Origin of the sequence: Methylocapsa aurea (assembly GCF_000746085.1) — a bacterium.
GTDB lineage: Bacteria > Pseudomonadota > Alphaproteobacteria > Rhizobiales > Beijerinckiaceae > Methylocapsa > Methylocapsa aurea.
Genome location: NZ_JQKO01000012.1, coordinates 55,657 through 113,327 on the forward strand (window position 1 = coordinate 55,657; position 57,671 = coordinate 113,327).

The window sequence follows — 57,671 nt, forward strand, 5'->3', positions numbered from 1 at the left end:
ATCCTTCAGGCAACCGGTCGGATTTTCTCGCGACGCATGCTCTTTGTCGATAGCGCAATCCATTTGCTGATACATCTGGAAGAACTGATGGATCGTGTCGGCGGTGAAAGCGTCATAGGGCATCCCCGGCCCGGTCAATTGGAACGGTCCCGGCGGCAAGGTCGTGACATTGGCGATGCGCGTATCGGGGCCAAGGGTGACGGGAAGACCCGTGCCGCCTGTGCCGAAGAGATATTGATCCTTCTGCGGAATGCCTGGGTCGCCGCCTGGCGTGTTCAAGATGAACGCAAGCGGCGATGCCGCCGGCACGCCGCCAATATCGGGCGCTGGCAAGGTCGTGTAGAGCGTCTTATTTTCGTGGCCGGCGCTGATGAAGAACCGGTCTCCATTCGGCGCCGAAGTGATCTTATATTGTTTAGCTTTAGCAAAATGCGGCCCCGGCGCGCCATCGGCCTTCACAATGCCCTGCGACAACAGGTTCAATATTTTCTCGTCGCGGCGCTTCGGCGCATAAGTGGCGAAGAGATGATCGAAGGAGCGGTTTTCTCCGACGATGATGATGACGTGCTTGATCGGGCTCGCCGTCCTAAGCGAATGAGCTGACTTGCCCGCGAGAGTTTCGGCGTTGGTCGCGGCGCCAAAGCCTAGGGGCGACAAAGTGAGCGCGACCGCGCAAACGGCGACCGTAAATCTCAATCTCATCTTATGGCTTGGAGCTAATTTTCTATTTTTCCAATTCATCGGTCCCTCCAGAGGTCCATGCGAACCATTTAGAAGGTTAATTCGCCCATGCGACCGGCAACGGTCGGTTGGATGTCCGTTATTTGAATATTGTTTTTAAGGCTTCGACGCGAGGCTTCGGTCGCCCAGTTGAATTGCGATGTCGGATCGGATCACTGATGCCCGCCCAATCACCGCATCGCGCACCGCTCAAACCTCAACCCAGCCACGCCCGCAAACCGCGAAGGTAGCCAAGCGCCCGCCAAGTTGCTAGAGCATCTCGAAATCCCATTCAGGCTCCGGTTCCTTGAAAGAGTTCAGCAACCGCCAAGCCGCAGTTTCCGAGCCCGTTCATGCGCGCCGCCGCCGTATCCCGCAAAACCAAGGAGACCGAGATCGAGGTCCATGTCCATCTCGACGGCTCTGGCTTGGCCAAAATTTCGACCGGAATCGGCTTTTTCGATCACATGCTGGAGCAGCTCGCCCGCCATTCGCTGATCGATATGGAGATCAAGGCGAAGGGCGATCTCCATATCGATCAGCATCATACGGTCGAGGATACTGGCATCGCGCTGGGACAGGCGGTCCGGCGCGCGCTTGGCGACATGGCGGGCATCACCCGCTTCGCCGATGTGCTCCTGCCGATGGACGAGACCTTGACCCGCGTCGCGATCGATATTTCCGGTCGGCCGTTTCTGGTGTTCAGGACGCAATTCGCAAGGGCCAAGATCGGCAATTTCGACACCGAACTCGTGCGCGAATTTTTCCAGGCCTTCACCATGCACGCCGGGATGAATGTTCACGTCGAGACCCTATATGGTGAAAATTCGCATCATATTTCGGAATCCTCGTTCAAGGGCCTCGCCCGCGCCCTGCGGCTCGCCGTGGCCGTGGACCATCGCCAGCTCGGCGCGATTCCCTCGACCAAGGGATCGCTCGCGGGCTAGAGCATTTTCGAGCGAAGTGGATACCGGTTCGCGTTAAGAAAATGCGACAAAACAAAGAACTAGATCTGCTTTCCGATTCCATGGAATCGGAAAGCAGATCTAGAGCATGTTCTGATTGAGATCATGCGTTGAAGCCAAGCCCATTGGCCTAAAGAGGAGCCTGACCATGGCCGTCTATTCGGTCCATCTGCAAGGAGACGACGCGTCCGACCTCACCGAGGCCGCCTTCACGCGCTCGGGATTCGAGTGGGCCGCTTTCTTGAACGGACCCTTCTGGCTGCTTGGGCATCGGCTTTGGCTCGCCGCCGCGCTTTGGACGGCGTCGCTCCTCTTGCTGGTCGTCTTGGTCTCGCTCGGATTTTTGTCCCCCGGCGCGGGCCTGACTCTTATCCTGCTCCTCGAGATCCTGCTCGGGCTCGAGGCCAATCGCCTGCTTGAGGCGCGGCTGGAGCGGCGCGGCTATCGGCTCGTCGAAATAATCGCGGCGCCCGCCCGCGACGAGGCGGAAGCGGCTTTTTACCGTCGCTTGGAAACGCTGGACGCGCCGGCGCCGCCGGAACCGGGGCCAAGGGCTCGCAGCCCGGCACCCCATCATGACGTGCTGGGCCATTTTCCTGAGCCTGGGGGACGCCGGTGAGCGTCGCCATCATCGATTACGGTTCGGGCAATCTCCATTCCGCCCATAAGGCCTTCGAGCGCGCCGCGCGCGAAGCCGGCCTCTCCTGCGCGATCAAGGTGACGCGCGATCCGGACGATGTCTTGCGCGCCGATCACATTGTCTTGCCCGGCGTCGGCGCCTTCGCCGATTGCCGCCGCGGCCTCGGCGCCGCGCCCGGCATGGTCGAGGCCATGACCGCGGCCGTCCGCGAAAAGGGCCGGCCCTTTCTGGGGATTTGCGTCGGCATGCAATTGATGGCGACGCGGGGCTTGGAGCATGAGGTCACGGCCGGCCTCGATTGGATCGAGGGCGACGTCGCCGCCATCGACCCGAATGGCCAGTCCCTTGACCAACCGTTGCGCATTCCGCACATGGGCTGGAACACGCTCGACCCGCGCGTCGACCATCCGCTGCTTGAGGGCATTCCAACCGGGCCGGAAGGGCTGCACGCCTATTTCGTCCATTCCTACGCGTTCAGCCCAAAGGCCGAGGAATTCGTCATCGCCGCGACCGATTACGGCGGGCCCGTGACCGCGCTGATCGGCCGCGAGAATATGGCCGGCACGCAATTCCATCCGGAAAAGAGCCAGACCCTCGGCCTTGCCCTGATCGCCAATTTCCTGCGGTGGCGGCCATGATCCTTTTCCCAGCGATCGACCTCAAGGAAGGCCGCTGCGTCCGGCTCCAGCAGGGCGACATGGCGAAGGCGACGATCTTCAACGAGGATCCGGCGGCGCAAGCGCAGGCCTTCGAGCGGCAGGGCTTCGAATATCTTCATGTCGTCGATCTCGACGGCGCCTTCGCCGGCCGGCCGATGAACGCCAAGGCCGTCGAGGCGATCCTGGCCAAGGTCAAAATGCCGGTCCAGCTCGGCGGCGGGATCCGCGATCTTGCCACCATCGAGGCTTGGCTCGGCAAAGGCGTCGCCCGGGTCATCATCGGGACCGCGGCGGTCCGCGATCCCGATCTCGTCCGGCAGGCGGCGAAGCTCTATCCAGGCGCCATCGCGGTCGGCATCGACGCCAAGGACGGCGCCGTCGCGGTCGAAGGCTGGGCCAAAACCTCGGCGCTCGGCGCGGTCGAACTCGGCAAGCGCTTCGAGGACGCCGGGGTTGCGGCAATCATCTATACCGACATCGCCCGCGACGGCGTCCTGCAAGGGTTGAACATAGCGGCGACCCTGGCGCTCGCCGACGCGCTCGCCATTCCCGTCATCGCCTCGGGCGGCCTCGCCTCGCTCGATGACATAGAGCGCCTGCTGCAACCAGATTGCGCCAAGCTTGCGGGAGCCATCACCGGCCGGGCGCTTTACGACGGACGGCTCGATCCAGCGCAGGCGCTGCGCCTGATCGCGCAGGCGAAGGCGGCGGCATGAAGATGAACCCTGTCGCCGGAGCCATGCCTCATGCTTAAAGCCCGCGTCATCCCCTGCCTCGACGTCAAAGATGGCCGCGTCGTCAAGGGCGTCAATTTCGTCGATCTGCGCGACGCCGGCGATCCGGTCGCCTGCGCGATCGCCTATGACGCCGCCGGCGCCGACGAACTCTGTTTCCTCGACATCACCGCCAGCCACGAGAACCGCGGGATTATCCTCGACGTCGTCCAGCGCACGGCGGAGGCCTGCTTCATGCCGCTCACCGTCGGCGGCGGGGTGCGCACCCTGGAGGATATCCGCAAGCTTCTCCTCGCCGGCGCCGACAAGGTCTCGATCATGACCGCCGCCGTCGCGAAGCGCGATTTCGTGCGCGAGGCGGCGGAGAAATTCGGCAGCCAATGCGTCGTCGTGGCGATCGACGCGAAGCAGACCGGCTCCGCCAAATGGGAAATCTTCACCCATGGCGGGCGGCAAGCCACCGGCCTCGACGCAGTCGCCTATGCCCGCGAGGTCGTTGCGCTCGGGGCGGGCGAAATCCTGTTGACGTCGATGGACCGCGACGGCGCCAAGAGCGGATTTGATCTCGCCCTCACCCGCGCCGTCACCGACGCCGTCGGCGTTCCGGTCATCGCCTCGGGCGGCGTCGGGACGCTCGACCATCTCGTCGAGGGCATTCGCGAGGGCGGCGCCACCGCCGTATTGGCCGCCTCGATCTTCCATTTCGGCGAATTCACCATCTCCGAAGCCAAAAGCTATATGGCCGGTTTCGGATTGCCGATGCGTCTCGACGCCGTCCCCGAAGCGGCGCGCGCCCATGAGAGAGACGCGGCCATTGGCGCGAAGGCGGCTCGATGACGGCCTTTACCTTGGACGATCTCGCCGCGATCATAGCCGCGCGCAGCGGATCGACCGCCGAGGCCTCCTACACCAAATCGCTTCTTGACGCCGGTCCCGCCCGCGCGGCGAAGAAATTGGGCGAGGAGGCCGTCGAACTCGTGATCGCCGCCGTTGAAGGGGACCGCAAGGCCATCGCCAGCGAAAGCGCCGATCTGCTATACCATTTGCTGGTTGTGCTGCAGCAGGGCGGCGTCGCCTTGAGCGAGGTTCTGGCCGAACTCGAGCGGCGGACCAATTTGTCCGGGCATCAAGAAAAAGCCGCGCGGAAGAGTGATTTGCCTTGACCGATGGGGGCTCCGGCGCGGCAAAATCCGGCGGAGCTCCGGATTTGAGCAAAGGATCCTTCATGGACGAGCGGGCGCCTCCTGCCGCCGCGACCCTTTCTCCCTATCACCGCTTCAGCCGGAGCGAATGGGCGGACCTGCGCGCCGATACGCCGCTGACGCTGACCAGCGGTGACCTCGCGAGGTTGCGATCGCTGAACGATCCGATTTCGCTCGAAGAGGTCATCGCGATCTATCTGCCGCTGTCGCGCCTCCTCGCGCTTTATGTCGCGGCGACGCAGGGCCTCTATAAGGCGACCCAGCGCTTTCTCGGCGATGAAGACGGAAAGACGCCTTATATCATCGGGGTGGCTGGGTCTGTCTCGGTCGGCAAATCGACCTTGTCGCGGGTCATGCAGGCGCTGCTGTCCCGCTGGCCGAATACGCCCAAGGTTGAGCTCGTCACCACCGACGGATTTTTGCATCCCAACGCCACGCTCGAAAGCGAAGGGCTGATGGCGAAAAAGGGCTTTCCGGAAAGCTACGACAGCGCCGGACTGCTACGCTTTCTCTCTGAAGTGAAGGCCGGCGAACGCGAGGTCAGGGCGCCGGTCTATTCGCATGTCACCTATGACGTGCTTCCCGGCGAGAGCATTGTCGTCGACCGTCCCGACATTCTGATCGTCGAGGGTCTGAACGTGCTTTTGCCCAATCGCCCCGCCAAGGACGGAAGGGCGACGCCCTTCGTTTCGGATTTCTTCGATTTTTCGATTTATCTCCATGCGGAGGAGAGCGATCTCGAAAAATGGTTCATCTCGCGCTTCATCGGACTGCGCGAGACCTCGTTTCGCGATCCGTCCTCCTATTTCAAGAAATACGCCGACCTCGACGACCCCGCGGCGGAAGCCACCGCGCGGGACATCTGGACCCGGATCAATCTCCGCAACCTGCGCGAAAATATCCTGCCGACCAGAGCTCGGGCCAATCTGGTTTTGACCAAAGGCCCAAGCCACCGCATCGAGGAAGTGGAATTGCGGAAGTTATAGGGGCGTATGCGCCCGTGAATTGACTCCGCCATTAAAGCCCAGCTTTGAAATCCTGGCGCGCTCCTTGCTGATCTCGAAACTCTCGTTTCGCTTAGATCCGATCCGAGCCCGAACCAAAGAGCAGCGCCGAAATGACCAAGATCACGTTTATCGAATTTGATGGCACGCCGCATCCGGTCGAAGCTGAAAATGGCGCGATCCTCATGCGCGTTGGCCAGCACAATGAGATCCCCACCATTCGCGGGGAATGCGGCGGAACCTGCAGTTGCGGCTCATGCCATGTTTACGTCGATGAGGCATGGTTTGAACGGCTGAAGCCTCCGCACGAACTGGAGCAGATGATGATCGACAGTTTGGCCATGACGAAACAGGACAATAGCCGCCTGACCTGCATGATTCTCGTGACGCCCGAAATCGACGGACTCATTCTTCACCTGCCCAATCCGAATTTATGATTTGGCGTCAAAGACCACAGCGGCGAAAACTGACGCTTGGAGCATTTTTGAGCGAAGTGGATGCTGGTTCGCGTTAGGAAAATGCGACGGAAACTGAAAACGCTCTAGCAAACCCATCGATGGCCTTCTCCAACCCGTTCCAGCCGCCTTGAATCGGGTATAGAGTGTTAGAATAAGGTTCGGCGCACAGGTTTTTCGATGTCCCCCTTCATCCCGGCCGATCCGGCCGAGGTCGCGGCCGCCGTGACCCTCGCGGCGGCGTCGAAAACGCCGCTCCTGGTCACCGGCCTCGGCTCGAAGGCGGCGCTTGGCAGGCCGGCCAAGGCACTCCGGCGGCTCGACCTCTCGGCCTTGTCCGGCGTCTCCTTCTACGAGCCCGAAGAGCTTGTGTTCACCGCGCTGGCCGCCACCCCGATCGAGATGATCGACGCGCTTCTGGCCGAAAACAACCAAGAACTCGCCTTCGAGCCCATGTCTTTCGCCGCGCTTTACGGGACCGGGGCGGGAACCATCGGCGGCTGTCTCATGACCAATCTTTCCGGTCCGCGCCGGATCAAGGCGGGATCCGCGCGGGATCATATCCTTGGTCTTAAAGCTGTCTCCGGCCGCGGCGAGGCCTTCAAGGCCGGCGGCAAGGTCGTCAAGAACGTCACCGGCTATGATCTGTCCCGCGGTCTCGCCGGCTCCTTCGGGACCCTCGCAATCGCCACCGAACTCACGTTCAAGGTCTCGCCCCGCGCGGAAACCGTCACGACTTTGGTTTTGCCCGGCCTGGAGCCCGCCGCCGGAGTGGGCGCCCTTTGCGCCGCCATGGGGGCTCCGGTCGACGTTTCCGGCGCGGCGCATCTACCCCCTTTCGCCGCCAGCTGCCAGGGGTTCGCGACCTCGATCACCGCTTTGCGCCTCGAGGGCATCGCGCCTTCCATCGAGGAGCGGTTCGAGCGGCTGGCTTTGCGCCTCAAACCCTTCGGCGGGGCGGAGCGGCTGGGGCCGGAGGCGTCCCAGCGTTTGTGGCGGGCGATCCGCGACGTCGCGCCGCTGGCCGAGCCGCATGATGCAATCATCTGGAAAATCTCGGTAGCCCCGACCGCCGGACCGGTCGTCGCCGCCGCCATCGGCAAGAGTCATCCGGGGCAATTTATGTTCGATTGGTCGGGCGGACTTGTCTGGCTGGCGCTCGATCCGCAGGCCAGCCCCGACGCCGGCGCGGCCACTATTCGGCGCGCGATTTTAGAAAATGGCGGCGGCCATGCGACTTTGATGCGCGCTCAAACCGAGGTTCGATCGCGCGTCCCGGTGTTCGAGCCGCAGGAAAAAGCGCTCGCCGCTTTGTCCCGCCGTCTCAAGGCGCAGTTCGATCCGCTCGCGATTTTGGAGCCCGGACGGCTCGCCGCCGACCTCTGACACCCGACCTCTTACATTAAGCTCTGACATGCAGACGCATTTCACTTTGGCGCAGCTCCGAAATCCCGCCACCGCCGAGGCGGAGAAGATTTTGCGCGCCTGCGTCCATTGCGGCTTTTGCACCGCGACCTGCCCGACCTTCGTGCTGCTCGGGGATGAGCTGGACAGCCCGCGCGGGCGCATCTACCTCATCAAGGAAATGCTGGAAAGCGACCGGCTCGCGGACGGCGAGACAGTCAAACATATCGACCGCTGCCTCTCCTGCCTTTCCTGCATGACGACCTGTCCTTCCGGGGTGCATTATATGCATCTCGTCGACGAGGCGCGGGTCCGGATCGAGAAAACCTATCGCCGGCCGTTCGAGGATCGGCTGATCCGCGGCTTGCTCGCCTTGGTTCTCCCCTATCCCGGGCGATTTCGTCTGGCGCTGCGCGGGGCTCGGCTCGCCGCGCCTCTGGCGCCGCTTTTCGCCCGCCTCGGCGAGCCAGGCCGGCGCCTCGCAGCGATGCTCCGCCTCGCGCCCAAGGCGGCGCTTCCCCGCACGACCTTTCCGCGCGGCGGGGCGCCGGCCGAAGCAAAGCCGGCGAGGGCTCGGGTCGCGCTGCTCGCCGGCTGCGCGCAAAAGGTCCTGGCGCCGCAAATCAATGACGCCGCGATCCGGCTGTTGACCCGCTTTGGCGTCGAAACGATGCTCTTGAAGGACGAAGCCTGTTGCGGCGCTCTGGTCCACCATTTGGGCGAGGAAGATCAGGCGCTGGCCCAGGCGCGGCATAATGTCGATATCTGGACCGAGGCCTTCGACCGGTTCGGCCTGGAGGCGATCCTCGTCGCGGCATCGGGCTGCGGGACGATGATCAAGGATTATGGCTTCCTCTTGCGGAACGATCCGGCCTATGCCGCCAAGGCTGCGCGGGTTTCCGCGCTCGCCAAGGATGTCGCCGAATTTGTCGAAACGCTGAACCTGCCGGAGCCGGAAAACCCGACAGACCTCGCCATCGCCTATCATTCCGCCTGCTCGATGCAGCATGGCCAGAAGATCGACGCCCTGCCGAAACAACTTCTGGCCAAGGCCGGATTCGGGGTGCGCGACATCCCCGAAGGGCATTTGTGTTGCGGCTCCGCCGGAACCTATAATATTCTGCAGTCGGAGCTGGCTCTGGCGCTCCGCGACCGCAAGATCTCCAATATAGTCATGACCTCGCCAGACGCCATCGCGACCGGCAATATCGGCTGCATCGCCCAGATCGCGAGCGGGACGAGGATCCCAGTGCTGCACACAATCGAACTCCTCGACTACGCCTATGGCGGACCCAAGCCGGCGGGACTTCAGTCCGTCCAACGCAAAGCGGCACTATGACCAAATCGGAAGGCATCGAACCATCGCCCCTCGCGCCGGCGAGCGGACAGGGCGTCCCCCTGCGCGAGGCCATAGCCGTCTGGGCGCGCATCGCGCTCTCGAGCTTTGGCGGCCCGGCGGGCCAGATCGCCATGATGCATCGCGTCCTTGTCGAGGAGAAGCGCTGGGTTGGCGAGACCCGTTTCCTGCAGGCGCTGAACTATTGCATGCTGCTGCCTGGTCCCGAAGCGCAGCAGCTCGCCACCTATCTCGGCTGGCTGCTGCACAAGACGCGGGGCGGGCTTATTGCTGGGATCTTGTTCATTCTTCCCGGCGCAGCCGCGATCATGGCGCTGAGCCTGATCTATGCGTCGTTCGGCCATGTCGGCGCGGTGCAGGGGCTGTTTTTCGGACTAAAGGCCGCGGTTCTTGCGATTGTCCTCCAGGCGGTGCTGCGCCTTGGCCAACGGACACTGAAAAATACACCGACCCGCGCCATCGCGGCGGCGGCGTTTGTCGCCATTTTCTTTCTCGACCTGCCGTTTCCGCTGATCGTCCTCGGCGCCGGCCTCATCGGCTTTCTGGGCGCCCGCCGGAACGTCGCCGCTTTTCGGGCGGGCCAGGCGCAAACCGAAGCGCCATCGGCGCTGGGCGAGGCGACGCCGGACCACGCCAAACCGTCCCTCACATCGTCCCTCAAGACCGCAAGCCTTTGCCTGATTCTATGGCTAGCGCCGGTCGCCCTCTTGGTCGCGTTGCGCGGACGGGGCGACATCTACAGCCAGATCGGCGTTTTTTTCTCCAAAATGGCGGTCGTCGGATTTGGCGGCGCCTATGCCGTCCTCGCCTATGTCGCGCAGGCGGCGGTCGAGACCTATGGCTGGCTCCGGCCGGGCGAAATGCTCGACGGGCTCGGCATGGCCGAGACGACCCCGGGACCTCTCATCATGGTGGTCCAGTTCGTCGGCTTCATGGGCGGATACCGTCATCCGGGCGCCTTGCCGCCGCTACTGGCCGGCGCCTTCGCCGGAGCGCTGACCACCTGGGTGACCTTCGCGCCGTGCTTTCTATGGATCTTCGTCGGCGGGCCCTTCATCGAAAAGCTGCGCGCGAACAAGGCTCTGGGCGGCGCCCTCATCGCGATCACCGCGGCCGTGGTCGGGGTCATCCTCAATCTGGCGATCTGGTTCGCGCTCCATACTTTATTTGGTGAGATCGATCGGCTCGATGTCGCGGGACTGCGGCTTCAGCTCCCGGTCCTGCAAACGCTGAACCTGGCCTCCCTGGCGCTGACCGCCAGCGCAATGCTGGCGGTCTTTAAGTTCAAGCTCGACATGCTTCCAACGCTTGGCCTCTGCGCGCTGGGCGGGCTGTTGCTGCATCTGGCGGGCGCGGCGTGACGCTCACGCAAGCTCGGATCTTGCGGCCTCATAAGCGGCCCAGACCGGATTTGCCCCGAGGCCGGCCACGAACGCTTGGTGCGCGGCCAACTCCTCGGCGGTGAGCGCGGCGGGACAAGGCTGCGGCCTTTCCGTCAACAAGAGCCCCGCCTCTGTCCCAGCCGCTCTGACTCCAGCGCCGAACACCAGCGCCGCCTGCCGCCCGCCGGTCAGCTCCGCATAGACTTCGGCAAGGATTTCAGCATCGAGCAGCGCGCCATGCTTCGTCCGCCGCGAGACGTCGATGCCATAGCGGGCGCAGAGCGCGTCAAGGCTATTGGCCGCCCCTGGATATTTGCGGCGGGCTAGCGCCAGCGTATCGATGACGCGATCAGACCCGATCGGCGCGACCTTGAGGAGGCCAAGCTCGGCATTGATGAAACGCATATCGAATTCGGCATTGTGAGCGACGATCTTGCCATCCGCAATAAACGCAAGGAACTCCGCGCTGACCGCCGAAAACAAGGGCTTTCCGGCAAGAAACTCCGATGAGAGCCCATGCACGCGAAAGGCCTCATCGGGCATGTCGCGCTGGGGATCGAGATAGACATGGAAATTCTGGCCCGTCGGAATCGCGTTCAAAAGCTCGACGCAGCCGATCTCGACGATCCGATGCCCGTGGGCCGGGTCCAGTCCGGTCGTTTCCGTATCGAGGACAATCTCCCGCAATGAAATTCTCTCCTTCTTCATCAGCGCCAAGCGCAGCCGGCGGCGCCCGCGAGCGCCCGCAACACCGCGCGCACCTCGCGCTCGGCGGCGGGGAAGCCGCGGCTGGAATCGATGATGAAATGCGACCGCAGGCGTTTCTCGGCATCCGGCATCTGCCGGCCCAATATGACGGCGAGCCGCTCCGGCGTCATGCCCTTTCGCTCTGCGACGCGGGCCTTTTGCACTGTTTCCGGCGCCGAGACGAGAACCACCGCGTCGACCTTCCGGTCGCCTCCGGTCTCGAATAGCAAAGGCACGTCGAGAACGATGAGTTTTTCCCCGGCCTGCGCCGCTTGCGCGACAAAGGCCTCCGTCTTTGCGGCGACCAGCGGATGGACGATCGCCTCAAGCTGCTTGAAGGCGGCGGGATCCCCGATCACGCGGGCACCAAGGAGACCGCGATCGACAATGCCGGACGGCGCCGTCCCCGGAAAAGCCGCTTCGATCGCCGGCGCCGCCTCGCCGCTATAGAGCGCATGAACCGCCGCATCGGAATCATGGACCATGATCCCCTCCGCGCGAAACATCGCGGCGGTGGTCGATTTCCCCATCCCGATCGACCCGGTGAGACCCAAAACGAACATCACATGCTCTTCAACACATCGGCCTCGACGAGCGCCCGCAATTCTGCGCTGACGCAAGGCTCCTCGCCAAACCAGCGCGCGAAGCCGGGCGCCGCCTGATGCAGCAACATGCCAATGCCGGAGACCGCCCGCAGACCGCGCGCCTTCGCCTGCCGGAGCAGCCCGGTTTCAAGCGGAACATAGACAATGTCGCTGACGACGGCGCGCGCCGGCAAGAGCGAAAGGTCGATCTCGAGCGGCGGCTGCCCGCTCATCCCAAGCGAAGTCGTATTGACCAGAAGATCGGCCTCTCGAAGCGCGCAGGGCAGATCGGCCCAATCCGCCGCCGCGACGGGCGCGCCGGCCTGAGCCGCGAGTTCGAGAGCCCGCGCCTTGGTCCGGTTCACAACCAGAATTCGCGCCGCGCCGCGCAGCAGGAGGCCGTGGACGATGGCCCGCGCCGCACCGCCCGCGCCAAGGACCACAGCTTGGGCAATTTGACTGTCCCAGCCGGGCGCATCCTGATCCAAAGCGCCGAGAAAGCCTTCGACATCGGTATTGTCGCCGCAGAGCCTTTCTCCCTCCAGCCACAATGTATTGACCGCTTGGAGCCTGGCCGCCGTCTGCGTCGCGACATGGCAGAGGTCGAAAGCCATTTGCTTATGCGGCAAGGTGACATTCGCCCCGACGAACCCATTGCGGGCCAGCGCGCCGACAAAATCCGCAAAGCGATCTGGCGGAATCGCGGCGCGCTCGTAAGAACCAGCGATCTTTAGGCGATCCAGCCAGAACCCATGAATCAGCGGCGAGCGCGAATGGGACGCCGGCCAGCCGATGATGCAAGCCTTGGGTTTCGTCTGGGTTTCAGCACTCATCCGAACAGGCTGCCTTCCGCGCGCAGATAGGCGAGGAGGGGCAGCAATGGCAACCCCAGGACCGTTGCGTGATCGCCCTCGATTTTTTCAAAGAGATGAATTCCGAGCCCCTCCAGCTGATAGGCGCCGACGCTCGCCAGGACCGAGTCGCCGGCCAAACCAACGTAGGTCTCGATGAATTCTCGGGAAAGGCGGCGCATCGTCAGCCGCGCCGCGGGGGCCGCCTCGAACAGGATCCTATTGCCGCGAACGACGCAGATCGCCGAATAAAGCTCATGCGTCCGGCCGGATAAAGCTTCGAGCTGCGCGGCGGCGCCAGCCCGATCCCTTGGTTTGGCGAAAACGCGGTCCTCAAGGCCAAGCGTCTGGTCCGCGCCAAGAACCAGACGACCGGGATTTGGCGCGCCAACCGCCAAAGCCTTGGCGCGGGCGAGACGACGAGCGATCTCCTCCGCGCCGGCGCCTTCGGCCAGCAACGGCGCTTCGACGCCCCGCTCATCGATCGCCGAGTCCCGAATCTCAAACGGAATGCCGGCGGCGGCGAGGAGGCCGCGCCGCGTTTGGCTTTTGGAAGCTAGAAGAAGGGGAGCCGCGCCGCGCCAGAGTTCGCTCATCACGAGGAGATGAACTTCAGCCGGTGGATTTTGTAAAGATCGATGATCGCCGCCGCGGTCTCCTCGATCGAGCGGCGCGTGACATCAATCGTCGGCCAGCCATGCTTGGCGAAAAGCTTGCGCGATTGCGCGACTTCATCGGCGACTAAAAACCGATCGACATAGGGCGAGTCCTGACTGACCTTCAAGGACAGCAACCGGTTGGTGCGGACCTGGACGATGCATTCTGGCGAAGCCAGCAGTCCGACGATGAGCGGATTGCGCAGGGTTTCAACAGATTTCGGCAAAGGCACATTCGGGACGAGGGGAATATTCGCGGTCTTGATGCCCCGATTGGCGAGGTAGATGCTGGTCGGCGTCTTCGATGTCCGGCTGACGCCGATCAGCAGAACATCGGCGGATTCATAATTTTCCGATTGCTGTCCGTCGTCATGCATCAAGGTGAAGTTCAAAGCGTCGATGCGCCTGAAATAATCGGCGTTCAGCGAATGCTGCGCGCCCGCGCGCGGCGTCGCGGCGGTGCCGAGATAGGATTGGAAAAGGTTCAGGATCGGCTGCAGCACCGAAAGGCAAGGCGCGCCAATCTCCCGGCACGCCTCTTCGAGGCGACGGGCCAGCTCCAAATCGACAAGGGTAAAGAGCACCATGCCTGGAGCGGCGGCGATCTCGGCGATCGCTTTATCGAGCAGCGCTTGCGTGCGCACCAGGGGATAGACATGCTCGAGCGAGGACACCCCCTGATATTGCGCCGCGACCGCGCGGCTAACGGTGATCAAGGTCTCCCCCGTCGCGTCAGAAATCAGATGCAAATGGCAATAATGACGTCCCAACAAGGGCCTCGCCGGGCTTTCGCTGACTCGCGCATTGCTGAGGATAACAGTGGATAAGGATCCCGTCTCGCCGCGGGCCGCCGGAATTCTGCATTTTCCCAGCACGGCCCATGCGAAACCGTCCACAGGCGCGCATGATGAGAATTGGCTTAGACAGGACTCTGTGGATGCTGGCAATTTGTGCTCAATTAGTCGGAAAAATTTTCGAAAATAATGCTATCCAATTGAAAATTATAAATAATTATTTCGTTTTTCCGCCATTAGAGCCAGCCTGTGAATCACGTGGATAAGCATAAGCGTTACAATCAACTTGTGGAAACGCGGGTACGAGTCTAATCCACCGCCTAATCTGAAGAAAAATAAGTCCTAGAATAGATTCATAAATTATTAGGGAATTTTCGCATTGGAAGGCCGAGCCCATCTCCAAGCCGATTTGCGGGCTAAGCCCTTCCTTCGCGTCTTGGAGGGAGAAACCCAAAATCCGCCTCCCATCTGGTTGATGCGGCAAGCGGGACGCTATCTGCCCGAATATCGCGAGATCCGCGCCAAGGTCCCTTCCTTTCTCGAATTCTGCTATGCGCCGGCGCTTGCGGCGGAAGCGACCCTGCAGCCAATTCGCCGTTTTGGCTTCGACGCCGCTATCCTGTTCAGTGACATCCTGGTGGTGCCCGATGCGCTCGGCCAGAAAGTCAGTTTTGAAACCAATGCAGGGCCCAGACTCGAGCCGATTCTGTCCGATCAGGATTTCGCCAAGCTGAACGATGCCCTCGATCTGGCGCGCCTTAGCCCGGTCTTCGAGACCATCGAGCGCGTCAAGGCCAGCCTGCCAGCCGAAACGGCGCTGATCGGCTTTTGCGGCGCGCCCTGGACCGTCGCCAGCTATATGATCGCCGGACGCGGCACGCCGGACCAGGCTCCGGCGCGGCTCTTTGCCTATCGTCAGCCGGACCTGTTCCAGCGCGTCATCGATAGGCTCGTCGCCGCCTCGATCGACTATCTTGCGCGCCAAATCGACGCGGGCGTCGAAGCCGTGCAGATTTTCGATAGCTGGGCCGGAGTCCTCCCAGCCGCCGAGTTCGAACGATGGTGCCTTGCACCTGTCCAGGCGATCGTCGCCGGGCTAAGGCTGAAGCATGAAAATGCTCGGGTGATCGGCTTTCCCAAGGGCATAGGTCCCCGCCTTGAAGGATATGCAAGCCGAACCGGGGTCAACGCCCTTGGGCTCGACAGTTCGATCGATCCAGTCTGGGCCGCGCGGAGCTTTGGTAAAACGCTTGTTTTACAGGGGAATCTCGATCCCTTAGCTCTGGTCGCCGGGGGAGCCGCCCTGGATGAAGCCGTTAAAAGCATTCTTAGGGCTTTTAGGGATCGGCCGCATATTTTCAATCTTGGCCATGGCATCTTGCCAGAGACGCCAATCCGCAATGTCGAGCGTCTGCTCGATCTTGTCCGACGGGGATCTTAACGAATGACCGAGGCCTATCTCTGGATCAAGGCTCTCCATATCGTGGCGATCATCTCCTGGATGGCTGGGATGCTCTATCTGCCGCGGCTTTTCGTCTATCACGCGCAGGCGCCGAAAGGCTCGGAGCAGGCGCAGACCTTCGCAACGATGGAGCGGCGGCTGATGCGCTTCATCATGGCGCCCGCCCTGATCGTGACCTGGATCAGCGGCTTTTCTCTCGCCTATCAATCCGGTTACTTCCATGCTGGCTGGTTGCATGGCAAACTTGCGCTGGTCGTGGCTTTAACCGCGCTGCATGGATATTTCGGCTGGATCCGGAAGGATTTCACCGCAGACGCAAATCGGCATGACCCTCGTTTTTATCGGATTATCAATGAAGTTCCGACGATTTTGATGGTGGGGATCGTCATTTTGGTTGTGATCAAACCTTTTTGAACGGCGCAACGAAACCCTTTTAGATTACTTTTGCTTGTCAATGCATCCAAATCGCTCTATTGATAGGTTCCCACCTCGTAGGTTTCTCGCTATGGTTCGGCGCGTCCGGTGCGCCTAGTCGAGACCTTCACACCCGCTTTGCGGGATCCGCATACCTGTCCTTCAGGACCTGGTTGCGTCATAGCTCTCCTATCCTTGCGCGATGAGACCCGCCACCCTTCCTAGGACTTAATCCCGATGCGGGAAATTAAACTTAAGGACTTGAAGCTCAAGTCGCCGACTGAATTGCTCGCCTTCGCGGAGGAACATGAAGTCGAGAATGCGTCGATCATGCGCAAGCAAGAGCTCATGTTCGCCATTCTCAAGCAATTGGCCAGCCGCGAAGTCGAAATCGTCGGCGAGGGCGTTATTGAGGTCTTGCAGGATGGCTTCGGCTTCCTGCGCTCTCCCGACGCCAATTATCTTGCCGGGCCGGACGATATTTATGTCTCGCCCTCGCAGATCCGACGCTTTGGCTTGCGCACGGGCGACACGGTCGAAGGATTGATTCGCAGTCCAAAGGAGGGCGAGCGTTACTTCGCGCTTCTCAAGGTCAATACGATCAATTTCGAAGACCCGGAAAAGATTCGCCACAAGGTTCATTTCGACAATCTGACGCCGCTTTATCCGAACGAACGGTTGAAGCTGGAGGTCGACGATCCAACCAAGAAGGATCTTTCCGCCCGCGTCATCGATATCGTGGCGCCGATCGGCAAGGGTCAGCGCGCGCTGATCGTCGCGCCGCCACGCACCGGCAAGACGGTGCTGCTGCAGAATATCGCGCAATCGGTCACCGCCAATCATCCGGAATGTTATCTGATCGTGCTTTTGATCGATGAGCGGCCGGAGGAAGTCACCGACATGCAGCGATCGGTGCAAGGCGAAGTCGTGTCTTCGACCTTTGACGAACCCGCCGTGCGTCATGTTCAAGTCGCCGAGATGGTCATCGAGAAGGCTAAGCGCCTCGTCGAACATGGCCTTGACGTCGTGATCCTTCTCGACTCGATCACCCGGCTGGGGCGCGCCTATAATACGGTCGTGCCCTCCTCCGGCAAGGTCTTGACCGGCGGCGTCGACGCCAATGCGCTGCAAAGGCCGAAGCGATTTTTCGGCGCGGCGCGGAATATCGAGAATGGCGGTTCGCTGACCATCATCGCCACCGCGCTGATCGACACCGGCTCGCGCATGGACGAAGTGATTTTCGAGGAATTCAAAGGCACCGGCAATTCGGAAATCATTCTCGACCGCAAGGTCGCGGATAAGCGAACCTTCCCGGCCATCGACATCACGCGGTCCGGAACCCGCAAGGAGGAATTGCTAGTCCCGCCCGACATCTTGAAGAAGATGTATGTGCTGCGCCGCATCCTCAATCCGATGGGCACCATCGACGGGATCGAATTCCTGCTTGGCAAATTGCGTGAGACGCCAAAGGGCAACGCCATGTTCTTCGAGGCGATGAACACATAAGCCTCTACAAGGCTTTTATTGCTTGGCTGGGGAGGTTGAGAGGCGGCGCGCGACTTGACCTTGCCTGCTTGTTGCGGCACCAAAGCCGCCGTGACGGTCTCTTGCCGAAGCGAAAGACGGTCCTATCTCGCGGCGGACGGCCCAAGATCTATGGCCAAGATTTTAGGATCTTAAGACGTGTGGCCCAGAGCGCGTCCCGATCGGATGGACTTGAACCAGCGTCATCGCGTCTGCGTTCCAAGCTTCAATTCCCTAGAGCATTTTCGAGCGAAGTGGATGCCGGTTCGCGTTAAGAAAATGCAACAAAACAAAGACCTAGAGCTGCTTTCTGATTCCGCCGAAACTGAATGCGCTCTAATGCGGGAAAACCTCGTTGATAAGTGATCTCGTCGCGCTGGCCGTCGATCCTGCGGCTTGGCTCGCCTTCGCCACCCTTGTCGTGATGGAGATCGTGCTCGGGGTCGACAACCTCGTTTTTGTCGCGATTCTCTCCAATAAACTGCCGTATCCGCAAAATGCGCTGGCGCGCCGGATCGGCATTGGCCTTTCCCTTATTTTCCGCATTCTGCTCCTCGCGGCCGCTGGGTTTATCGTCAAGCTCACCCAGCCTGTGTTTGCTGTGCTTGAGTATCATTTTTCCTGGCGCGACCTGATTCTGATCGCCGGCGGGGTCTTTCTCGTTTGGAAGGCGACGACCGAGATCCATGAAAGTATGGATATCTCGGACAAGACGTCGGAGCACTTTAAGAAACCTTCGGGTTTTCGCTCCGTTGTCGCCCAGATCGTGCTCCTCGACATTGTGTTCTCCATCGATTCGATCATCACCGCCGTCGGCATGACCGAGCATGTCCCGATCATGATCGTCTCGGTGATCGTCGCCGTCGTCGCAATGTTGCTCGCGGCTGATTCGCTCGCGAAATTCATTCATAAAAACCCGACGATTGTAATGCTGGCGCTGGGCTTTCTGCTGCTGATCGGCACGACGCTTATCGCGGATGGATTTGGCTTCCATTTCCCCAAGGGCTACATTTACGTGGCGATGGCGTTCTCCGGCGCGGTCGAAGGCTTGAACATGTTGGCGCGAAGCCGGCGGCAAGCAGCGGCCGCTTTGGTTCATCCGCCGGCGTCTGCGCTGCAGCCTCCGCCGGCTCCGCCCCAGCTGGCAGAATCGGCGACGCCGCCCAAGAAGCGGAGCGCGCGCAAACGTGGGCATAAAGGGCGACGACGCTAAGGTCTTCAGGCAAATCGCCGATGTTCTGGCGCCCGTCGCGCTCGATTTGGCGTTTTCCTATCTTGTTCCGCCTGGAATGGAGCTCGCGCCCGGCGATTTCGTCGAGGCGCCGCTTGGCGCGCGCATGACCGTCGGCGTCGTCTGGGAGGTGCGGCCGTCGCCGCCTGGGCCGTCAAATCTCAAGAGCATTGAAGCTAGGCTCGATTTAACGCCGATCGACGCCCGTTTACGGAAATTCATTGATTGGGTGGCGCGTTGGACCATGAGCCCGCGCGGCATGGTCTTGCGCATGGCCGCGCGGGCGCCGGGGTTGGCGGGTCCGGAGCCCATGCGCATCGGGGTTCGCCTCAAAGGGCCGCCGCCGCGGCGCATGACGGCGGCGCGCGCGCGGGTCCTCGCCGCCGCCGAGGGCGGGCTTGTGTTTTTGAAATCGGCGCTGGCGGAGGCCGCCGCCTGTTCTTCCGGGGTCATCGACGCCCTGATCGATGACGGCGCGCTCGAGACGATCGCGCTTCCCCCCGACCCCGTCGCGCTCGCCTGCGATCCGAATTTTGCTCGGCCGCGCCTTGAAGCCGGCCAGGCAAAGGCCGCGACCCAGCTGATCGATCGGGTCGGGGCCAATGAGTTCTCCGTGACCTTGCTTGAGGGGGTGACGGGCTCGGGCAAGACCGAAGTCTATTTCGAGGCGATCGCCGCCGCCTTGGAGACAGGACGCCAAGCCCTGGTGCTAATGCCGGAAATCGCGTTGACGACGCAATTTCTAGATCGGTTCGCCGCGCGCTTTGGCGCCCGTCCGGCGGAATGGCATTCGGGCGTCAGCGCCCGCAAACGCGCCCGCGTCTGGAGTGCGGTCGCCTCCGGTGAGATCAAGGTCGTCGTCGGTGCGAGATCCGCCCTGTTTCTGCCTTTCAAGAATCTTGCCGCTCTCATTGTCGATGAGGAGCACGACGGCGCCTATAAGCAGGAGGATGGCGTTAACTATCACGCCCGCGACATGGCCGTGGTGCGCGGCCAGATCGAGAAGGCCTCGGTCATCCTCGCCTCGGCGACGCCCTCGATCGAGACCCGCGTCAACGCCGAGCAGGGCCGCTACCGCCATGTTAGATTGGAGGGACGGTTCCGGGGTCGGGCAATGCCGAACATCGCCGCGGTCGATCTCCGCTTGGCCGGGCCTCAGCGCGGCAAGTGGATAGCGCCACGGCTTGTCGAGGCGCTGACGGGCTCGCTCGGCCGGGGCGAACAAGCGCTGCTGTTTCTCAACCGGCGCGGCTATGCGCCGCTGACTTTGTGCCGGAGCTGCGGCCACCGTTTCCAATGTCCAAATTGCACCGCATGGCTGGTCGAACATCGGTTTCGCAAAGCCCTTGTCTGCCACCATTGCGGCCATATCGAACGCCGGCCGAATCTATGCCCCAATTGTGAGGCGGTCGATTCGCTGATGGCCTGCGGCCCCGGCATCGAAAGACTGGCGGAAGAAGCGGCGGAGCTCTTTCCAGAAGCCCGCATTCTGGTTCTCTCCTCGGATTTTCCTGGTGGGACGGAGCGGTTGCGCAAGGAGTTCGAGGCTATCTCAGCGGGCTCCTGCGATATTGTCATTGGCACCCAGCTTGTGGCGAAAGGGCATAATTTTCCTCTGCTCTCGCTGGTCGGCGTGATCGACGCCGACATCGGCCTGACCTCGGGCGATCCGCGCGCCGCCGAGCGGACCTTTCAATTGCTGCAACAGGTCACCGGCCGCGCCGGACGTTTCGAGACGAGCGGACAGGCGTTCGTGCAAACCTGGCAGCCGGAGCATCCGGTCATGCGGGCGTTGCTTTCGGGCGATTCGGAGCGTTTCTACAGGGAGGAAACCGAACAGCGCCGCCGCGCCGGACTGCCGCCTTTCGGCCGCCTCGCGGCGCTGATCGTCTCTGGCAAGGATGCGGCCTCAGCGGAGGCTCACGCGCGGTCCCTGGCGCGCGCCGCCTACGCCCTTGGGCCCTCGCCGGCCTGGATCTTGGCCCCAGCCGGCGGCCTCCCGAACGAGAATGAAATGACGCTGCTCGGGCCAGCGGAGGCGCCGATTGCGGTCATCCGGGGACGCCACCGGTTTCGGCTGCTGGTCAAGGCGCCGCGATCGGCCGATCTGCAAGGGTTCTTGCATGCGCTGCTCGCCGCCGGGCCGCCGGAGCGCGGCGGAGTCCGGGTCGCGGTGGACATCGATCCGCAAAGCTTTTTGTGAGCGGCGGAGAATGAAGTTGCTCATAAGCCTTGCAATCGCGAAACGAGCGAAAGCTCTTTAGAGATTGTCGAATCTGCTTGCCCCTTCCGGCGGGGGCGGCATAAGCGCGCTGGTCGACTCGCCGGCGTCGACGGCTACCTTGATGGCGTCAAAGGTGAACGATGCCGCAAAAGTTGATCCAAAGTTGAGAAGGGCGGCCGGGCTTTTGTTTTTTGTGTTTAGCCTTACTGCGATCACTTTCCTTCCAGTGACCGAGGCGGTCTGAACTTCCCAATTGATCCAGTCATTATTGCCAGTGTCTTTGCCGATAATGCAAAGGAGATGTGTGCCTGACTTGATTTTCTCGGTCAACTCGCTCTTGACTTGCTTGGCCTCTGCGCTGTGAAACGCGACTTTTGGTATATCATCCTCGAAAACAAAATCGAATTCCTGGTTCTTATCCCAATCAAGCAGCATGTTCATGGAATCCATGTCGCTCTTCTTGAAGCTGACGAATATACGCGTCTTTGCCATTGAACGAAATTCCTCTTGGATTGGCTTATTGCGCCGCCTGAAACCTGATCGATCTGCTGCACCTATAAACGACAACGGGCGCGTTTGAAACCACCGGGGGCGCGATCCGGTGGAGGCTTGTCTTGAAAAGCGAGGCGAGATCTGGCTCCAACCGTACGACTGGTTTCCACTTTGCTCGAAAATGCTCGAGCTTGTCCGGGCGGGAGAGAGCACCTGGCTCCACTACGCGCGTCTCAATGAATCAGCAGCCTTATAGTCAATGGCGGCCGCAAACCTTGCACTATAAGTCAATCAATAACGCGCTCGCATCTTCCATTGATGCATAGCGTGAAATGGCTGGTCCGCCGCGATTGAGGTTATCCTACATAAAACGCGACTAACCCGGCGCAACGCGGTCATTTTATTTGGCCATTCTATCGCAGACTTGTGGCGTCTGCTTAATCGGTAAATAATCTATCCATCGCCGCGCAACAATCGACAAAGCGAGTCGAGCTGCTCGAGGCTTTTATAGCGCACCCGAACTTCCCCGCTCTCGCCCTTGTGATCTATGGTCACGGTCAGGCCCAGCGCCGTCATCAGGGCGCTTTCGAGAGCTTTTGTATCCGCGTCCTTCGTTTTGGCCGCGCGCTTCTGGCTTTCCTGCCCTTTCGGAGCCTCTTCTCTTTCAGCCTCCTCCTGAACGATCCTCTCGACATCTCTGACGCTCAGGCCCTGCGCGACGATTCGATCGGCGAGCGCGTCAGGGTCCTGGAGGGAGAGAAGCGCCCGCGCATGACCAGCGGATATCTGACCCTCGGCTAGCAGCCGCTTCGTCCGTTCGGGAAGTTTCAGCAGCCGCAACGTATTGGCGACATGACTGCGGCTCTTGCCGATCGCTTTGGCGAGATCGGTTTGGGAATAGGAAAATTCCGCGCTCAAGCGGTCATAGCCTGCGGCTTCCTCCAGGGCGTTGAGATCGCTGCGCTGCACATTTTCGATGATCGCGAGTTCCAGCGCCTGCCGATCGTCCGCCTCGATGGCGATGATCGGAACTTCGTGCAATCCAGCGCGCTGCGCCGCGCGCCAGCGCCGCTCGCCGGCGATGATCTCATAGGCGTCGGCGAGGCCCGGCGCCGCGCGTGCGAGGATCGGCTGAAGAATGCCCTTTTCCTTGATTGAGGCGGCAAGATCCTCAAGCCCGGCATCGTCGAAGCTCTTGCGCGGATTATGCGGATTGGGCCGGAGGAACTCGATTGGGATTTTCTTCTGGCCGCGCAGCCGCACCGAGCCGGCGGAAGGCTCTTCGCTATCGCCGATCAAGGCGGCGAGGCCGCGCCCCAGCCGCGGCCGCGATTCATCCGGGATTTTGGAAGCTTTCATAATTCGTTTCGCTCAAGATCGGCGTCGGCCGCTCGATAGCGCCGCTCGCGTTGAATGACCTCTGACGCCAGCTTCAGATAGGCCTGACTGCCGCTGCATTTCAGATCATAGAGAAGAACCGGCTTGCCATGCGAGGGCGCCTCGGACACGCGAACATTACGCGGGATGACGGTGTCGTAGACCTTATCGCCCATGAAGCTCCGGACATCGGCCACCACCTGGGCGGCGAGACTGTTGCGCGTGTCGAACATGGTGAGAACAATGCCATGGATCGTCAAGCTGGCGTTCAAGGTTTTCTTAACTTGATCCACAGTGCTGAGAAGCTGGGACAATCCTTCGAGCGCGAAGAATTCGCATTGCAGCGGCACGAGAACGGCGTGCGAGGCAGCCATCGCGTTCATCGTCAGAAGATTGAGGGAGGGCGGGCAATCGATAAGAACATACGAAAAACGCTCGGCCTCGGGATTGCTTTGCTGGACCTGTTCCAGCGCCTGCAATGCGCCTTTGAGGCAATAGGCGCGATCTTTCCGTCCGGCGATTTCGAGCTCGACGCCAAGGAGATCGAGCGTCGAAGGCGCCAGGGTGAGGCGCGGCACGGCGGTTGTTTGCAGGATGGCCTGCAAGGTTTCCTCGCCGATCAAGACATCATAAGTCGACAGGCGGCGGTTGCGGCGATCGATCCCGAGCCCGGTCGAGGCATTGCCTTGAGGATCGAGATCGACGATCAAGACTCTTTCGCCAATGGCGGCGAGCGCGGTGCCGAGGTTGATCGCGGTCGTGGTCTTGCCGACTCCTCCCTTTTGATTGGCGATCACGAGAACGCGCATCGGGGTGGAGGATTGCGCCACGTTCAACTCCTCGAAGAGAGGTTGCTCCAGGCGGGCCTGGGGGATCTACCTAGTTTCATGAAGGCGTCGACACTGGATCTTCGCGTCGTCTGACAAGGACGAGGCGAGCCGACGGAGATGTCTGGCTCGCGATGGTCGTGAGAAGATATTTACGTGCCGCGCTCTCGTCGGTCAATTCCGCTTCGGCCTGTTGTCCCTTGGAAAAGACGCCGATCGCTCCTTTTTCAATGAATTTCCCGGCATAGCCGAGGAGGATCGGCAGGGGCGCGAGAGCGCGGGCGCTGACGGCGTCGATCGGTTCGTGGAAATCTGGCGTGATTTTTTCGATCCTGCCGCAATGGATCACGGCCTGCGCCCCTGTTTCACGTGAAACTTCGCGGAGAAAGGCGCATTTGCGCTGATCCGAATCGATCAGATGGATTCGCGCATCGGGCTCATCGGCGTATCGGATCGCGGTCACGAGGCCGGGAAACCCCCCGCCGGAGCCGAGATCCAGCCAGCGGCGGGCCAAAGGCGCCGCATTGGAGACCTGGAGCGAATCGGCAAAATGCCGGGTCCAGAGATCGTCAAGGCTGCTGTTGCCCACGAGATTGATGATGGGCTGCCATTTCTTGAGAATCTCGGCATAAATCGACAGGCGCCGCAGACATTCAGGCGATAGATCCGCAAGGATCGGGTGCTCTCGGCCTTTCAAGATTTCATGCCCGCCCGGCGCAGTTTAGAAGCCAGAAGAGTCATGGCGGCGGGCGTCATCCCCTCGATGCGGCCAGCCTGCCCCATTGTGCGCGGCTGAATCAGTTGGAGCCGGTCCCGGATCTCATTGGAGAGACCTTGCAAAGCCGCATAATCGAGATTTTCGGGAATGGCGAGCGCCTCATCGCGCCGGAAAGCTTCGATATCTCGCCTCTGGCGTTCAAGATAAACCGCATATTTCGCGTCAATCTCGATCTGCTTGGCGTGCTTTTCACCGATTGAGCCAAGCTCCGGCCAAATGTCGCGCAGTCTGGCGATTGATGCGTCCGGCAAGGAGAGGATGTCAAACGCTGTTCGACGCTGCCCATCGTGATTGAGTTTCAGGCCATGCCGCGCCGCCTCGTTCGGGCTGAAACTGAGGCTTTCCAGGAGCGCGCGCGCTTTGGCGAGCGCCGCCGCCCTTTGAGCGAAAGCTTGGCGCCGCTCCGCGCCGATGCAGCCGATCTCAATGCCCCGCCCGGTCAAGCGCTGATCGGCATTATCGGCGCGGAGCGAAAGCCTATATTCCGCGCGCGAGGTGAACATGCGATAGGGCTCGGTCACCCCGCGATTGACGAGATCATCGATCATCACTCCTAGATAGGCCTCCGAGCGGTCGAATCCGATGGCCTTTCCGCCGCTCACCGAGCGGGCCGCGTTCAACCCAGCGACAAGACCCTGGGCCGCTGCCTCCTCATAGCCGGTGGTCCCATTGATCTGCCCGGCGAGAAAAAGGCCCGCCAGCTTTTTGGACTCCAGGCTGGGCTTCAATCCGCGCGGATCGAGGAAATCATATTCGATCGCATAGCCCGGCTGCAGCACTGCGACCTTGGCAAGTCCGGGAATGGTGCGCAGAAAGCGCGCCTGCGTCTCCTCCGGGAGAGCGGTGGAAATGCCGTTTGGATAGATCGTCTTGACGTCGAGCCCTTCGGGCTCGAGAAAGATCTGATGCGTCTCGCGGTCTTTGAAGCGAACGATCTTGTCTTCGATCGAGGGGCAATAGCGCGGCCCCCGCCCTGAAATGGCGCCCGAATAGACCGGGGATGCGGCCAGATTGTCCAATATGATCGCGTGGCCCTCGGCGGTCGTTTGGGTGATGAAGCAGTCAACCTGAGGATTGGCGATTGTTGCGGTCAGAAAAGAAAAGGGTTCCGGCTCGACGTCGCCGCTCTGGCGTTCGAGAGCCGCCCAATCGATGGTGTCGCCATGGAGGCGCGGTGGGGTGCCGGTCTTCAAGCGGCCAGTCGCGAAACCAAGTTGGCGCAGCCGGTCGGCGAGACGAATGGAGGGCTTCTCGCCCATTCGGCCGGCAGGAAATGTCCTTCCGCCGATATGGATCAGCCCGCCAAGAAATGTTCCGGTGGTCAGGACGAGCGCGCCGCATGCGATCTCCTCCCCCTCGGCGGTGAGGATCCCCGTGATTCGACCCGCGCGAAGCATGAAGTCGGCGGCCTCGCCTTCGATGACGCTCAGATTGTCCGTCGCCTCGATTGCGCTCTGCATGGCGCGGGCATAGAGGCGGCGGTCGGTCTGCGCCCTCGGCCCGCGCACGGCGGGGCCCTTGGCGCGATTGAGGACGCGAAATTGTATCCCCGCGGCGTCGGCGACGCGTCCCATCAGGCCGTCGAGAGCGTCGATTTCGCGGACGAGATGGCCCTTGCCGAGGCCGCCAATCGCCGGATTGCAGGACATAGTCCCTATGGTGGCGAAAGAATGGGTGAGAAGCGCTGTCTTCGCGCCCATGCGGGCCGCCGCGGCCGCGGCTTCGCATCCCGCGTGCCCGCCGCCGACCACGACCACATCGAACCCGCCCGCCATTTGACTCGACCTCCGACTGACTTGACCTGTTTCACGTGAAACAGGAGGTTCCGGCCTGCTTGCGCGCTGAATTTATTTGCCGATGCAAAACCGAGAAAAAATCTCGTCCAAGATGTCTTCGACATCGACCAAGCCGGTTATTCTTTGCAGCGAAAAGAGCGCGCTGCGCAAGTCTTCCGCAAGCAGTTCGACCGGCGCGTCGAGATTTGTCAATATGCGCGCCAAATCCTCGGCCGCGTCCTCGAACACTTTGCGGTGACGCTCCTGCGTGATCAGGCCGGCATAGCCATTTCCGGTCAGGGATTGCGCCAACTCCGTCAAATCCCGCGTCAAGACGTCAAGATTTTCGCCAGTCTCAGCGCTGATGCACAGTCCATCCGCTGCAGCGGGGTATTGATCCGCGAGGTCGGATTTTGTAAAAATACGCCGGACGACTTTTCCCGCCACTTCTCCCGCTGGTTCGACCGGCCGGCGCGCCTCGCTCAGCCAAAGGACCAGATCGGCGGCGTTGGCCTTTTCCAGCGCGCGGGCGACGCCAATTTGCTCAAGCGCATCCGCGCTTTCGCGCAACCCGGCCGTATCAATCAAGGTAACCGGGCAGCCGCCGAGGTCGAGATGGACTTCAAGACTATCGCGGGTTGTCCCCGCAAGCGGTGAAACAATCGCGACATCGCGGCGGGCGAGCGCATTCAAAAGCGTCGACTTTCCTGCATTGGGCGGCCCCGCGATCACGATCGTCAGCCCTTCGCGTATCCTTTCGCCTGCCCGGCCGGCGGCCAATTCCGCCTTGAGCCCAGCGAGCACCGGCGCCAGAAGCGCGCCAATGCGCCGGCTGGTCGCGGCTGGCACATCGCCCTCGTCGGAAAAATCGATTTCGGCCTCGATCAAGGCGGCCGCCTCGATGAGCGCGCCACGCCAGAGCGCGGTCTGTCGGCCGAGGCTCCCCTGCATCTGCCGGAGCGCTTGGCGGCGCTGCCACTCGGTTTCCGCGTCGATCAGATCCGCCAGTCCTTCGACTTCCGCCAAGTCCATCTTGCCATGCAGCAGCGCCCGCCGGGTGAATTCGCCGGGCTCGGCGGGACGCGCGCTCGGCAAGCCGCCAATGGCCCCGATCATGGCGGCGACGACCGCGCGCCCGCCGTGGACGTGGAACTCGGCGCAATCCTCGCCGGTGAAGCTGCGCGGCGCCGGAAAAAACAGCGCCAAACCTCGATCAATCGCCTGGCCGGACACTGGGTCGACAAAAGTTGCGAGTTGCGCCATGCGCGGTTCAGGAAGACTCCCGATAAGGCTCGTGACAATGAAAGGGGTTCCCGGCCCCGATAGGCGCAGGACAGCGATCGCGGCACGGCTCATGCCAGAGGCAATGGCGAAGATCGTCTCGTTTCCTCTCCGGCCGCGTTCCATTCGTCGATCGCCTCCCACGGTCCATTGCCTTCCACGGTCTTGGCGCGGCCCCTATCCAAGAGAAATCAGTCCATGTCAGCCAACGAACTCAGTCAAGCCGCCAGCCCCTATCTGCTGCAACATGCGCATAATCCGGTGCATTGGCGGATGTGGACGCAGAAGGCGTTGCAGGAAGCCCAGGCGCTCAATAAGCCGATTCTTCTTTCGGTTGGCTATGCCGCCTGCCATTGGTGCCATGTGATGGCGCATGAAAGCTTCGAGGATCCCGAGACCGCGGCGGTGATGAACGAGCTTTTCGTGAATATCAAGGTCGATCGCGAGGAGCGGCCCGATATAGATCATATATATATGTCTTCGCTCCAGGCTTTTGGCGAGCGCGGCGGCTGGCCTCTGACGATGTTCCTGACGCCGCAGGGCGAGCCGTTCTGGGGCGGAACCTATTTTCCAAAGGTGGAGCAATATGGCCGGCCCGCCTTCGTGACGGTGTTGCGCACGGTCGCGCAGGCGTTTCGCGCCGAGCCGGAGCGGATCGCTCATAACGCCAAGATCGTCCGCGACGGATTTTCAAAAACCGCGCCGCAAAGCGAGGGATTTGAGCTCACCCTCGATCAATTGAACAATCTGGCGCCGCAGGTCGTCAATTTCATCGACCAGGTCGACGGAGGTCTTCGCGGCGCTCCGAAATTTCCCAATACCCCGATTTTCGAACTGCTCTGGCGCGCCGGCGCAAGGCTTGGCAAGGTCCCCTATCGCGATCTCGTCAAGCTGACCATGACCCATATGTCGGAAGGCGGCATTTACGATCATCTTGGCGGCGGCTATGCGCGCTATTCCACCGATGAGCGTTGGCTCGTGCCGCATTTCGAGAAAATGCTTTACGACAATGCGCAGATCCTCGAGCTGCTTGCGCTTTGCCATCATGAATTTCACGACAATCTGTTCCTGGCCAGAGCGCGGGAAACCGTGGGCTGGCTCAAACGCGAAATGACGATTCCGGAGGGTGCCTTCTGCGCGAGCCTCGATGCGGACAGCGAGGGCGTCGAAGGCAAATTCTACATTTGGACCTGGGAGGAGCTTGTCGCGATCCTTGGCCAGGAGGATGCGGCCTTCCTCGGCAAATTCTACAACGCCTCGCGGATCGGCAATTGGGCCGAGGAGCCGAACGGCAAGATGGTGACGATTCTCAATCGTCTCGAGGCCAAGCGCCCGACGCCTGAGGAAGAGGCCCGGCTTGCGCCCTTGCGGCAAAGGCTGTTCGAGGCGCGAGAAACCCGCGTCCATCCCGGCCTTGACGATAAGATCATGGCCGATTGGAACGGATTGATGATCGCCTCCCTGGTCAATGCGGCGACGCTGCTGGATCAGCCGGAATGGATCGAACTCGCGGCGAAGGCCTATCATTTCATCGCCTCGACCCTGCAATTCATCGATGCGGACGGCAATCCGCGCCTCGCTCATAGCTGGCGCGCCGGGGTGCTGGTCACGCCGGGCATGGCGCTCGACCATGCCGCCATGATCCGCGCCGCCCTCGCCCTCCATGAGGTCCGCAATCTTCCGGGCGCGTCATCGTTCTTGACCAGGGATTATCTCGCCGATGCGATTGGCTGGGCGCAGGCTCTGGAAACCTATCATGTCGATGAAAAGAGTGGGCTTTTATGCATGGCGGCGAAGGATGCGAGCGACGTGCTGGTGCGACTGTCGCCGACCTCCGACGATGCAATTCCCAACGCCCATCCGGTTTTCCTGTCGGCGCTCATTCGCCTCGCTGGTCTCAGCGGCGACGACCGCTGGCTGAAGCGGGCGGACGAATTGTTCAAGGCCGTGGGGCCTTCGGTGCGCACGAGCTTTGTTGGCCATGCGGGGATCTTGAACGCGCTCGACCTGCGCCTGCGGGTCAAGGACATCGTCACTGCGGGCCCGAAACGCCGGGAGCTTTATGAAACTGCGCTAAGCATTCCTTTTATCGAGCGTATCGTCATGGATCTCGACCAGCCGGAGGAAATCCTCTCCTCGCATCCGGCCAAAGCACAGGCGAAGCTCGCCGGCGAGGCGGCGGCCTTCATTTGCTCAGCCGGCGTCTGCTCCCTGCCCGTGCGCGATAAGCAGAGTTTGCTCGACGCGATCGGTTAGAGCGCCGCTTCATTGGAAGCATTTGATCGAAAAGAAACCCTTCGGAGTCAAGGGCTCGGAGCACCGAAAAAGTTGGGCTCGTCTTTAAGAACATGCTCTAGCGTAGAGGGTAGAGTCCAAACCATGTTCCAGCAAAGTGGATACTGGTTCCTGCCAAAAAATACGCCAAAACCAAGACTTAAGGACGGCTTTTTGATCCCCCGGACTTTGAAAGCGCTCTTAAGCGTCATGTCTATAGCAGGATTTATTAGCTCTCTATCTCTTTGTTTCGGCGTATGTTCCTATCCAGAAAGCTACAATTTTTGAGCGCTTCGCCCTAAGCCAAGCGCAGCGCCTTCTTGGTTCCTTATTTAGCTTGTATAAACCCCATCGTAAGCGCTGCAAAACTTCTAAGTTATGCGAGACTTCTTGCAATAGGGGTGCAACATGACAACTGTGACTGCAGAACCACTCCGTCCGTCGGTCCCTGGACTTACAGCAAGATCCTGGTTGAAACGGAACCTGCCGCTTCCTCTGGCCGCTCTTTTCGTCGCCGGAAAATTGCTCTCAAAGGCCAAATTTTTCCAGGCGTCGGCGGCGTTGCAAAACGCCAACAGGGCCATCCTGCGCGACAATGGACAAAAGCCGCTGGCTCTCAAGACGCTCGAGCACAGCGTCCTTTCCGAATATGGAGAGGCCGGGATCATTGACGGCATATTTCAAGTCATTGGACGGAAGACCAAAAAAATCATTGAATTCGGCTTCCATCCCACGCAAGCAAATTGCATGAATGAAGTGCTGTTCCAAAAGATGGACACGCTGTTTATCGATGCCTCAAGCCTATCGCCGAAAGTCGCGCAGCAGGCGTTCCGGATTCTCGGCAGGCCCGGCATCAAGACATTATCGGGATTCGTTACCGTCGATAATGTCAATAAACTCTTCCGGGATAATGGGTTTTCCGGCGAGATCGATATTCTATCCATTGATATTGACAGCAATGATTACTGGGTTTGGCAGGCGATCGAGGTCGTTTCTCCAAGACTGGTCATCATGGAATATAATGATCGACTTGGGCCGGATCTCCCGATCACCATAAAATACGATCCCAACTACGCTCCGATCGAAGCCTCGAATGGGTTTTACGAGGGCGCGTCGCTCGCGGCGCTGGACAAGCTTGCGAAGGCCAAGGGTTACCGGTTGATCGGATGCGAATCCTCCGGCGTGAACGCGTTTTTCCTTAGAAACGATATTCAGGCGCCGCAATTCCCCACGGTGACGGTTGCCGAAGCCTTCCTTTATCATCGCAGAAGCGTGGCCTCCGGCCTCACGGACGAGCAGCGCCGGCAGCACATCGCGAAATTTCCATTCGTCTACGTCTAGAGCGCTTTCCGATCGGATGGGTCCATCCGATGAATCTGGATTCATGGATCTCGAGGGAAAAACAGGCCGAGAAAAGCGGCGTCCTCAGCGCGGCCGCTGCTTTTTCTACGCCCAGTTCTGCGCCAAATCGGCCGCAAGCGACATTTCGTGAAGGCGGTTGTGCGGGCGCGCCTTGACCGCTGCGTGAAAAGGCGAACACTTTCCTCATTGGCGCGCGCCCGCGCCACCAGAAAATCCCTGGCCCCCGTCGCACATTGTCGCCCGATCGGTTAAGCGTAGCAGCCAACCTGCTGTCGATCCATCGGAGCACGACGATGCGTCTCTCGATCCGCGCTTTTTCCCTCGCCCTTCTTCTTGCTCCCGCCGGCGCTTTGGCCAAGGACCCGCTTCCGGCCGCCCCAAAGGCGGCTCCGGCGGCGACGCGCGTTGGGGCGGTCATCGCCAGCAAAGAGCCCGTCACTCAGGCGCAGGAGTTTGTTGGGCGCGTCGAAGCGATGGAGCGGGTCAATGTCCGCGCCCGCGTCACCGGCTTTCTTGAAGCGGTCCTCTTCAAGGAGGGCGATAAGGTCAAGGAGGGCGCTCCTTTGTACCGGCTCGAGCAGGAGCCCTTCCAGGCCGCGGTACAGCAGACGCAGGGCGCGCTCATGAAGGCGGAGGGACAGGCCGGGAACGCAACAGCCCAACGCGAACGCGCGGAATCGCTTCTGAAAACGCAATCGGGCTCGGCCGCCGTCCGCGACCAAAGGGTGGCGGAGGAGCAGACCGCGAAGGGCGACGTCGTCGTCGCCAAGGCCAATCTCGACGCCGCGAAGATCAATCTGCATTACACCGAGATCATGGCGCCGATCTCCGGCTTGATCGGCCGCACCAGCGTCACCAAGGGCAATGTGGTCGGACCCGATAGCGGCGTTCTGACCAGCATCGTCAGCCAGGACCCGATGTATGTCGTCGCGCCGGTCAGCCAGCGCGAATTTCTCCGTTTGCAGGCCGACGAACGGCGCTCGGTCGGCGCGTCGGTGCAGGTCAATCTCCGCTTTTCGGATGGATCGAAATATCCCTATCCAGGCAAGATCAACTTTGTCGATGTGTCGGTGGACCGGGCGACCGATGCGGTCACCGTGCGCGCCACAATGCCTAATCCCGACGGCAAGCTGATCGACGGCCAGTTGGTCCGCGTCACCGTGCAAGGCGAGAAGCCAAAAGAAAAAGTCGTCATCCCGCAGGCCGCGCTCATCGCCGATCAGCAAGGCCCCTATGTCTTCGTGGTCGAGGATGGCAAGGCGGTCGTCCGGCGGCTCAAATTGAATGGCGAGAGCGGCTCCAATTCGGTTGTAGAATCAGGGCTCGAGGGCGGCGAACAAGTGATCGTCGAAGGGTTGGAGGGCTTACGCCCCGGCGCGCCCGTCCTCGCCGCCCCGGCGGCCCCTGCCCCTGGCCGGAGCTGATCCGATGCTTTCGTCCGTTTTTGTCGATCGGCCGCGCCTTGCGGTCGTCATCGCGATCGTCATGGTCATCGCCGGCTTGGTTTCGCTGCTGGCCATCCCCGTCGCGCAATATCCCGACATCGTGCCGCCGCAGGTATCCGTCGCGACCTCCTACCCAGGCGCTTCGGCGGCTGTGGTGGAGGCGACGATTGCCCAACCGCTCGAAAGCCAGATCGTCGGCGTCGACAAGATGATCTACATGAAGAGCGTCAGCGGCAATGACGGCAGCTATTCGCTGCTGGTCTCGTTCGAGCTCGGCACAAATCCCGACATCAACACCGTCAATGTCAACAACCGCGTTCAGGTCGCGCTGTCGAAATTGCCGGAAGACGTGCGGCGCCAAGGGGTCAAGGTCAAGAAGCAATCCTCAGCGCTGCTCGGAGTGGTCTCGGTCTATTCGCCGAAGCGGACCCATGACGAGCTGTTCATTTCCAATTACGCGACGATCAACCTCGTCGACGACGTCAAGAGCACGCCTGGCGTCGGCGACGCCCTCTTGTTCGGTCCGCAGGACTACGCGATTCGAACCTGGGTGCAGACAGACCGGCTGACCGGCCTCGGCCTGACCACAGGCGATATCGTCAACGCGATCAAGAGTCAGAATGTCCAAGCCGCGGTCGGCCGGATCGGCGCCCGTCCGATCGCCGACGATGCGCAGTTGCAATTGAACATCCAGACCAAGGGCCGCTTGTCCTCGGTAGAGGAGTTCGAGAATATCGTTATCCGCACCAATCCCGACGGATCGATCTTGCGGCTTTCGGACGTCGCGCGGCTGGAGCTCGGCGCCGCCAATCTCGACCGCACGACGCGGCTGAACGGCGCGCCCGCCTCTCTCATCGGCATTTATCAGTCGCCGGGAGCGAATGCGCTGCAGACGCTGGCCGCCGTCAAGCAAAGACTGACGGCGGCGGCGAAGGACTTCCCCGACGATCTCGCCTGGAAGATCACCTATGATCCGACCACATTCGTCTCGGCGACGATCGAAGTCGTCGAACATACGCTGATCGAGGCCTTCGCGCTTGTCGTTCTCGTGGTCTTCCTCTTCCTCGGCAATCTCCGCGCGACGCTGATCCCCACCGTCGCCGTTCCGGTCAGCCTGATCGGCACATTCATCGTCTTGAACGCGATCGGCTATTCCGCCAACACCGTATCGCTACTCGCGCTCATTCTGGCGATCGGCATTGTCGTCGACGACGCCATCGTGGTGGTCGAGGCGGTCGAAGCCATGATGGAGCAACATCCGGAACTAAGTCCAGCGGAGGCGACCAAGAAGGCGATGGCGGGCATCACCGCTCCGATCATCGCGATCACGCTGGTGCTGCTGTCGGTTTTCGTGCCGGTGGCTTTCATCCCCGGCATCTCCGGCGAATTGTTCCGCCAGTTCGCGGTCACCGTCGCCGTCTCGATGTTCTTATCGGCGATCAACGCCTTGACGCTCTCCCCGGCGCTCTGCGCGCTGTTGCTGCGGCCCCATCATGGGCCGCGCCGAGGACCGATCGGGGCGATCATGCGCGGCATCGACTGGGTGCGCGACGCCTATGGCGCTGTGGTGGCCCGGCTGGTGCGCGTCGCGATCATTGGCCTTGTTATGGTCGCCGTCTCGATTGTCGGGATCATTGCTTTTGGCAAAGTGACGCCGACAGGCTTTCTGCCCGAGGAAGACCAGGGCGCTTTCTTCGTCGTTGTCCAGCTGCCGGACGCCGCCTCGATCGGCCGGACGACCGACGCCGTTAGCCAGGTGGAGGCGATCTTGAAGGAGGAACCGGCGATCGCCGACTATTCCTCCATCGTCGGGCTGAACTTCGTCGACAATTATTCGCAGCCCAACGCCGCCTTCATCATCGTTTCGCTGAAGCCTTTCGACGAGCGGACGGCGGCGGCGGATGGCGCGCCGGCGATCATCGCGCGATTGGGGGAAAAGCTGCGCGCCGTCAGAGGCGCCAGGGCCATCCCGCTGGCGCCGCCGCCGATCATCGGCCTCGGCACCGGAGGCGGGTTCAGCTATGTTCTTCGCGCGCTCGGCGGCAGTGATCCCAAGGCGCTGGCGCAAGTTCTGCGCGGCTTGCTGGTCGCGGCCAATCAGGATCCGCAGCTCTCGCGCGTGTTCAGCACCTTCTCCGCCACCAATCCGTCGATCTATCTCGACATCGATCGCGACAAGGCGAAGATCCTCGGCATCGAGATCAGCGATATTTTCCAGGCGCTGCAGACGTCGCTCGGGGGCGTCTATGTCAATGACGTCAACCTGTTCGGCCGGACCTGGCAGGTTCAGGTCCAGGGCGAAGCCGATGACCGCAAGTCGATCGACGACATCAACCGCATCAATGTCCGCAGCGCGGAAGGCAAGATGATCGCGTTGCGCAGCCTCGTCGAAGTGCGCATCGTCGTCGGTCCGCAGGCGCTGATCCGCTATAATAACCGCCTCGCCGTGACGGTGCAGGGGAGCCCGGCGCCGGGCATTTCCTCCGGTCAGGCGCTCAATGCGATGGAGAGCGTCGCGGCCAAGGCGCTTCCCGCCGGATATCGCGGCGAATGGACCGATATTTCGTTCCAGGAAAAGCGCGCCGAAGGCAAGACGGCGATCATTCTCGCCTTCGCCGTGCTGTTCGCGTTCCTGTTCCTGGTCGCGCTCTATGAGAGCTGGACGATCCCGGTCCCGGTGCTGCTCTCGGTCGCGATCGGCATCGCGGGGGCCTTCGCCGCGCTGGTTGTCACTGGCCTTACGCTCGATCTCTACGCCCAGATCGGGATGATCGTGCTGATCGGCCTCGCCGCGAAAAACGGCATTCTCATTGTCGAATTCGCGAAAGAGCGGCGCGAGCAGGGCATGCCCTTGCTGGAGGCGGCGATAGAGGGCGCGCGGCTGCGTTTCCGGCCGGTGATGATGACCTCCTTCGCCTTCATCCTCGGTCTGGCGCCGCTGGTGTTTGGGACCGGAGCCGCGATGCTGGCGCGGCGCAATGTCAGCACGCCGGTTTTCGGCGGCATGATTGCGGCGTCCTTCATCGGAATCTTTGCGATCCCGGCTCTCTATGTTCAGTTCCAGGCGTTGCGGGAAAGGGTCAAACGCGGCTTTGCAGGCGCCGCCGCCGCGAGTCCAAAGGAGTGAGGCCTTCCTTGCGCCGGCGCGATCTATTGTTGAGAAGAGAGCGGGATTTGACGCGAAAAACCGGCGTCCACTTTTTCGCATCCCGCCCTAGAGCCGCTTTCGGATTCCATGGAATCGGAAAGCAGCTCCAGCTTTTGGCGTTAATGCATTTTCCTGTGGCGAAGCGGCGTCGGCTTCGCGCGAAAATGGGCGAGAGCATATTCCGAACAGATTGATTCAATCTGTTCGATAAGAATATGCTTAGACTTTCTAGTGCTGGAGCGATTTCTGATCGATCGAATGACTCCATTCGATCGGAAAGCGCTCTAGACGACCTTGAGATTGATGGCGGAGGTCTTTCCCTTTTTGGGGTCGCGCTCTTCCTCGAACGAGACTTTTTGCCCGTCCTGCAGGCCATTCAGCCCTGCGCGTTCAACGGCGGAAATATGCACAAAGACGTCGGCGCCGCCGTTATCCGGGGTGATGAATCCGTAACCCTTGGTGCTGTTGAACCATTTTACAGTGCCAGTCGGCATCTAAAGTCTCCAATCATGAGCGGAGCGCGGCGCGTTTTTGCGCTGCGCATCAAGTGCCTGGCTCCCCACAGCAAAATGATGGCGCCCATCTTCACGTTCCTCGGGCCGATTGCAAGAGAAAGGCGGAGCGCGGCCTGAGCAATCTTGGGTTGATTGTCTGATTTTTCGGGTTTTTCCAGCGGAAACCGGCGGCGATATTTCGAAAAAGCGCGGCTTGGTCGGCGCCTTACGGGTCATGCGAGGGCTGGTCGTTGCCGCCGCCTTCCTTGCTCGACATCGCTCAGCTTGACATCCTATGACCCCTGTGCCGCTATCCATTCCGTCGCCATGCGCCGGCACGGTCCGCCGCCTAAGCGAAGCCGTCACTGGCTTGCATTAAGGGCGTGCGACAAATCGAGAGGCGCGCCCGCCGAGGGACTCATAGTCTCAGGCGAAATGGCGGAAGGGGCGCACGAAGGCCGGCGATGCGCCCGGTTGGGAAAGCGTCGCGCATGCTCGAAACCATCATCCCGGACCACGGCGCGGCTTGGCGCCAGCGCGCCGAAGCCTCCATCAGCATCGCCGACCTTTTTACGATCGGCATCGGTCCGTCGAGTTCGCATACGGTCGGGCCGATGCGAGCTGCGTTCCGCTTTGTCCAATTCCTCCAGGCTGCGGGCCTCGAGCCGCGCGTCGAGAATGTTCGGGTCGAGCTTTTCGGCTCCCTGGCGCTGACTGGACGAGGCCACGCGACCGATGTCGCCGTGATCCTCGGCCTTTCGGGTTGGGAGCCGGAGCGGGTCGAGCCCGCCAGTGTGGCGGCGCTCATCGAGGATGTGCGGCGGGGCGGCGCCCTCGCGCTCGGCGGCTCCAAGCCCATTGATTTCGCCGAGAGGCGCGACCTGCTGTTTAGAACCGGAGAGTTTTTGCCGGCCCATCCCAATGGCCTGCGCTTCGAGGCCCACCAGGGCGCCCGGCCGCTGATTGCGCAGCAATATTACTCCGTTGGCGGCGGGGCAATCGTCCTCGATGGCGAGGACGCCTCCTGCGATCGCGGCTCCAATTGCCGGCTGCGGCATCCGTTTTCATCGGCGGCGGAGCTTCTTGCGATCGGCCGCGAGAACGGCCTGCGCATTCACGAAATCGTCCTAGCAAATGAACAGGCGTGGCGAGAGCAATCCGAGACCCTTGAATTCGTCGATCGCGTGCGCGCGGCGATGTTTGCCTGCATCGAGCGCGGATGCGGGCAGGGCGGCGTCCTGCCGGGCGGCCTCAAGGTGCGGCGGCGCGCGAAAGCGCTGTATGAAGACCTCGTCGAGACTGCCGCCAGCCTCGACCCGTCGCGAATCTTCGACTGGGTCAGCCTTTATGCGCTGGCCGTCAATGAGGAGAACGCCGCCGGCGGCCGGGTCGTCACGGCGCCGACGAATGGCGCGGCGGGCGTGCTTCCGGCCGTGCTGAAATATTATGAGACATTCTGCCCTGGCGCGAGCATCGACGGATCGCGGACGCTCCTCCTCACCGCCGCCGCCATCGGCGCGCTGTACAAAAAGAGGGCGTCGGTATCGGCGGCGGAAATGGGCTGCCAGGGAGAGGTCGGGGTAGCCTGTTCGATGGCCGCCGCCGGCCTCGCCGCCGCGCTTGGGGGCGCCAATGCTCAGGTGGAGAATGCGGCGGAGATCGGCATGGAGCATAATCTCGGCCTGACCTGCGATCCGATCGGCGGGCTTGTCCAGATCCCTTGCATCGAGCGCAACACGATGGGCGCGGTGAAGGCCATCAACGCCGCCCGCCTCGCCTTGCACGGCGATGGCGCCCATCATGTCTCCCTCGACGCGGTCATAGAGACGATGCGGCAGACCGGGCTCGACATGCAGTCGAAGTATAAGGAAACGAGCCTTGGCGGCCTTGCCGTCAATGTCGTTGAATGTTGAGGCGCGGCCGGACTGGCTGTTCTTACGCGTCCCGTCGCGCGCGGCTTTCGAGTAGATCGTCGAGACTCCAGGCTCCAGGCCCCGCCGCCGCCAGATAGAGGAAGATGAAGCAATATAGCGCCGCCGCCTCGCCGCCATTGAGAACCGGGAAGAAGCCTTTAGGCGCATGAAACATGAAATAGGCGACGGCCATTTCTCCCGCCAAAAGCACGGCGGTTGGCCGGGTGAAGAGGCCCAGCACGATCAACGCGCCGCCGATCAGCTCGATCAGGCCGCCGATGCCGAGCAATGTGAAGATCGGTTGGGGACCCGGCGCCGCCCCGGCTGGCAAGCCCAGCACCTTGACTGAGCCATGAGCCAGGAAAAGCAGCCCGGCGACGATGCGCAAGGCCGCCAGAAATTTTGGAGTCCAGTGAATCGGAACGATCTTGAACATAGCGTCCTCCTCCATTTAAGGGCGACGTCCGCCGCAATAAACAATAGCGCGCGATCAAAATCATTAGGATAAAATTTAATTGTATATAACTATATTGTGTACTGCCTTGCGTCCTGTTCGGATAATGCGGCAGACCTCCAGCGCAAGAGCTACTCGCCTCAGCCGCCAGGTCAAGGCGCATCGCTGTCATCCGAGCGTCACGGCGCGGCGCCTCTGTGCTTGTGCGCGTCCGCCAACGCGCCTCGCCCGAGCATGGTCCTAGAACATGCTCCACCTCACTGAACCGGAGCGCTTCCTTTTCGATCAGATGAATCCATCAGATCGGGAAGCGCTTTAGCGGAGCTTGTTATGGACTTCTTCAGGCGTTTCACTTTTCTCGTATGCGCCCCGGCATTCGACGAACAAGACCTCGAGGGGCTGCGGCTCCAGCAGATCATCGTCGCCATCCAGCAGCTTGGAATCGACGTCGTGCGGGCGCGGCGGATCGAGGACGCCGAAATCGCCGTGCAGACCGACGCGGCGATCGGCTGCATGGTGGTCGACTGGGGCAAGAAGGGCGTCGAAGGAAAGACCGCCGCGCTGATCAATCTCATGCGTCGGCGCGGCCTTGAAATGCCGATCGTGATGCTTGTTCGCCGCAAGCAGTTCGAGGATATCCCGGTCGAGGTGCTGGATTATATCGACGGCTATGTCTTTCTCGCCGAAGAGACGCCGGAATTCATCGCCAAAAATCTCGTCAGCCGGCTCAAGCAATATGCCGAGACCTTGAAGACTCCCTTCTTTGGCGCCCTCGTCGATTACGCGGAAGAGGGCAATCAATTATGGACCTGCCCCGGCCATAATGGCGGCATTTTCTACAGCCGCAGCCCAATCGGCCGGATCTTCGTCGAACATTTTGGCGAAGCGATCTTTCGCGACGATCTCGACAATTCCGTGCTCGAACTCGGCGATCTCCTGGTCCATGAGGGGCCGGCGCTGCGCGCCCAGAAAGAGGCGGCGGCGATCTTTGGGGCCGAGCGGACCTATTTCGTCCTGAACGGAACCTCCTCCTCCAATAAGATCGTACTCTCCGCCTTGGTCGCCGAGGACGATCTCGTGCTGTTTGACCGCAACAATCATAAAGCGGCGCATCACGGGGCCTTGTTCCTTGGCGCCGGGATTCCAATTTTTCTTGAAACCGACCGCAATCAATATGGCCTGATCGGCCCGATCTATCCAGAAGCGCTCGACGAGGCGCGCATTCGCGAAAAGATCCGCAATCACCCCCTCGTCAAGGACAAGGAGGCTTGGCGGCGCGAACGGCCGTTCCGGGTCGCGGTCATCGAGCAATGCACCTATGACGGGACGATCTACAATGCGCGGATGATCCTCGATCGGATCGGGCATCTTTGCGACTATGTTCTCTTCGACGAGGCATGGGCCGGGTTCATGAAGTTCCACCCCTTGTTCGCCGATCGCTTCGCCATGGGCCTTGGCGCGCTTGGCCCGAACCACCCCGGCATCATCGCCACCCAATCGACGCATAAGCAGCTCGCGAGCTTTTCACAGGCCTCGCAGATCCATGTGAAGGACAATCACATTCGCGGCCAGGAGCGGCGGGTCGAGCATCGCCGCTTCAACGAGTTCTTTCTGTTGCACGCCTCGACCTCGCCCTTCTATCCGCTGTTCGCCTCGCTCGACGTTGGCGCGCAGATGATGAAAGGCCGCTCCGGCGAGGTCCTTTGGGACGACACCATCAAGCTTGGGATAGAATTGCGCAAAAAGTTGCGCGCGGTCAGACGGGAGTTCGAGGCAAAGGAGCAGGATCCCGACCGGCGCTGGTTTTTCGACGCCTTCGTCCCGGATCGAATCGTCGCCGCCGCGCGTCCGGGAGAGGCCCCGCGCGACGTAGCTTGGGAAAGCGTCCCGACGGAGGAGCTCGTCTCCCACGCCCGCTATTGGGAAATGGCGCCCGGCGCGTCGTGGCACGGGTTCGGCCATGTCGAGCCGGGTTTCGCGATCACCGATCCGATGAAGCTGACCTTGCTGACGCCGGGATTTGATCGCCGCGCGGGCGCCTATGAGGCGCATGGGATTCCGGCCCCCGTCGTCGCGCAATATCTGCGCGAAAACCGCATCGTTCCGGAAAAGAACGATCTTAATTCGCTCCTGTTCCTGCTGACGCCTGGGGTAGAATCGAGCAAGGCCTGGACATTGCTCAGCGCGCTGGTCGCCTTCAAGAAGCTGCATGACGAGAATGCCCGGCTCGTCGATGTCTTTCCCGAATTCGTCCGCGCCCGGCCCGCCCGCTACGCCGGCTTGCGGCTGCGCGATCTCTGCGGGCAGATGCATGCCTTCTACCGCGACTGCGCGACCAGCAAATTGCAAAAGGCGCAATTCACTCCTGAGCATCTTCCGCAAATGGCGATGGCGCCGCATGAGGCCGTCCGCCAAATGGTCCGCAACAAGGTCGACTATCTGCCGATCGATAAGATCTTTGGCCGAATCGCGACGACGCTTTTCGTTGTCTATCCGCCCGGAATAGCGACGATCGTTCCTGGCGAGAGGCTCGACGAGCGGGCCAAGCCGATGCTCGACTATCTGAAAATGTTCGAGCGCAGCGCCAATCTCTTTCCCGGCTTCGAGGCGGAAATTCAGGGCGTCTATCGCGAGATCGACCCGGATGGAACGGTCAGGTTCCACACCTATGTCGTTCGCGAATAGGGCTCTATGTCCGAGGGGTCGATCAGCTTTTTTCGATCTCCGGCGCGGGATCGCTCGGCGGCGTCGCGCCTCCGGGGCCAAGCGCGCGTTGCATCAACACAGTGTCGGTCCAATGACCAAACTTGAAGCCGACCGAGCGCAACACGCCGGAGCGTTCGAACCCAACCGATTCATGGAGGCGAAGCGATGCGGCGTTGACGCTGTCGATGTAGCAGACCATCTGCCGGAACCCCGCTTGCGCGCAAGCGTCGATCAGGACTGGCAGCAGCCGCCGGCCGACGCCCGAACGCACATGATCCTTATGCACATAGATCGAATGCTTGACGGCGTAGCGATAGGCGGGACGCTTGAGAAATGGAACGGCATAGGCATATCCGACGACCAAACCGGCCTGCTCGGCGACGAGGTGCGGAAGGCGGCGATTGAGCATCGCCTTTCGCCGCCGCTTGATGTCGTCGGGACGCAGCGGCTCGGCCTGATAATCGCCGAGGCCAAATTGAGCATAATAGGTGTAAATGGCGAGCATGGCCGGAACGTCCATCTCGGATGATGGGCGGACCGTGATAGCGACAGGCTGATCGAGCATATTGGTTTCCGGGCTTAAGCGTCTTGGCCGGCGGGGAATGAAGATCCCTTCCGCGCGATTTTCACATTCCGACCGCGACCCCGGAAGAGGCGGTCTTGACCGACCATCCAAAAATGAACTCTTGATGACAACCGAAACCTTTTGCGCGGAGTTGAAGAAAATGTGATTTCGGCGCGATCAAGCCGCGATTCCTTCCCGATCAGATGATTCCATCTGATCGGGAGGCGCTCTCGGTCTTAGATCACGACATAATCCTTGTAAAAGCAGGATCGGAAACCTAACTGGGGTCTCGGGCCGGCGCTTCCGGCGGAAAATTCCAGGCCCGCGATTTTTGCAGGACGCCCTTGCGCCATTTACCAAGCCAACCGCCCGCCCGCTTCCTGACCCGGCCCATCGCCGCGATCGCGGAGGAGGTGCGCAGAGGCGGATTCAGCTTTGCTCCCGCAGATGAGTTTCGCGCCCTCCTCCCGGCCGCCGCGATTGCTGGCTGGCCGTCCTTTGCCGCGAGCTGGGAAAATCTTGGCTTTGACGCCTATATGGCCGATGGCGGCCGCTATCGGCGCCGGCGCTTCGCGGCTTTCGCGGTTTCCTCGGAAGGCGTCGCTCGCAAGGCGCATCAGGCGCATTATCAGAGCCCGGATTATAATCCGCTGAATGGCGGCGTCGAACGCTGGTTCGAGCCGGTGACCGAGGCAGTCGCCGCAAATCCGACGACGCTGGCTCTCATCGAGGCTGGCCGCGATGTCTTCGACGCCTTGACGCCGGAGCGGGACAGGCGGCGCCCCTGGCATGTCGAGATGCATCAGTTCCGCATCGAAGCCCGCGCCGGACAAATCGGCCAGCCCACGCCTGAGGGGCTGCATCGCGATGGGGTGGATTTCGTGCTGGTCGTGCTGGTCAAGCGGGAGAATGTGGAAAGCGGGGTGACCTCGATCCATAGTCTCGATCGCGCGCATCTGGGCGATTTCACGCTTATCAATCCCCTGGACGCCGTCTTCCTGCAGGACAACCGGGTTTTTCACGGGGTGACGGCGATTCGCGCCCTGGATGAAAATCGCCTCGCGCATCGGGACGTCGCGGTCATCACTTTCCGCGACGCGCCCGCAGGTCTCCCAAGCCCCGCAGGTCTCCTAAGCTTGGATTGAAACGCGCGGCCCGAGCGCCGAAGGTCCGGGCCATGCGATGGCGCACATCGAAGCCGCTCGCCTTCGTCCCATGAATGTGAAATTTTGGCTGCGCTTAAGCGGGTTCGCGCTTTGGCCTACGCATGATCGGGACCAGCACCCTTGTTCACCGACGATGATCTGATCGCCGCGCGCGACGCCGGCATTTTGAACGAGAATGATTGCAAGGCCCTGATCGCCTATCTGCGCGGGCGCAAGAAAGGCTTGCCTCAATCCGAAATGGCGGCCGTTGCGCCGCCGGCTCCGGTTCGGTTCGATCTCACCCATGTCCTTTGGTATGCCGGGGCGCTCATCGTCATCACGGCGATGGGCTTGTTTACGAACGAGGCCTTCAACCGCATGGGCGGCAAGGCGCTGACCGCGACTGCGATTGTCTACGCCGGCGTTTTCATCGCGCTTGGCGATTATCTTTGGCGCAAGAAAGGGCTGCGGACGCCGGGCGGGCTTGCCGTCGCCATCGCGGTGGCGATGACGCCAATGGCGGTTTATGGCGTTCAGGACCAGCTTGGCCTCTGGAGCGAGGCCCTTGGCAGTCCGGGAGAATATCGCGGCTTCTTCCCTTATATCAATGCAAGCTGGCTCTACATGGAGCTCGCGACGATCGTCGCCGCCATCCTCGCCCTTCGCTTTTATCCATTCCCCTTCATAACGATGATCGCGGCGGTCGCCCTTTGGTTCATGTCGATGGATCTCGCGGCTTGGTTCGCCAGGGCCGATGTCGGCGATTTCGAGCTGCGGCGGCAAGTCTCCCTATGGTTCGGCCTCGCGGTCATGGCCAGCGGCTGGATCGTCGATCTGAAATGGCGGACGCGCGGCAATTTCGCCTTTTGGCTGCATCTTGCCGGTGCCGCGGCCTTCTGGGGCGGTTTGAGCTTCAGCAAGGGCGCCAGCGAATGGCAGGGCGCTCTCTACTGCCTCATCAATATCGGTCTGGTCATTTTCGCCGTGTTCATCGGCCGCCGGATCTATGCGATCTTCGGCGCGCTCGGCATCGCGATTTACCTCGGCCATCTCGCCGATGATATTTTCAAGGACGCCTTGCTGTTCTCATTCGCGTTGTCGGCGATCGGCTTGCTGACGATCGGGCTTGGCATCGCCTTCCATCAAAATCATGCGGCGATCGGGCGCGGGATCGATGCGCGGCTTCCACGCGCCTTGCGCGCTTTGCGGCCCGCGGGGCGGGAGGGATAATTCCCCATTCAGCGCACGCAAAAAAGGCCGCGCGCGCGAACATTGCCTGTTCCTGCCGAAGGCTTTTCAAGAAGGCTCGAACTTCAAGGCGATTCCATTGATGCAATAGCGCATATAGGTCGGAGGAGGGCCGTCGTCGAAGACATGTCCGAGGTGGCTGCCGCAGCGGCTGCAATGGACTTCGACGCGGACTATTCCATGGCTCCGGTCCTCCGCGGACTCGGTGGCGCCCTCGATCGGCTCGTTGAAACTGGGCCACCGCGTGCCGCTCTCGAATTTCACCTTTGATTCGAACAAAGGCTGATCGCAGCCCGCGCAAACGAACCTGCCGAGGCGTCTCTCAAGGTTCAAAGCGCAGCTTCCAGGCGCTTCGGTTCCGCGCTCGCGCATCACCTTATACTGTTCCGGGGACAGCAGACTCCGCCATTCGGCATCGGTGCGCGTGACTTTGAACTTGGAACTCATAATTTTAATCTCCACACGGACAAGTTCTTAAAGAAACGATGGATTTTTTGAATAATTCATTCTTCAAAATTCGGGCGCCCGTTCTCACGGCCTGCCCCCTCCCCGCGAAAAGCGGCAAGGGGTCGCGGCTCGCCGCGCCCGGGCGGCCAAGAACTCAACTCCTGATCAAGGGGAAAGGAAGGGTTCATCGAAAGAATCTGTTATCGCCGCTTGCGATCTGCTCAAGAGCAAGTTGTCATTAAGCTGAATCGAACTTGTTTATCTCTTTGTCTTGATGCTGGAATTTAACGAAAACTTGGTCCTTTTTTGGCTAGAGCGCTTCCCGATCAGATGGAATCGAAAAGGAATCGCTCAATTTCAAAGAGTTGGAGCATGTTTTCATCGGTTCACGTGGTCGGCGCGCGAATTTGTCGCGAGCCCTCCAGGTGATCATTAATCTCTATTGTTTAGAACGATTCGTGGGCAAATGACCTTCTTGCCTCTTCGTGGCGACGCGCCTTCAAAAGCCGCCGCGTCTCGGTGGGGCAAGGCAGGCATTTTGAATGGAGCATGCGATGCAGCTCGGCGCGGATTTCATCCTCAACGCCTTGGCGTTGGAGGAAATCGATCATGTCTTCATGGTTCCCGGCGGGCTGGTCGATCCTTTTTTGCCGGCGCTTGGGCGGCAGAAGGCGTTGACCCCGATTGTCGCCGCGCAGGAGGGCGGGGCGGCCTATATGGCCGATGGCTATGCGCGGGCGAGCGGAAAATTCGGCGTCGCTCTGTGCATTGGTGGGCCGGGTCTCGCCAATGCCGTGACGGCGATCGCGGCCGCTGAGACCGACGGCTCGCCGGTCTTCTTGATGAGCGGCGAAGTCAGCACGCTTGTCGAGGGGCTGGGGATGTTTCAGGACGCCAGTCCGCAGACGCTCGACGATGTCGCGATTCTGAAACCGGTGGTTCGCTACTCTTCATCGATCGATAATCCCAGAAATTTGCCGCATCTCTTCAAGCAGGCGATGCTGCGGCTTCGGACCCGGCCTTCCGGGCCGGTGCATCTCTCCCTGCCGCAAGATTGCCAAGTGGGGGAGATTTTCGCCGCCTATTCCAAAATCGAGCCGGCGCTCGCCGATCCCGCCGCGCTGTCGCTGAGCGGCGCAGAGGCGTCGCTGCAGCATTTTTTCGGATCTTCCGGCGCCAAGCCCCCGGCCCGAATCGCGATCCTCGCCGGAGCCGGAGCGGAGCACGCCAACGCGGCGCAGGCGCTGTTGAAATTCGCCGAGCTCTGGGGCATTCCGGTCGCCACGACGCTCAGGGCGAAAGGCGTTTTCCCGGAGGATCATCTTTTGTCCTTGGGCGTGTTCGGCTACGCCGGCTCCCATCACGCCCGCATGGCCCTGGTCGATGCGCCGCCCGATCTGCTGATCGTGTTGGGATCGGGGTTGAACGAGCGCGACAGCATGCATTGGTCGCTGCAACTCAACCCCAGCGCCACGATTTGCGTCAATCTCACGCCGGCCAGCATTGGCATGCATACGCAAGGCGGCGGCGTCATTGGCGATTGCGGCGCCTATCTGACCTATTTGCTCAGCCGCGGCGACGAACTCCGATCCCCCTTGCAGGCGACCCTCGCGGAGCGCGCCGCCTGGGCGTCGGACATCCGCGCCAAGCCCCGCTTTCAAGAGATTGAAAATTGCGCCAGCGACGCCGTCCCGATCCATCCGGCGCGCGTCATCGCCGAATTGAGGCGCGCTCTTCCCCGCGATGGCATTTTGCTCGTCGATTCCGGCGCCCATCGCGCGTTCGCCGGCCATTATTGGGCCTCCTACGAGCCGCGCACATACATCTCCGCCACCAATCTCGGCCCCATGGGCTGGGCCATCGCCGCCGCCGCTGGGGTTCAATGCGCGCAGCCGCGCCGGCGGGTCGCCGTCATTACCGGCGATGGATGCATGCGCATGAACGGCATCGAAGTGTCCACAGCCGCGCGTTATGGGCTCCCGGTTATTTTTGTCGTGTTGAACAATGCGGCGCTTGGCAATGTCTGGCTGCGGGCCCATGCGCAAGGTCCGGTTCCCGATGAGCTGACGCGCTTGCCCGATCACGACTGGGCGGCTTTTGCCGCGGCTTTGGGTTGCCGTGGGGAAACCGTCCGCCAGCCCGCCGACCTCGCCGGCGCCTTCGCACGGGCGTTGGCCGGACCGGGTCCATGCCTCATCGACATCAAGACCGACAAGGCCTTTACGACGCCGGTGCACGACTGGGCCTTGGCCTGCGCGGCCTTCTCCTACCACGAGTGAAGCGGAGGCCCTTATGGCGCAATTGCCGTTCGATCCGACAAAGCTCTCGCCAACCGATCTCGCTAGTTACCAAGCGATGATCGAACGGCGAAGGGGGCAGGGAGCGCCCTTCGGCGGTCCCTATTCCGCGCTGATGAATCATCCGCACCTCTGCGGCAAGGTGGAGGATCTGGGCTTCTATTTGAAGTTTCAGGGCAGCCTCCCCCGAGACATTTATCAATTCGCAGTCTTGAGCGTCGCCCGCAGCACCGGGGCCGCCTTCGAATGGATCGATCACGTCGAACATGCGGAGGCCGCCGGCGTTCCCGCATCGGTCATCGCCGCGCTGCAAAAGGATGGGCTCATGGTTGGCGCGTTCGCCGCGCCCTATGATCTCGCCGCAAAAGTGCTGGCCGCGACATTGGCCTGGAAGGATATTCCGCAAGCCGTCCAAGACCAGAGCATTCAGCGGTTCGGCATGGAGGGCTTCGTCGAACTGGTGGTCTTGTCGGGCTTCTACCAGATGTTCGCCGCCATCAATCAAGGCTTCGCGATTCGCCCGCCAGACGGCGCCGCGAAGCCGTTCTGATCTTGTCTCGCTTCGGCGCCGCCCGGACTTGCGCGATCCGTTCAGGGATGCGCGTCGTGCGGGGTCAATTCATGCAGGCTGAAGAGATCCTCGGCGTCGGTCCAGAGCCGACGCGGCGTCCATCCGGCGCCGGCCGCGAGTTCGTGGAATTGCGCGACCGTATATTTGTAGGAATTCTCGGTGTGAATCCGCTCGCCTTCGGCGAAATCGAAACGCCGCCCGCCGAGGGCGACGGTCTGCGCCGTAAGGCTTTCGAGGTGCATTTCGATCCGCCCTTCGGCCCCATTGTAGAGCGCGACATGGGCGAAACGATCCACTGCGAAGTCGGCGCCCATCTCGCGGTTGATCCGGTGCAGGAGATTGAGGTTGAAAAGCGCGGTCACGCCCGCCGCGTCGTCATAAGCAGAAATAAGCCGAGCCAAATCCTTCTGGAGGTCGACGCCAATCAGCAGCCGGCCGCAAGGTCCGAGGCTTTGGCCCATTTGCCGCAGCAGGGCGCAGGCCTCCAAGGGAGCGAAATTGCCGATTGTCGAGCCGGGAAAAAATCCGAGGCGCGGCCGCTTGGCGAGCGTCTGCGGCAAGACCAGTTGCTGCGTGAAATCGCCCCTGATTGGGATGATGCGCAAGGCCGGAAAGCGCCCGGCGAGCCGGGCGCGGGCATCCTCCAGCGCGGTTTGTGAGACGTCGATCGGCACATAGGCGGCAAGGCTCGGCAAGGCTTCGAGCAGGATTTCGGTCTTGCGGCTCGAGCCTGAGCCGAATTCGACCAGGAGGCTTCCCGGCGGCGTATGCGCGGCGATGTCCGATGCGGCCCCGGCGAGGATCGCGGCTTCGGTCCGCGTCGGATAATATTCCGGCAAGGCGGTGATCTGTTCGAAAAGCGCGCTGCCCCGCGCATCATAAAGAAGCGCGCAGGGCAGGGTCTTTTGCGGCTGCGACAATCCCGCGACGACTGCGCGCGCGAGTTCCACATCCGGCGTCGCGTCGACGCTCGGAGTCGGTTGTTCGGCGCTCTTTGTCATCAGGCCTCGTCGGCAAGGCGCAGACCGCAAAACTGCCAGCGCTGGTGGGGATAGAAAAAGTTGCGGTAGGTCGCGCGGGCGTGGTCCTCCGGGGTGACGCAGGAGGCGCCGCGCAAGACCTGCTGGCTGCACATGAACTTGCCATTATATTCGCCCAATGCGCCGGGGGCCGGGCGATAGCCTGGGTAGGGCGCATAGGCGCTTTGCGTCCATTCCCACACATCGCCAAACATTTGGCGCAGGCCCTTGGCCTTCTGCGCGGGGAGGGGGCGCAGCGACCCTTGAGCGAGCATATTGCCGCTCACGGGACAGGCGCCGGCGGCGATTTCCCACTCGAATTCGGTGGGCAGGCGCTTGCCGGCCCAGCGGGCGAAAGCGTCGGCCTCGTAATAGCTGACATGGCAGACCGGGGCGGCGGGATCGACCATTTGCAGGCCCCAAAGCGTCATCTGCAACCAGCATCCGTCGCGCTCCTCCCAGTAGAGCGGCGCGCGCCAGCCATCGCGATTGACCCTCGCCCAGCCATCGGCCAGCCACAGGGCGGGATTGCGGTAGCCGCCGTCAGCCATGAACGCCAGCCATTCGCCATTGGCGACGAGACGGTCGGCGAGTTTGAACGGCCGCGCCAGGACGTCGTGGCGAGGCGTTTCATTGTCGTAAGCAAATCCTTGGCCGCTGTGGCCGACGGCGCGCCGGCCGCCCTCAAAACGCGTCCAGGTCAGCTCCGCGGTCTCCTGATGCGCCCGGAGCGGGGCGCCGTCCCGATAGGCGGGCCGCAACGGGCTGAGCGCGAAAAGGCTCAATATGTCGGTCAGCAACAGTTCCTGGTGTTGCTGTTCGTGATTGACGCCGATTTCGATCCGCTGGCCGACCTCGTCGCTCGCGGCCAGCCCGCGCGAAAACAAGTTCTGCAAGGCTTCGTCGACATAGGTCCGGTAGGTCCGCACGTCAAAAAGGGTTGGCCGGGTCAAAAGACCGCGCAGCGGGCGCGGTTGGCGCTCCCCTTGGGCCTCGTAATAGGAGTTGAAACAGTAATTGAAGCGCTCGTCGAAAACCCGATAGCCTGGCAGATAAGGCAGCAGCACAAATGTTTCGAAGAACCAGGTAACATGGGCGAGATGCCATTTGGTCGGGCTGGCGTCTTCATTGGCCTGGGCCGCCTGGTCCTCAATCCCAAGCGGCGCGCACAGATAGAGCGTCAGCCGACGGCTGCGAAACAGTCTCTCCTCAAGGTTCTTCGTCCACTGTTGCCGGTCTGGGACGGGCTGAGCCATTGGCGGCGTCATCTTGCACTCCAAACCAGCCGGAAAAGTCATCGCAGCCATTGAAACGGCGCATTAAGCTCAGGGTTCCACGCGCATCGCCGCTTCGCTTTCCGGTAAAATAAAGGGGCAATGTGACAATGAAAGGGCTCCATGTCCGGCAATCGCTTGATCAATTCTTGGGAGTCGCAGATCAAATCGATGGCGCGGTCGGATCCGCGAATGCGGCGGGTGTTTGCGACAACCCTTTGAATCGACTTAACGAAGATGCGATCGGAGGCATGAATGCTGACGCGGCGCGGATGCCTGGCCGGAGCGCTGGGGCTTGTTCTTGCACGTAAATGCTGGGGCGCCGCGCCAGTCGTGGTCGGCTCAAAGGCCGATCTCGAGGGTGGGCTGCTCGGCCATCTGATGTTGCTTGCGCTCGGGCGGGCCGGCATTGCAACGCAAAACCGGCTGCAAATCGGATCGACCGCGATTTTGCGCCAGGCCTTGCTCTCCGGCGCGATCGACCTTTGCGTGGAATATACCGGCAACGCCGCCTTCTTTTTCCACCAGGAAGGCGATCCTGTTTGGAGGGACGCGGAGGCGGGTTACGCCCGCGCCGCGGCGCTCGATTATCAACGAAATCGCCTGGTTTGGCTTGCCCCAGCGCCGGCCGACAATACCTGGGCGATCGCGGTTCCCAACCGGCTGGCGCGCGCGCAGAACCTCGTAACTCTCGACGATTTCGCCCGCTTTGCGCGGGGCGGCAACAGAGTTAAACTCGCCGCTTCCGCCGAATTCGTGGAGAGCCCGGCGGGACTCCCGGCTTTCGAGGCGGCCTATGGCTTCAAGCTCACGGCCGCGCAGCTCCTGGTTCTGTCAGGGGGCGAAACTTCGGCGACGATGAAGGCCGCCGCCGATGGACTTTCCGGCGTCAATGCCGCCATGGCCTATGGCGCGGATGGCGCGTTGAAGGCCCTCGATCTCCGCGTCCTGGAAGATACCCGCCATGCCGAGCCGGTCTATGCGCCAGCTCCCGTGGCGCGCGCGGCGATCCTCGAACTCTATCCGCAGATCAAGGAGGTTCTCGCGCCCGTCTTCGCCCTCCTCGATCTTGCGAACCTCCGCGATTTGAATGAGAAAGTCGCTATCGAAGGACAAGATCCCAGCGTCGCCGCGGGGGATTTTCTGCGCGCGCGCGGATTGCTTGATTAGGGCTTGGGGCGCATTCTCGCGATGCGCCCGTGCGGATGCGCCTCTTGCGGATACAGCTCTTGGGACCCGCTTTGAGGGCGCCCCTTAGGCGACGGCGAGGAGAGCTCGATGCCGGTCGTTCATAATCGCGTGCTGCTGGCGCTTTGCTGCGCCGGTGCCCTTGGCGTGGGCTTCGGCGGCTTCCTCGAGGTTGCGCCGAACCGGCTCGCGCGCGGGCTTGCGCTTCCTCTATGGCAGGCGCCCTTTCCCGAAGCCGCCGCGATCATAATCTTTCTATCGCTGCTCGCGCTCTTGGCTTTCATGCGCCAAGACAAGCAACGTTCCATCGCGACCGTTCTGGCCGCGGCTGGCGTCTTGTGGGGAAGCCTCGCAGGGGCCGGCCATTTCGCCGCGCTGCTCGCAAGGGCCGATCTACCGGCCGCGCGATCTTCGCTCGGCCTCGCCTTCTGGACCCTGGTTGCGATCGCCTTTCTCGCGATGGTCGACGCCGCGCAGAGGGCCAAACCGCCTCTGCCCCTGCGCATTGGTTTCGGCTTGGCGCTTGGCGTCGGCTTTGTCCTCATGGCGCAAGCCGGAACATTTGCGGATCTTTCGCTCGCCAAGGAATTCTCAAGCCATCGCGCGATTTTCTTCAGCCAATTATGGCGCCATATCGGGCTTGTCGCCGGGGCGCTGTTTTTCGCGCTCATGATTGGCGCGCCCCTCACCGCGCTCGCCTTGCGCCGGGCCAGCATGCGCTGCGCCATCTTTTCGAGCCTCGGGGTTCTCCAGACCATTCCCTCCTTGGCGTTGTTTGGCGTCTTGATCGCTCCGCTCTCGGCCCTGAGCGCGCAGTGGCCTTTCCTCCACGATGTCGGGATCGGCGGAACCGGCGCGGCGCCGGCGATCATCGCCTTGACGCTTTACGCGCTGCTGCCGCTTGTTCGTAATTCCTACACCGGCTTTACCGAAGTCGCGGCGGAGGTGAAGGACGCCGCCGCCGGCATCGGCTTCAACGCCCGCCAAATTTTCGTTTCGGTCGAGTTTCCGCTCGCCGCGCCGGCGCTTGTCTCGGCCTTGCGCGTGGTCACGGTCCAGTCCGTCGGCCTTGCCGCCGTCGCCGCCTTGATCGGCGCCGGGGGGCTCGGCGCATTCGTGTTTCAAGGCATTGGCCAATATGTCATGGACCTCGTCCTTGTCGGCGCGATCCCGATCGTCCTTCTGGCGCTGGCCGCTGATTTCAGTTTCCAGATGCTGCTTGCGGCGGCGCGGAGACGAATGTGATTGAATTGCGCGAAGTCTCCAAATCGTTTGGCGGCGCTCTCGCCGTCGACAATCTTTCGCTGCGCATCGAAGGCGGCGCCTTTTTCGTGCTGATCGGCCCATCTGGTTGCGGCAAATCGACGGTGCTGCGCATGATCAATGCGATGATTTCCTGCGACCGGGGAAAGATCGAGATTGGCGGTCAGGACATCGCCAAATTGGACCCGGTGACGCTGCGGCGCGGCATCGGCTATGTCATCCAATCGGGCGGCCTCTTCCCGCATTGGACCATCAAAGACAATATTGCCGCCGTGCCGCGCCTTTTGGGCTGGAGCGACGCGCGTTGCGCCGAGCGCCTCGATGAAATCGTCGCCATGCTGCGGATCGATCCGGCGCTCCTTCCACGCTATCCGCGTCAGTTGTCTGGGGGCCAGCAACAGCGCATCGGAGTCGCCCGCGCGCTCGCCGCCGATCCCGATGTGATCTTGATGGACGAGCCTTTCGCCGCGCTTGATCCGGTCAGCCGCGCCGATCTGCAGGAGGAGTTGCGCCGCCTCCATGCGCAAAGCTGCAAGACGATCGTGTTCGTCACCCATGACATGGACGAGGCCTTGCGCCTGGCGACGCATATGGCGGTGATGAACAAGGGCGCTCTGGTTCAGACCGGCGCTCCCGCGGAAATCATGCTGCGGCCGGCGGACCAGTTCGTCCGCGCATTTCTGGGCGGCGATAACTTGCCGCTCCGCCTTCTCGAGTTCACGCCGGTCCAAGACCGTTTGCGATCCGGCTCAAAACTTGGCCGGATATTTGGCCAGGGAGTTGGCGCAGGAGCTGGAGAGACCATAGCCGCGAGCGCCAGCCTCAAGGCTGCATTGACGCTGATGTTGGCGCGCGGCTGCGACCATCTGGACGTCGAGGACGAGAGCGGCGCGCGGCTCGGCGAAATCCACGCCGCCGACATTATCGCGGGCGACGATGCGCGCTGAGTTGGCGGCATTGTTCACAAAATTCGTCCGCTACTCCGCGCACTGGCGCGGACTGTGGCCAGCGCCTTTGTTGATCGCCGCCATTGTCCTCGTGCCGGCGGCGGGGCCGCTTTTTCACGCCCTCTTTCCCGACCTGCGCAATCCCATCTATGGGCGCGCGAGTTTTCTCGAACTGACCCTCGCGCATTGCCAGCTCGTCGCGATTTCCAGCTTCGTCGCGGCGGCGGTCGGGATCGGCCTCGGCATTTTCGTCACCCGCGAAAGCGGCCGCGAATTCGCGCCCATTGTCAGCGCCATCGCCGCCGCCGGACAGACCTTTCCGCCGATCGCGGTGCTGGCGCTGGCTATCCCCTCGCTCGGCTATGGCGCGGCCCCGACGCTGGCCGCCCTCGCCGTTTACGCCATTCTTCCCATCCTGGAAGCGACGATTACGGGCCTTCACGCCGTTCCCGCCGGCGCCCGCGACGCCGCCATCGGCATCGGCTTTGCGCGCTCCGACCTGTTGCGGCGGATCGAACTGCCGCTCGCGCTGCCGTTCATTGTCGCGGGCTTGCGCAATGCGGTGATCATCAACATCGGCACCGCGACGATCGGCTCGAGCGTCGGCGCCCTGTCGCTGGGTTCGCCGATCATCGAAGGGCTCTCGGCGTCAAACCCGGCCTATGTTCTGCAAGGGGCCATCATAGTGGGCCTGCTCGCCGTGACGAGCGACCGGTTGTTCGATTGGCTTGAAGGCTCGCGCCTGTTTCTCGATCTCAAAGGCGGCGGCTTCAACGGCGGGTGAGGCGGCCGCCGCGGTTCGAACCGGAACGCAGTCACGTCCCGATGTCGAAGCGGATGCCCTGAGCAAGCGGCAGTTCGGTGCTGTAGTTGATCGTGTTGGTCGCGCGGCGCATATAGGCCTTCCAACTGTCCGAACCGGCCTCGCGGCCGCCCCCGCTCTCCTTCTCGCCGCCGAAGGCGCCGCCAATCTCCGCCCCCGAAGGACCGATGTTGACATTGGCGATGCCGCAGTCCGAACCGGACGCCGACAGGAAGCGTTCCGCTTCGCGAAGATCGGTCGTGAAGATGGATGAGGCCAGCCCTTGCGGCACGCCATTGTGGAGGCGGATTGCTTCGTCCCAGTCTCGATAGCCAAGGACGTAAAGAATTGGGGCGAAGGTCTCCCGATGCACAATGGGCGCCTGATCCGGCATTTCGACCAAGGCGGGGCGGACGTAATAGGCGTCGGGCCAGCGTTCGATCAAGATGCGCTCGCCGCCGTGAACGCGCCCTCCCGCGGCGGCGGCCTCTTTGAGCGCGCGTTGCATAGAGTCAAAGGCGGCCTTGTCGATCAATGGGCCGATCAGATGACGCCGGTCTCGCGGATCGCCGATCGTCGCTTGCCCATAGGCAAGCTTCAGCCGCTCGATCAGGGCAGGGCGCAGACTGTCATGGACGATAAGCCGGCGCAGGCTGGTGCAGCGCTGGCCGGCGGTTCCGACCGCCGCGAATACGATGGCGCGGGTTGCAAGCGAAAGATCGGCCGAAGGCGCGACGATCATCGCATTATTGCCGCCAAGTTCGAGGATGCAGCGGGCGAAACGCTTGGCGAGTTGCGGCGCGATCTCGCGGCCCATTCGCGTCGAACCCGTGGCCGAGACAAGCGGGACGCGCGGATCGCCGACAAGAGCCTCGCCGGTCCGCTGGCCGCCGGTGACGAGCTGGCTCAGATTTGGCGGAACAAAATCAAGCGCATCGGCCGCCTTGTCGAACAAGGCTTGCGCGGCGAGGGCGCAAAGCGGCGTTTTCTCGGAGGGTTTCCAGACGCAGGCGTCGCCGCAAACAAGGGCGATCACGGCGTTCCAGGCCCATACGGCGACGGGAAAGTTGAAAGCCGTGATGATGCCGACGACGCCCAACGGGTGCCAGGTCTCGCGCATGGCGTGGCCAGGACGTTCGGCGGCTATGGTCAGGCCATAGAGCTGGCGCGACAATCCAACTGCATAGTCGCAGATGTCGATCATTTCTTGAACTTCGCCGAGCCCTTCTTCGATGATCTTGCCGGTTTCGCAGGTTACGAGAAGCCCCAGATCCTCCTTATGGGCGCGCAGAACGTCGCCGAAACCGCGGATGAGCTGGCCGCGCCTAGGCCCGGGGACGGAGCGCCACCGCAGAAACGCCTCATGCGCGCGCCCGATCGCGGCGCTGACGTCTGGCGGGGAATATTCGCCCGCGCGGCCAAGTTCCGATCCATCGATGGGGCAACGGCTCGCGAGCGCGCCCACAGAGGACGGCTGAACGCCGAGGCGAGAAAGCAATGCGGCGAGATTTGGCATGAAACCGCCCTTTGAAGATATTCTGAGTCATATGGTGAGACTTTCCGGCCTGTGTGGCGTTATCTTGGGAGTTCGATCGGCGCGGAGGAGCGATCCAAGGCGACGCGCCAGATTCGTACCGTAGCCTTTAGGGGTGAAGGCATGGCTATAGCGGTGGCGCTGGCGTTGGTCCTCATCGTGATCGGCTCGGTGGCGTTTCACCTGCTGAGCCCGTGGTGGTTGACGCCGATCGCCTCCAACTGGCGCTACATCGACGACACGATTGTCCTCACCTTTTGGATTACCGGCGCCGGCTTTATCATCGTCATCTTGTTCATGGCCTTTTGCCTCTTCCGCTTCCGTCACAAGGAGGGAAGACAGGCGGCCTATGAGCCGGAAAACAGAGGCGTGGAGATCTGGCTCGCCATGGTGACGGCGATGGGCGTCGTGGCCCTGTTGGCGCCGGGGCTGCTTGTATGGAGCCAATTCATCACGGTCCCGAAAGACGCGGCCGAGGTGGAGGTTGTTGGTCAGCAATGGCAGTGGAGCTTCCGTCTTCCGGGGCGTGACGGCAAGTTGGGCGTCTCCGATACAAAATTCGTCGACTCCGACAATCCGCTAGGTTTGAACCCGGATGATCCCAACGGTCGGGACGATGTCGTGATCGTTGGCGCCGACCTGCATTTGCCGCTTGGCAAACCCGTCAAGGTCCTGCTTCGCTCGATCGACGTCGTGCATGATTTCTACGTGCCGGAGTTTCGCGCGAAGATGGATTCGGTGCCTGGCCTCGTCAGTTACTTCTGGTTCATTCCCACCCGCGCCGGAACGTTCGAGAGTCTCTGCGCGGCGTTTTGCGGCGTCGGCCATCCGCAGATGCGCGCCAATGTCGTGGTTGAATCAGAGGATGGATTTCAAGAGTGGCTGCGCAAGCAGCACACCTTCGCGCAGTCGTCGCCGCAAACAACGAAAGCAGCGGCGAGGCGTTAGAGCATGCCCGTCCGCGGCGGGGATGGGATGGAAAGGTGAGCCTCAACAGGAGGCTCATCCGAACCGAGAGAGGGGAGCAGTCCGATGGTCGACCTTGGCTCAGTCGAAGCGATCCCGCCCGCCGAAACCGCCGACGTCGAGCTGTACCATCCCAAAAGCTGGCTAACGAAATACGTCTTCTGCCAGGACGCCAAGGTCATCGCCATCCAATATTCGGTCACGGCCCTCGCGATCGGATTTGTGGCACTTGTGTTGTCGTGGTTGATGCGGCTGCAACTGGCGTTTCCAGGCAGCTTCGCCTTCATCACGCCCAGCAGCTACTACCAGTTCATCACCATGCATGGCATGATCATGGTGATCTACCTGCTCACCGCGCTGTTCCTCGGGGGCTTTGGCAACTACCTTATCCCGCTGATGTTAGGCGCTCGGGATATGGTTTTTCCTTATGTGAACATGCTGAGCTACTGGATCTATTTGCTCGCGGTGCTGGTGTTGATAGCGACCTTTTTCACGCCAGGCGGGCCGACCGGCGCCGGCTGGACCCTATACCCGCCCCAGGCCATCCTCGAAGGGACGCCGGGGCAGGATTGGGGCATTATTCTGATGCTCATTTCCTTGATCTTGTTCATCATCGGCTTCACCATGGGCGGCCTGAATTATGTGGTGACGGTGTTGCAGGGGCGCACGAGGGGCATGACCTTGATGCGCATGCCATTGACGATATGGGGAATTTTTACCGCCGCCATAATGGCGCTTTTGGCCTTTCCGGCCCTGTTGGTCGGCGCCATCATGATGCTGTTCGATAGGCTCCTTGGAACCAGCTTCTTCATGCCGGCCATCGTTCAGGCGGGGGAGCATTTGAAATATGGCGGCGGCAGTCCGATATTGTTCCAGCACCTGTTCTGGTTCTTCGGCCATCCAGAGGTCTATATCGTCGCCCTGCCGGCTTTCGGAATCGTCTCCGATCTGATCAGCACGCATGCGAGAAAAAACATCTTCGGCTATCGCATGATGGTTTGGGCTATCCTGGCGATCGCGATCCTCAGCTTCGTGGTGTGGGGACACCACATGTATATCAGCGGCATGAA

At 61.7% G+C, this 57,671-nt stretch carries 51 protein-coding genes (2 of these 51 only partly in view); 32 read left to right on the top strand and 19 right to left on the bottom strand.

Annotated elements, in window-relative coordinates:
• A protein-coding gene (locus DL86_RS09670; protein ID WP_245276322.1) for an alkaline phosphatase family protein crosses the window boundary here: on the bottom strand, positions 1–702 show its start. The gene continues 1,221 nt to the left of window position 1, outside the view; the window shows 702 of its 1,923 coding nt (coding positions 1–702); the start codon lies at positions 700–702; its stop codon lies off the left edge, out of view.
• 371 nt (positions 703–1,073) lie between these two features.
• On the opposite strand from DL86_RS09670, the gene hisB reads away from it, so the two are divergent.
• The 11 genes from hisB (at position 1,074) to chrA (ending at position 10,501) form a co-directional block, all read left to right on the top strand.
• Complete coding sequence (hisB, locus tag DL86_RS09675) at positions 1,074–1,667, top strand: imidazoleglycerol-phosphate dehydratase HisB (protein WP_036260734.1); 594 nt, start codon at positions 1,074–1,076, stop codon at positions 1,665–1,667.
• 166 nt (positions 1,668–1,833) lie between these two features.
• A complete protein-coding gene (locus DL86_RS09680) occupies positions 1,834–2,304 on the top strand; it encodes a DUF2628 domain-containing protein (protein WP_036260736.1) in 471 nt (156 codons plus the stop codon).
• Positions 2,301–2,963 carry an imidazole glycerol phosphate synthase subunit HisH gene (hisH, locus tag DL86_RS09685; RefSeq protein ID WP_036260738.1) on the top strand — a complete coding sequence of 221 codons (663 nt, stop codon included), beginning with the start codon at positions 2,301–2,303 and terminating at the stop codon, positions 2,961–2,963. Before DL86_RS09680 ends, hisH begins: the two co-directional genes overlap by 4 nt.
• Complete coding sequence (gene hisA / locus DL86_RS09690; RefSeq protein ID WP_036260739.1) at positions 2,960–3,700, top strand: 1-(5-phosphoribosyl)-5-[(5-phosphoribosylamino)methylideneamino]imidazole-4-carboxamide isomerase; 741 nt, start codon at positions 2,960–2,962, stop codon at positions 3,698–3,700. Before hisH ends, hisA begins: the two co-directional genes overlap by 4 nt.
• A 30-nt stretch (positions 3,701–3,730) precedes the next feature.
• Positions 3,731–4,555, top strand: a complete 825-nt coding sequence (gene hisF / locus DL86_RS09695) for an imidazole glycerol phosphate synthase subunit HisF (RefSeq protein WP_051953116.1) — start codon at positions 3,731–3,733, stop codon at positions 4,553–4,555.
• Complete coding sequence (locus DL86_RS09700; protein WP_036260740.1) at positions 4,552–4,881, top strand: phosphoribosyl-ATP diphosphatase; 330 nt, start codon at positions 4,552–4,554, stop codon at positions 4,879–4,881. The genes hisF and DL86_RS09700 overlap by 4 nt, the downstream gene beginning before the upstream one ends.
• 62 nt (positions 4,882–4,943) lie before the next feature.
• Entirely contained in the window at positions 4,944–5,906 is a 963-nt protein-coding gene (coaA, locus tag DL86_RS09705) for a type I pantothenate kinase (protein WP_036260882.1), read from the top strand.
• Between the two features lie 131 nt (positions 5,907–6,037).
• On the top strand, positions 6,038–6,361 hold the full coding sequence (locus tag DL86_RS09710; protein ID WP_036260741.1) for a 2Fe-2S iron-sulfur cluster-binding protein: 324 nt from the start codon (positions 6,038–6,040) through the stop codon (positions 6,359–6,361).
• Positions 6,362–6,559: 198 nt separating this feature from the next.
• Positions 6,560–7,765, top strand: coding sequence for an FAD-binding protein (locus tag DL86_RS09715; protein WP_036260742.1), 1,206 nt, complete (start codon positions 6,560–6,562; stop codon positions 7,763–7,765).
• Between the two features lie 28 nt (positions 7,766–7,793).
• Positions 7,794–9,122: a glycolate oxidase subunit GlcF gene (glcF, locus tag DL86_RS09720; protein WP_036260743.1), complete on the top strand. Its 1,329-nt coding sequence runs from the start codon at positions 7,794–7,796 to the stop codon at positions 9,120–9,122.
• Entirely contained in the window at positions 9,119–10,501 is a 1,383-nt protein-coding gene (gene chrA, locus DL86_RS09725) for a chromate efflux transporter (protein ID WP_051953117.1), read from the top strand. The genes glcF and chrA overlap by 4 nt, the downstream gene beginning before the upstream one ends.
• A gap of 3 nt (positions 10,502–10,504) precedes the next feature.
• On the opposite strand, the gene dnaQ is transcribed toward chrA, so the two are convergent.
• Genes dnaQ through DL86_RS09750 form a run of 5 tightly spaced genes read right to left on the bottom strand, consistent with a single transcriptional unit; the run spans position 10,505 to position 14,130 of the window.
• The gene (gene dnaQ, locus DL86_RS09730) at positions 10,505–11,209 is read right to left on the bottom strand and encodes a DNA polymerase III subunit epsilon (RefSeq protein WP_036260886.1); all 705 of its coding nucleotides are present in this window, start codon (positions 11,207–11,209) and stop codon (positions 10,505–10,507) included.
• A gap of 20 nt (positions 11,210–11,229) precedes the next feature.
• Positions 11,230–11,832 carry a dephospho-CoA kinase gene (coaE, locus tag DL86_RS09735; protein WP_036260744.1) on the bottom strand — a complete coding sequence of 201 codons (603 nt, stop codon included), beginning with the start codon at positions 11,830–11,832 and terminating at the stop codon, positions 11,230–11,232.
• A complete protein-coding gene (locus DL86_RS09740) occupies positions 11,832–12,686 on the bottom strand; it encodes a shikimate dehydrogenase (RefSeq protein ID WP_036260745.1) in 855 nt (284 codons plus the stop codon). Before DL86_RS09740 ends, coaE begins: the two co-directional genes overlap by 1 nt.
• Entirely contained in the window at positions 12,683–13,300 is a 618-nt protein-coding gene (locus DL86_RS09745) for a Maf family protein (protein WP_036260746.1), read from the bottom strand. The genes DL86_RS09740 and DL86_RS09745 overlap by 4 nt, the downstream gene beginning before the upstream one ends.
• On the bottom strand, positions 13,300–14,130 hold the full coding sequence (locus DL86_RS09750; RefSeq protein WP_036260888.1) for a pyruvate, water dikinase regulatory protein: 831 nt from the start codon (positions 14,128–14,130) through the stop codon (positions 13,300–13,302). The genes DL86_RS09745 and DL86_RS09750 overlap by 1 nt, the downstream gene beginning before the upstream one ends.
• 403 nt (positions 14,131–14,533) lie before the next feature.
• Here DL86_RS09750 and hemE point away from each other — a divergent pair, with 403 nt between their 5' ends.
• The 5 genes from hemE to DL86_RS09775 all read left to right on the top strand — a co-directional run bounded on the left by hemE (position 14,534) and on the right by DL86_RS09775 (position 20,988).
• Positions 14,534–15,595 (top strand): uroporphyrinogen decarboxylase, encoded by a 1,062-nt coding sequence (hemE, locus tag DL86_RS09755; RefSeq protein ID WP_245276323.1) that lies wholly within the window; start codon positions 14,534–14,536, stop codon positions 15,593–15,595.
• Between the two features lie 3 nt (positions 15,596–15,598).
• Positions 15,599–16,030, top strand: a complete 432-nt coding sequence (gene hemJ / locus DL86_RS09760; RefSeq protein ID WP_036260747.1) for a protoporphyrinogen oxidase HemJ — start codon at positions 15,599–15,601, stop codon at positions 16,028–16,030.
• A gap of 237 nt (positions 16,031–16,267) precedes the next feature.
• Positions 16,268–17,536, top strand: a complete 1,269-nt coding sequence (gene rho, locus DL86_RS09765; RefSeq protein ID WP_036260748.1) for a transcription termination factor Rho — start codon at positions 16,268–16,270, stop codon at positions 17,534–17,536.
• 376 nt (positions 17,537–17,912) lie between these two features.
• The gene (locus tag DL86_RS09770) at positions 17,913–18,767 is read left to right on the top strand and encodes a TerC family protein (RefSeq protein ID WP_156964573.1); all 855 of its coding nucleotides are present in this window, start codon (positions 17,913–17,915) and stop codon (positions 18,765–18,767) included.
• Complete coding sequence (locus tag DL86_RS09775) at positions 18,742–20,988, top strand: primosomal protein N' (RefSeq protein ID WP_245276324.1); 2,247 nt, start codon at positions 18,742–18,744, stop codon at positions 20,986–20,988. Before DL86_RS09770 ends, DL86_RS09775 begins: the two co-directional genes overlap by 26 nt.
• Before the next feature lie 57 nt (positions 20,989–21,045).
• Here the strand turns inward: DL86_RS09775 and DL86_RS09780 are convergent, their stop codons facing one another.
• The 6 genes from DL86_RS09780 to mnmE form a co-directional block, all read right to left on the bottom strand.
• A complete protein-coding gene (locus DL86_RS09780) occupies positions 21,046–21,576 on the bottom strand; it encodes a TIR domain-containing protein (protein ID WP_245276325.1) in 531 nt (176 codons plus the stop codon).
• Positions 21,577–21,954: 378 nt separating this feature from the next.
• Positions 21,955–22,860: a ParB/RepB/Spo0J family partition protein gene (locus tag DL86_RS09785; protein ID WP_036260749.1), complete on the bottom strand. Its 906-nt coding sequence runs from the start codon at positions 22,858–22,860 to the stop codon at positions 21,955–21,957.
• Positions 22,857–23,687 carry a ParA family protein gene (locus DL86_RS09790; protein ID WP_036260750.1) on the bottom strand — a complete coding sequence of 277 codons (831 nt, stop codon included), beginning with the start codon at positions 23,685–23,687 and terminating at the stop codon, positions 22,857–22,859. The genes DL86_RS09785 and DL86_RS09790 overlap by 4 nt, the downstream gene beginning before the upstream one ends.
• 76 nt (positions 23,688–23,763) lie before the next feature.
• The gene (gene rsmG / locus DL86_RS09795; RefSeq protein ID WP_245276326.1) at positions 23,764–24,402 is read right to left on the bottom strand and encodes a 16S rRNA (guanine(527)-N(7))-methyltransferase RsmG; all 639 of its coding nucleotides are present in this window, start codon (positions 24,400–24,402) and stop codon (positions 23,764–23,766) included.
• Positions 24,399–26,258, bottom strand: a complete 1,860-nt coding sequence (gene mnmG, locus DL86_RS09800) for a tRNA uridine-5-carboxymethylaminomethyl(34) synthesis enzyme MnmG (protein ID WP_036260751.1) — start codon at positions 26,256–26,258, stop codon at positions 24,399–24,401. The genes rsmG and mnmG overlap by 4 nt, the downstream gene beginning before the upstream one ends.
• 72 nt (positions 26,259–26,330) lie before the next feature.
• A complete protein-coding gene (gene mnmE, locus DL86_RS09805) occupies positions 26,331–27,665 on the bottom strand; it encodes a tRNA uridine-5-carboxymethylaminomethyl(34) synthesis GTPase MnmE (protein ID WP_036260752.1) in 1,335 nt (444 codons plus the stop codon).
• Between the two features lie 72 nt (positions 27,666–27,737).
• On the opposite strand from mnmE, the gene DL86_RS09810 reads away from it, so the two are divergent.
• The 4 genes from DL86_RS09810 (at position 27,738) to DL86_RS09825 (ending at position 35,747) form a co-directional block, all read left to right on the top strand.
• Complete coding sequence (locus DL86_RS09810) at positions 27,738–29,795, top strand: thioredoxin domain-containing protein (RefSeq protein ID WP_036260753.1); 2,058 nt, start codon at positions 27,738–27,740, stop codon at positions 29,793–29,795.
• Positions 29,796–30,284: 489 nt separating this feature from the next.
• Complete coding sequence (locus DL86_RS09815) at positions 30,285–31,154, top strand: hypothetical protein (protein WP_051953120.1); 870 nt, start codon at positions 30,285–30,287, stop codon at positions 31,152–31,154.
• A 314-nt stretch (positions 31,155–31,468) separates the two neighbouring features.
• On the top strand, positions 31,469–32,599 hold the full coding sequence (locus tag DL86_RS09820) for an efflux RND transporter periplasmic adaptor subunit (protein WP_036260754.1): 1,131 nt from the start codon (positions 31,469–31,471) through the stop codon (positions 32,597–32,599).
• 4 nt (positions 32,600–32,603) lie between these two features.
• On the top strand, positions 32,604–35,747 hold the full coding sequence (locus DL86_RS09825) for an efflux RND transporter permease subunit (protein ID WP_036260755.1): 3,144 nt from the start codon (positions 32,604–32,606) through the stop codon (positions 35,745–35,747).
• A gap of 305 nt (positions 35,748–36,052) precedes the next feature.
• Here the strand turns inward: DL86_RS09825 and DL86_RS09835 are convergent, their stop codons facing one another.
• The gene (locus tag DL86_RS09835) at positions 36,053–36,262 is read right to left on the bottom strand and encodes a cold-shock protein (protein WP_036260757.1); all 210 of its coding nucleotides are present in this window, start codon (positions 36,260–36,262) and stop codon (positions 36,053–36,055) included.
• A gap of 491 nt (positions 36,263–36,753) precedes the next feature.
• On the opposite strand from DL86_RS09835, the gene DL86_RS09845 reads away from it, so the two are divergent.
• The gene (locus DL86_RS09845) at positions 36,754–38,175 is read left to right on the top strand and encodes an L-serine ammonia-lyase (protein WP_036260761.1); all 1,422 of its coding nucleotides are present in this window, start codon (positions 36,754–36,756) and stop codon (positions 38,173–38,175) included.
• A 22-nt stretch (positions 38,176–38,197) separates the two neighbouring features.
• On the opposite strand, the gene DL86_RS09850 is transcribed toward DL86_RS09845, so the two are convergent.
• Positions 38,198–38,611: a DoxX family protein gene (locus DL86_RS09850; protein ID WP_036260903.1), complete on the bottom strand. Its 414-nt coding sequence runs from the start codon at positions 38,609–38,611 to the stop codon at positions 38,198–38,200.
• A 348-nt stretch (positions 38,612–38,959) separates the two neighbouring features.
• Between DL86_RS09850 and DL86_RS09855 the strand changes: the two genes are divergently transcribed.
• On the top strand, positions 38,960–41,314 hold the full coding sequence (locus tag DL86_RS09855) for an Orn/Lys/Arg family decarboxylase (protein WP_036260762.1): 2,355 nt from the start codon (positions 38,960–38,962) through the stop codon (positions 41,312–41,314).
• 22 nt (positions 41,315–41,336) lie between these two features.
• Here DL86_RS09855 and DL86_RS09860 read toward each other — a convergent pair whose 3' ends face one another.
• Positions 41,337–41,900: a GNAT family N-acetyltransferase gene (locus DL86_RS09860; protein WP_036260764.1), complete on the bottom strand. Its 564-nt coding sequence runs from the start codon at positions 41,898–41,900 to the stop codon at positions 41,337–41,339.
• Positions 41,901–42,244: 344 nt separating this feature from the next.
• Here DL86_RS09860 and DL86_RS09865 point away from each other — a divergent pair, with 344 nt between their 5' ends.
• Positions 42,245–43,045: a 2OG-Fe dioxygenase family protein gene (locus DL86_RS09865; protein ID WP_245276328.1), complete on the top strand. Its 801-nt coding sequence runs from the start codon at positions 42,245–42,247 to the stop codon at positions 43,043–43,045.
• A gap of 141 nt (positions 43,046–43,186) precedes the next feature.
• Complete coding sequence (locus DL86_RS09870) at positions 43,187–44,275, top strand: hypothetical protein (protein ID WP_036260765.1); 1,089 nt, start codon at positions 43,187–43,189, stop codon at positions 44,273–44,275.
• Between the two features lie 66 nt (positions 44,276–44,341).
• Here the strand turns inward: DL86_RS09870 and msrB are convergent, their stop codons facing one another.
• Entirely contained in the window at positions 44,342–44,740 is a 399-nt protein-coding gene (msrB, locus tag DL86_RS09875; protein ID WP_425348912.1) for a peptide-methionine (R)-S-oxide reductase MsrB, read from the bottom strand.
• Between the two features lie 554 nt (positions 44,741–45,294).
• On the opposite strand from msrB, the gene DL86_RS09885 reads away from it, so the two are divergent.
• Together DL86_RS09885 and DL86_RS09890 are read left to right on the top strand one after the other, a co-directional pair.
• Positions 45,295–47,019 (top strand): thiamine pyrophosphate-binding protein, encoded by a 1,725-nt coding sequence (locus DL86_RS09885; RefSeq protein WP_036260909.1) that lies wholly within the window; start codon positions 45,295–45,297, stop codon positions 47,017–47,019.
• 13 nt (positions 47,020–47,032) lie between these two features.
• Complete coding sequence (locus DL86_RS09890; protein ID WP_036260769.1) at positions 47,033–47,587, top strand: carboxymuconolactone decarboxylase family protein; 555 nt, start codon at positions 47,033–47,035, stop codon at positions 47,585–47,587.
• A gap of 41 nt (positions 47,588–47,628) precedes the next feature.
• Here the strand turns inward: DL86_RS09890 and egtD are convergent, their stop codons facing one another.
• Entirely contained in the window at positions 47,629–48,609 is a 981-nt protein-coding gene (gene egtD / locus DL86_RS09895) for an L-histidine N(alpha)-methyltransferase (RefSeq protein ID WP_036260771.1), read from the bottom strand.
• On the bottom strand, positions 48,609–49,883 hold the full coding sequence (gene egtB, locus DL86_RS09900) for an ergothioneine biosynthesis protein EgtB (protein ID WP_245276329.1): 1,275 nt from the start codon (positions 49,881–49,883) through the stop codon (positions 48,609–48,611). Before egtB ends, egtD begins: the two co-directional genes overlap by 1 nt.
• A 273-nt stretch (positions 49,884–50,156) precedes the next feature.
• Here egtB and DL86_RS09905 point away from each other — a divergent pair, with 273 nt between their 5' ends.
• The 4 genes from DL86_RS09905 to DL86_RS09920 all read left to right on the top strand — a co-directional run bounded on the left by DL86_RS09905 (position 50,157) and on the right by DL86_RS09920 (position 54,083).
• Complete coding sequence (locus DL86_RS09905) at positions 50,157–51,071, top strand: glycine betaine ABC transporter substrate-binding protein (RefSeq protein ID WP_036260773.1); 915 nt, start codon at positions 50,157–50,159, stop codon at positions 51,069–51,071.
• Between the two features lie 108 nt (positions 51,072–51,179).
• Entirely contained in the window at positions 51,180–52,334 is a 1,155-nt protein-coding gene (locus tag DL86_RS09910; RefSeq protein ID WP_036260774.1) for an ABC transporter permease, read from the top strand.
• Complete coding sequence (locus tag DL86_RS09915) at positions 52,331–53,299, top strand: ABC transporter ATP-binding protein (protein WP_036260776.1); 969 nt, start codon at positions 52,331–52,333, stop codon at positions 53,297–53,299. The genes DL86_RS09910 and DL86_RS09915 overlap by 4 nt, the downstream gene beginning before the upstream one ends.
• Positions 53,289–54,083 (top strand): ABC transporter permease, encoded by a 795-nt coding sequence (locus tag DL86_RS09920; protein WP_084572822.1) that lies wholly within the window; start codon positions 53,289–53,291, stop codon positions 54,081–54,083. Before DL86_RS09915 ends, DL86_RS09920 begins: the two co-directional genes overlap by 11 nt.
• 31 nt (positions 54,084–54,114) lie before the next feature.
• On the opposite strand, the gene amaB is transcribed toward DL86_RS09920, so the two are convergent.
• Entirely contained in the window at positions 54,115–55,617 is a 1,503-nt protein-coding gene (gene amaB, locus DL86_RS09925; RefSeq protein WP_036260778.1) for an L-piperidine-6-carboxylate dehydrogenase, read from the bottom strand.
• Between the two features lie 147 nt (positions 55,618–55,764).
• Here amaB and DL86_RS09930 point away from each other — a divergent pair, with 147 nt between their 5' ends.
• Complete coding sequence (locus DL86_RS09930; protein ID WP_036260915.1) at positions 55,765–56,583, top strand: cytochrome c oxidase subunit II; 819 nt, start codon at positions 55,765–55,767, stop codon at positions 56,581–56,583.
• Between the two features lie 84 nt (positions 56,584–56,667).
• Positions 56,668–57,671, top strand: the 5' portion of a protein-coding gene (locus DL86_RS09935; protein WP_036260780.1) for a cbb3-type cytochrome c oxidase subunit I. The gene runs 763 nt beyond the window's last position; the window shows 1,004 of its 1,767 coding nt (coding positions 1–1,004); it begins with the start codon at positions 56,668–56,670; the stop codon falls past the right edge of the window.

Coding starts and splice junctions, on each gene's coding strand:
- DL86_RS09885 (WP_036260909.1), top strand. CDS start 45,295: ATGCAGCTCGGCGCGGATTTCATCCTCAACGCCTTGGCGTTGGAGGAA.
- DL86_RS09745 (WP_036260746.1), bottom strand. CDS start 13,300: ATGAGCGAACTCTGGCGCGGCGCGGCTCCCCTTCTTCTAGCTTCCAAA.
- DL86_RS09825 (WP_036260755.1), top strand. CDS start 32,604: ATGCTTTCGTCCGTTTTTGTCGATCGGCCGCGCCTTGCGGTCGTCATC.
- DL86_RS09905 (WP_036260773.1), top strand. CDS start 50,157: ATGCTGACGCGGCGCGGATGCCTGGCCGGAGCGCTGGGGCTTGTTCTT.
- DL86_RS09790 (WP_036260750.1), bottom strand. CDS start 23,687: ATGCGCGTTCTCGTGATCGCCAATCAAAAGGGAGGAGTCGGCAAGACC.
- egtB (WP_245276329.1), bottom strand. CDS start 49,883: ATGGCTCAGCCCGTCCCAGACCGGCAACAGTGGACGAAGAACCTTGAG.
- hemJ (WP_036260747.1), top strand. CDS start 15,599: ATGACCGAGGCCTATCTCTGGATCAAGGCTCTCCATATCGTGGCGATC.
- msrB (WP_425348912.1), bottom strand. CDS start 44,740: ATGAGTTCCAAGTTCAAAGTCACGCGCACCGATGCCGAATGGCGGAGT.
- amaB (WP_036260778.1), bottom strand. CDS start 55,617: ATGCCAAATCTCGCCGCATTGCTTTCTCGCCTCGGCGTTCAGCCGTCC.
- egtD (WP_036260771.1), bottom strand. CDS start 48,609: ATGACAAAGAGCGCCGAACAACCGACTCCGAGCGTCGACGCGACGCCG.
- DL86_RS09835 (WP_036260757.1), bottom strand. CDS start 36,262: ATGCCGACTGGCACTGTAAAATGGTTCAACAGCACCAAGGGTTACGGA.
- DL86_RS09910 (WP_036260774.1), top strand. CDS start 51,180: ATGCCGGTCGTTCATAATCGCGTGCTGCTGGCGCTTTGCTGCGCCGGT.
- DL86_RS09860 (WP_036260764.1), bottom strand. CDS start 41,900: ATGCTCGATCAGCCTGTCGCTATCACGGTCCGCCCATCATCCGAGATG.
- DL86_RS09850 (WP_036260903.1), bottom strand. CDS start 38,611: ATGTTCAAGATCGTTCCGATTCACTGGACTCCAAAATTTCTGGCGGCC.
- DL86_RS09700 (WP_036260740.1), top strand. CDS start 4,552: ATGACGGCCTTTACCTTGGACGATCTCGCCGCGATCATAGCCGCGCGC.
- DL86_RS09855 (WP_036260762.1), top strand. CDS start 38,960: ATGGACTTCTTCAGGCGTTTCACTTTTCTCGTATGCGCCCCGGCATTC.
- DL86_RS09920 (WP_084572822.1), top strand. CDS start 53,289: ATGCGCGCTGAGTTGGCGGCATTGTTCACAAAATTCGTCCGCTACTCC.
- glcF (WP_036260743.1), top strand. CDS start 7,794: ATGCAGACGCATTTCACTTTGGCGCAGCTCCGAAATCCCGCCACCGCC.
- DL86_RS09820 (WP_036260754.1), top strand. CDS start 31,469: ATGCGTCTCTCGATCCGCGCTTTTTCCCTCGCCCTTCTTCTTGCTCCC.
- mnmE (WP_036260752.1), bottom strand. CDS start 27,665: ATGGAACGCGGCCGGAGAGGAAACGAGACGATCTTCGCCATTGCCTCT.
- DL86_RS09845 (WP_036260761.1), top strand. CDS start 36,754: ATGCTCGAAACCATCATCCCGGACCACGGCGCGGCTTGGCGCCAGCGC.
- coaA (WP_036260882.1), top strand. CDS start 4,944: ATGGACGAGCGGGCGCCTCCTGCCGCCGCGACCCTTTCTCCCTATCAC.
- DL86_RS09715 (WP_036260742.1), top strand. CDS start 6,560: ATGTCCCCCTTCATCCCGGCCGATCCGGCCGAGGTCGCGGCCGCCGTG.
- DL86_RS09785 (WP_036260749.1), bottom strand. CDS start 22,860: ATGAAAGCTTCCAAAATCCCGGATGAATCGCGGCCGCGGCTGGGGCGC.
- hisB (WP_036260734.1), top strand. CDS start 1,074: ATGCGCGCCGCCGCCGTATCCCGCAAAACCAAGGAGACCGAGATCGAG.
- chrA (WP_051953117.1), top strand. CDS start 9,119: ATGACCAAATCGGAAGGCATCGAACCATCGCCCCTCGCGCCGGCGAGC.
- DL86_RS09680 (WP_036260736.1), top strand. CDS start 1,834: ATGGCCGTCTATTCGGTCCATCTGCAAGGAGACGACGCGTCCGACCTC.
- DL86_RS09810 (WP_036260753.1), top strand. CDS start 27,738: ATGTCAGCCAACGAACTCAGTCAAGCCGCCAGCCCCTATCTGCTGCAA.
- hisA (WP_036260739.1), top strand. CDS start 2,960: ATGATCCTTTTCCCAGCGATCGACCTCAAGGAAGGCCGCTGCGTCCGG.
- DL86_RS09890 (WP_036260769.1), top strand. CDS start 47,033: ATGGCGCAATTGCCGTTCGATCCGACAAAGCTCTCGCCAACCGATCTC.
- hisF (WP_051953116.1), top strand. CDS start 3,731: ATGCTTAAAGCCCGCGTCATCCCCTGCCTCGACGTCAAAGATGGCCGC.
- rho (WP_036260748.1), top strand. CDS start 16,268: ATGCGGGAAATTAAACTTAAGGACTTGAAGCTCAAGTCGCCGACTGAA.
- DL86_RS09710 (WP_036260741.1), top strand. CDS start 6,038: ATGACCAAGATCACGTTTATCGAATTTGATGGCACGCCGCATCCGGTC.
- coaE (WP_036260744.1), bottom strand. CDS start 11,832: ATGTTCGTTTTGGGTCTCACCGGGTCGATCGGGATGGGGAAATCGACC.
- mnmG (WP_036260751.1), bottom strand. CDS start 26,258: ATGGCGGGCGGGTTCGATGTGGTCGTGGTCGGCGGCGGGCACGCGGGA.
- DL86_RS09740 (WP_036260745.1), bottom strand. CDS start 12,686: ATGAGTGCTGAAACCCAGACGAAACCCAAGGCTTGCATCATCGGCTGG.